45 protein-coding genes are annotated in these 50,369 nt (G+C 68.9%); 28 read left to right on the forward strand and 17 right to left on the reverse strand.

Annotated elements, in window-relative coordinates; genetic code table 11:
* Positions 1-3: 3 nt before the first annotated feature.
* Complete coding sequence (locus A5780_RS37450) at positions 4-636, reverse strand: hypothetical protein (RefSeq protein ID WP_156769773.1); 633 nt, start codon at positions 634-636, stop codon at positions 4-6.
* Positions 633-1,532, reverse strand: coding sequence for a diiron oxygenase (locus tag A5780_RS37455; RefSeq protein WP_064911389.1), 900 nt, complete (start codon positions 1,530-1,532; stop codon positions 633-635). The genes A5780_RS37450 and A5780_RS37455 overlap by 4 nt, the downstream gene beginning before the upstream one ends.
* A 99-nt stretch (positions 1,533-1,631) precedes the next feature.
* Here A5780_RS37455 and A5780_RS37460 point away from each other — a divergent pair, with 99 nt between their 5' ends.
* The 13 genes from A5780_RS37460 to A5780_RS37520 all read left to right on the forward strand — a co-directional run bounded on the left by A5780_RS37460 (position 1,632) and on the right by A5780_RS37520 (position 15,880).
* On the forward strand, positions 1,632-2,387 hold the full coding sequence (locus A5780_RS37460) for a TetR/AcrR family transcriptional regulator (protein ID WP_051757114.1): 756 nt from the start codon (positions 1,632-1,634) through the stop codon (positions 2,385-2,387).
* Positions 2,388-2,469: 82 nt separating this feature from the next.
* On the forward strand, positions 2,470-3,969 hold the full coding sequence (gene dop, locus A5780_RS37465; RefSeq protein ID WP_030518124.1) for a depupylase/deamidase Dop: 1,500 nt from the start codon (positions 2,470-2,472) through the stop codon (positions 3,967-3,969).
* 182 nt (positions 3,970-4,151) lie between these two features.
* Complete coding sequence (locus tag A5780_RS37470; RefSeq protein WP_030518123.1) at positions 4,152-4,346, forward strand: ubiquitin-like protein Pup; 195 nt, start codon at positions 4,152-4,154, stop codon at positions 4,344-4,346.
* A gap of 26 nt (positions 4,347-4,372) precedes the next feature.
* Complete coding sequence (prcB, locus tag A5780_RS37475) at positions 4,373-5,191, forward strand: proteasome subunit beta (protein WP_063015449.1); 819 nt, start codon at positions 4,373-4,375, stop codon at positions 5,189-5,191.
* Positions 5,188-5,970: a proteasome subunit alpha gene (prcA, locus tag A5780_RS37480; protein WP_063015450.1), complete on the forward strand. Its 783-nt coding sequence runs from the start codon at positions 5,188-5,190 to the stop codon at positions 5,968-5,970. Before prcB ends, prcA begins: the two co-directional genes overlap by 4 nt.
* 324 nt (positions 5,971-6,294) lie before the next feature.
* Positions 6,295-7,653, forward strand: coding sequence for a Pup--protein ligase (pafA, locus tag A5780_RS37485; protein WP_030518120.1), 1,359 nt, complete (start codon positions 6,295-6,297; stop codon positions 7,651-7,653).
* A gap of 119 nt (positions 7,654-7,772) precedes the next feature.
* Positions 7,773-8,768 (forward strand): YafY family protein, encoded by a 996-nt coding sequence (locus A5780_RS37490; RefSeq protein WP_030518119.1) that lies wholly within the window; start codon positions 7,773-7,775, stop codon positions 8,766-8,768.
* Between the two features lie 40 nt (positions 8,769-8,808).
* Positions 8,809-9,813: a YafY family protein gene (locus A5780_RS37495; protein WP_030518118.1), complete on the forward strand. Its 1,005-nt coding sequence runs from the start codon at positions 8,809-8,811 to the stop codon at positions 9,811-9,813.
* Positions 9,810-10,853, forward strand: coding sequence for a 2-dehydropantoate 2-reductase (locus A5780_RS37500; protein ID WP_063015451.1), 1,044 nt, complete (start codon positions 9,810-9,812; stop codon positions 10,851-10,853). Before A5780_RS37495 ends, A5780_RS37500 begins: the two co-directional genes overlap by 4 nt.
* A 100-nt stretch (positions 10,854-10,953) precedes the next feature.
* Entirely contained in the window at positions 10,954-11,244 is a 291-nt protein-coding gene (tatA, locus tag A5780_RS37505; RefSeq protein ID WP_062997181.1) for a Sec-independent protein translocase subunit TatA, read from the forward strand.
* Positions 11,245-11,355: 111 nt separating this feature from the next.
* Positions 11,356-12,345 (forward strand): twin-arginine translocase subunit TatC, encoded by a 990-nt coding sequence (gene tatC, locus A5780_RS37510; protein WP_064901907.1) that lies wholly within the window; start codon positions 11,356-11,358, stop codon positions 12,343-12,345.
* Positions 12,342-15,038: an RNA helicase gene (locus A5780_RS37515; protein ID WP_064911410.1), complete on the forward strand. Its 2,697-nt coding sequence runs from the start codon at positions 12,342-12,344 to the stop codon at positions 15,036-15,038. Before tatC ends, A5780_RS37515 begins: the two co-directional genes overlap by 4 nt.
* Positions 15,039-15,142: 104 nt before the next feature.
* Positions 15,143-15,880 (forward strand): DUF4333 domain-containing protein, encoded by a 738-nt coding sequence (locus A5780_RS37520; RefSeq protein ID WP_064911390.1) that lies wholly within the window; start codon positions 15,143-15,145, stop codon positions 15,878-15,880.
* 63 nt (positions 15,881-15,943) lie between these two features.
* Here A5780_RS37520 and A5780_RS37525 read toward each other — a convergent pair whose 3' ends face one another.
* Positions 15,944-16,909 carry a 5'-3' exonuclease gene (locus A5780_RS37525; RefSeq protein WP_064911411.1) on the reverse strand — a complete coding sequence of 322 codons (966 nt, stop codon included), beginning with the start codon at positions 16,907-16,909 and terminating at the stop codon, positions 15,944-15,946.
* Between the two features lie 103 nt (positions 16,910-17,012).
* On the opposite strand from A5780_RS37525, the gene A5780_RS37530 reads away from it, so the two are divergent.
* A complete protein-coding gene (locus A5780_RS37530; protein WP_064911391.1) occupies positions 17,013-18,140 on the forward strand; it encodes a Xaa-Pro peptidase family protein in 1,128 nt (375 codons plus the stop codon).
* A gap of 55 nt (positions 18,141-18,195) precedes the next feature.
* Here A5780_RS37530 and A5780_RS37535 read toward each other — a convergent pair whose 3' ends face one another.
* The gene (locus tag A5780_RS37535) at positions 18,196-18,606 is read right to left on the reverse strand and encodes a TIGR03618 family F420-dependent PPOX class oxidoreductase (RefSeq protein ID WP_063015455.1); all 411 of its coding nucleotides are present in this window, start codon (positions 18,604-18,606) and stop codon (positions 18,196-18,198) included.
* Between the two features lie 43 nt (positions 18,607-18,649).
* Between A5780_RS37535 and A5780_RS37540 the strand changes: the two genes are divergently transcribed.
* Complete coding sequence (locus A5780_RS37540; RefSeq protein ID WP_174554995.1) at positions 18,650-19,405, forward strand: SDR family NAD(P)-dependent oxidoreductase; 756 nt, start codon at positions 18,650-18,652, stop codon at positions 19,403-19,405.
* A 121-nt stretch (positions 19,406-19,526) separates the two neighbouring features.
* Positions 19,527-20,822 (forward strand): precorrin-6y C5,15-methyltransferase (decarboxylating) subunit CbiE, encoded by a 1,296-nt coding sequence (cbiE, locus tag A5780_RS37545; protein ID WP_082976945.1) that lies wholly within the window; start codon positions 19,527-19,529, stop codon positions 20,820-20,822.
* Between the two features lie 16 nt (positions 20,823-20,838).
* On the opposite strand, the gene A5780_RS37550 is transcribed toward cbiE, so the two are convergent.
* Positions 20,839-21,426, reverse strand: a complete 588-nt coding sequence (locus A5780_RS37550) for a TetR/AcrR family transcriptional regulator (RefSeq protein WP_064911392.1) — start codon at positions 21,424-21,426, stop codon at positions 20,839-20,841.
* Positions 21,427-21,549: 123 nt separating this feature from the next.
* Here A5780_RS37550 and A5780_RS37555 point away from each other — a divergent pair, with 123 nt between their 5' ends.
* The gene (locus tag A5780_RS37555; protein WP_064911413.1) at positions 21,550-22,509 is read left to right on the forward strand and encodes an SDR family oxidoreductase; all 960 of its coding nucleotides are present in this window, start codon (positions 21,550-21,552) and stop codon (positions 22,507-22,509) included.
* A gap of 37 nt (positions 22,510-22,546) precedes the next feature.
* Here the strand turns inward: A5780_RS37555 and A5780_RS37560 are convergent, their stop codons facing one another.
* The gene (locus A5780_RS37560) at positions 22,547-23,020 is read right to left on the reverse strand and encodes an NUDIX hydrolase (protein ID WP_064911393.1); all 474 of its coding nucleotides are present in this window, start codon (positions 23,018-23,020) and stop codon (positions 22,547-22,549) included.
* A gap of 325 nt (positions 23,021-23,345) precedes the next feature.
* On the opposite strand from A5780_RS37560, the gene A5780_RS37565 reads away from it, so the two are divergent.
* Positions 23,346-24,827, forward strand: a complete 1,482-nt coding sequence (locus A5780_RS37565; RefSeq protein ID WP_064901910.1) for an amidase — start codon at positions 23,346-23,348, stop codon at positions 24,825-24,827.
* A 23-nt stretch (positions 24,828-24,850) separates the two neighbouring features.
* On the opposite strand, the gene A5780_RS37570 is transcribed toward A5780_RS37565, so the two are convergent.
* A complete protein-coding gene (locus A5780_RS37570) occupies positions 24,851-26,458 on the reverse strand; it encodes a carboxylesterase/lipase family protein (protein ID WP_082976947.1) in 1,608 nt (535 codons plus the stop codon).
* 529 nt (positions 26,459-26,987) lie between these two features.
* Between A5780_RS37570 and A5780_RS42375 the strand changes: the two genes are divergently transcribed.
* On the forward strand, positions 26,988-27,167 hold the full coding sequence (locus A5780_RS42375) for a hypothetical protein (protein WP_231983219.1): 180 nt from the start codon (positions 26,988-26,990) through the stop codon (positions 27,165-27,167).
* 172 nt (positions 27,168-27,339) lie between these two features.
* Complete coding sequence (locus tag A5780_RS37580; RefSeq protein ID WP_064911395.1) at positions 27,340-28,404, forward strand: NAD(P)-dependent oxidoreductase; 1,065 nt, start codon at positions 27,340-27,342, stop codon at positions 28,402-28,404.
* Positions 28,405-28,413: 9 nt separating this feature from the next.
* On the opposite strand, the gene A5780_RS37585 is transcribed toward A5780_RS37580, so the two are convergent.
* The 3 genes from A5780_RS37585 to A5780_RS40550 are packed head-to-tail and all read right to left on the reverse strand — an operon-like array spanning position 28,414 to position 31,581.
* Entirely contained in the window at positions 28,414-29,490 is a 1,077-nt protein-coding gene (locus A5780_RS37585; RefSeq protein WP_082857128.1) for a sensor histidine kinase KdpD, read from the reverse strand.
* A complete protein-coding gene (locus tag A5780_RS40545) occupies positions 29,480-30,169 on the reverse strand; it encodes a response regulator transcription factor (protein WP_064911414.1) in 690 nt (229 codons plus the stop codon). The genes A5780_RS37585 and A5780_RS40545 overlap by 11 nt, the downstream gene beginning before the upstream one ends.
* 5 nt (positions 30,170-30,174) lie before the next feature.
* Complete coding sequence (locus A5780_RS40550) at positions 30,175-31,581, reverse strand: hypothetical protein (RefSeq protein WP_369829575.1); 1,407 nt, start codon at positions 31,579-31,581, stop codon at positions 30,175-30,177.
* 113 nt (positions 31,582-31,694) lie between these two features.
* Between A5780_RS40550 and A5780_RS37600 the strand changes: the two genes are divergently transcribed.
* Positions 31,695-32,357: a glycosyltransferase family 2 protein gene (locus tag A5780_RS37600; RefSeq protein WP_227462922.1), complete on the forward strand. Its 663-nt coding sequence runs from the start codon at positions 31,695-31,697 to the stop codon at positions 32,355-32,357.
* Positions 32,354-33,025: a DUF2064 domain-containing protein gene (locus tag A5780_RS37605; RefSeq protein ID WP_064911397.1), complete on the forward strand. Its 672-nt coding sequence runs from the start codon at positions 32,354-32,356 to the stop codon at positions 33,023-33,025. The genes A5780_RS37600 and A5780_RS37605 overlap by 4 nt, the downstream gene beginning before the upstream one ends.
* Before the next feature lie 19 nt (positions 33,026-33,044).
* On the opposite strand, the gene A5780_RS37610 is transcribed toward A5780_RS37605, so the two are convergent.
* Positions 33,045-34,160: an aminotransferase class I/II-fold pyridoxal phosphate-dependent enzyme gene (locus A5780_RS37610; RefSeq protein ID WP_064911398.1), complete on the reverse strand. Its 1,116-nt coding sequence runs from the start codon at positions 34,158-34,160 to the stop codon at positions 33,045-33,047.
* A gap of 253 nt (positions 34,161-34,413) precedes the next feature.
* Between A5780_RS37610 and A5780_RS37615 the strand changes: the two genes are divergently transcribed.
* Positions 34,414-35,436 (forward strand): NADP-dependent oxidoreductase, encoded by a 1,023-nt coding sequence (locus tag A5780_RS37615; RefSeq protein WP_064911399.1) that lies wholly within the window; start codon positions 34,414-34,416, stop codon positions 35,434-35,436.
* Positions 35,437-35,568: 132 nt separating this feature from the next.
* On the opposite strand, the gene A5780_RS37620 is transcribed toward A5780_RS37615, so the two are convergent.
* Both A5780_RS37620 and A5780_RS37625 read right to left on the reverse strand, forming a co-directional pair.
* Positions 35,569-35,970, reverse strand: a complete 402-nt coding sequence (locus A5780_RS37620) for a hypothetical protein (RefSeq protein ID WP_064911400.1) — start codon at positions 35,968-35,970, stop codon at positions 35,569-35,571.
* Positions 35,971-36,179: 209 nt separating this feature from the next.
* Positions 36,180-37,145: an NADP-dependent oxidoreductase gene (locus tag A5780_RS37625; protein ID WP_231983220.1), complete on the reverse strand. Its 966-nt coding sequence runs from the start codon at positions 37,143-37,145 to the stop codon at positions 36,180-36,182.
* Between the two features lie 99 nt (positions 37,146-37,244).
* On the opposite strand from A5780_RS37625, the gene A5780_RS37630 reads away from it, so the two are divergent.
* A complete protein-coding gene (locus A5780_RS37630; RefSeq protein ID WP_064911402.1) occupies positions 37,245-37,826 on the forward strand; it encodes a TetR/AcrR family transcriptional regulator in 582 nt (193 codons plus the stop codon).
* Between the two features lie 297 nt (positions 37,827-38,123).
* Here A5780_RS37630 and A5780_RS37635 read toward each other — a convergent pair whose 3' ends face one another.
* Together A5780_RS37635 and A5780_RS39650 are read right to left on the reverse strand one after the other, a co-directional pair.
* A complete protein-coding gene (locus A5780_RS37635) occupies positions 38,124-39,110 on the reverse strand; it encodes a zinc-binding alcohol dehydrogenase family protein (protein ID WP_064911403.1) in 987 nt (328 codons plus the stop codon).
* A gap of 431 nt (positions 39,111-39,541) precedes the next feature.
* Positions 39,542-40,135 carry a Zn-ribbon domain-containing OB-fold protein gene (locus tag A5780_RS39650; RefSeq protein ID WP_181065214.1) on the reverse strand — a complete coding sequence of 198 codons (594 nt, stop codon included), beginning with the start codon at positions 40,133-40,135 and terminating at the stop codon, positions 39,542-39,544.
* Between the two features lie 394 nt (positions 40,136-40,529).
* On the opposite strand from A5780_RS39650, the gene A5780_RS37645 reads away from it, so the two are divergent.
* Positions 40,530-43,808, forward strand: a complete 3,279-nt coding sequence (locus A5780_RS37645) for a protein kinase (RefSeq protein ID WP_064911404.1) — start codon at positions 40,530-40,532, stop codon at positions 43,806-43,808.
* 315 nt (positions 43,809-44,123) lie between these two features.
* Here the strand turns inward: A5780_RS37645 and A5780_RS37650 are convergent, their stop codons facing one another.
* On the reverse strand, positions 44,124-45,299 hold the full coding sequence (locus A5780_RS37650; protein WP_231983221.1) for a phosphatidylserine decarboxylase: 1,176 nt from the start codon (positions 45,297-45,299) through the stop codon (positions 44,124-44,126).
* A 195-nt stretch (positions 45,300-45,494) separates the two neighbouring features.
* Here A5780_RS37650 and A5780_RS37655 point away from each other — a divergent pair, with 195 nt between their 5' ends.
* Positions 45,495-47,003 carry an NAD(P)/FAD-dependent oxidoreductase gene (locus A5780_RS37655; RefSeq protein ID WP_064911406.1) on the forward strand — a complete coding sequence of 503 codons (1,509 nt, stop codon included), beginning with the start codon at positions 45,495-45,497 and terminating at the stop codon, positions 47,001-47,003.
* 213 nt (positions 47,004-47,216) lie between these two features.
* Here the strand turns inward: A5780_RS37655 and A5780_RS37660 are convergent, their stop codons facing one another.
* A complete protein-coding gene (locus A5780_RS37660; protein WP_064911407.1) occupies positions 47,217-47,927 on the reverse strand; it encodes a hypothetical protein in 711 nt (236 codons plus the stop codon).
* 494 nt (positions 47,928-48,421) lie between these two features.
* On the opposite strand from A5780_RS37660, the gene A5780_RS37670 reads away from it, so the two are divergent.
* Positions 48,422-49,822: an MFS transporter gene (locus tag A5780_RS37670; protein ID WP_064911409.1), complete on the forward strand. Its 1,401-nt coding sequence runs from the start codon at positions 48,422-48,424 to the stop codon at positions 49,820-49,822.
* Positions 49,819-50,313: a MarR family winged helix-turn-helix transcriptional regulator gene (locus A5780_RS37675; protein ID WP_064905926.1), complete on the forward strand. Its 495-nt coding sequence runs from the start codon at positions 49,819-49,821 to the stop codon at positions 50,311-50,313. Before A5780_RS37670 ends, A5780_RS37675 begins: the two co-directional genes overlap by 4 nt.
* The last annotated feature ends 56 nt before the right edge of the window (positions 50,314-50,369 follow it).

Below are 50,369 nucleotides of genomic sequence, written 5' to 3' on the forward strand. Positions count from 1 at the left end.
CGCCTACGAGTACGCCGGTCCGGCGGTACTCGACGCGCCGGGCGCCCGCTCGGCGGCGACGGTCGTATCGAAGTGATCGGAATCCGGTCGCGGCAGCCGCCGGCCGGGGCGGGGATCTGCCGCCCAGCGGCGAGCCGACTCGTGCTGCACAGCACGTCGCAGCTGGATCCGGCTACAACCGGCCCGCCGCATCGCCGCGATGCAGCGCGCGGCGTATTCGGCGCGGGCCTGCACCGGATAGTGCGGCCAGTTCGCGCCGGCAGGGGGGTGCGTCCAGAACAGATTGGGCATCTCGTGCATCGTCGTGGCGAGATGGGCCACCCGGCCATCGGCCAGCAGCGTATGCAGGTCGGTGCCGACTCCGGCGATGCGGCGCGGGTCGAGGTCGGCATCGGCGAGGATCACTACCGCCGCCGTGGTCGTGCCGTCGTCGGAACGCAGCCGCCAGAGGTCGTGTGCGCCGTCGAATTCCATGGTGTGCACCGCGGGCGGCGGCCGATCGGCCGTGCGCGAGGTCGAGCCGAGGACGGTGAGATCGCGGATTCCGTTGCGCCGCAGCGTCGCCGCGACGATCGGAGCCGCCGGACGGGCAGCGACGACGGCCACGCCACCCGGGCTGTGCCGGACCGGCCTCATCCGAGCAACCCCCGCCTCCGCCAGAGCCGCTTGCCGATCGGGCCGAGCAGACCGTTCTCGTCCAGAAAGGCGCCGAGGTCGGCGGCTCCGGCCGCGAGCATGCGATGCGCGTGCGGATTGGCCAGCGCGGCCCGCGTGGCCGCCCGCCCGTCCAGGCCGGCCCGAATGTACATGTGCCGGTTGGTGATCAGCCGGACGAACAGCGGTGCGGCCACGGCGACACACAGGCGCACATAGGCGCGTTCCGCCCGCGACATCGCCGGCACGCGACGGGCGAGTGCGTCGCGGGCGAAGCCGATGTGACGCGCCTCCTCGGTGACGTGGACGCGGAACGTGCGCGCCACCACCGGCTGCAACTGCGGATCGTCGATGGTGCGGCGTTGCAGCGCGTCGAAGATCTCCTCACCGACCAGCGCTCCCACCCACACCATCGGACCGTGCAGCACCAGCTGCAGCGACGAGATCGCCAGCCGGGCAGGAGCTTTGGGCCAATAGGGCCGGGCATCGATGCGGTCGATCAACTTGCCGAACATGGTCATGTGCCGGCATTCGTCGCCCATCTCGGTCAGTGTGTAGTGCGAGCGGTGCGAGGTGGGGTCGCCGTTCATCAACTCCCGCAACAGCAGCCGGTTCAGGATGTTCTCGAACCAGATTCCCACCGAGAGGATGTTCGCGAGCTCCTGCCGCGACAGTTCGCGCCGCTGCTCGACGGACATCGCGTCCCACAGTGCGGTGCCGTAGAGCGAGACCACCTCCGGCGGCAGGAAGAACTTGTCCGGATCCAGTGGCGCGTCCCAGTCCAGATCGACCACCGGGTCGTAGGACTTGCGGACCGAACCGAGCAGCAGGCGCTGCGCGAAGGTATCCCGCGGGAGCAGGGTGGCGTCGTTGCCCATGACTGCGCTCCAAACGAATCGAATTACCGAGACAGGCTGTAACACCAAGGTTAGTGAGACGGCATGTATCGGTCAATACCGCATGAGTATCGTTGACATGTGAGTGAAACCGGTGGACAGCGGCCCCCGCGGCGTGCGGAACGGTCCGCCGCGACCGGTGTGGACGGTCGCAGTACCCGCTGGAACGGGCACAAACAGCGACGGCGTGCCGAGGTGATCGAGGCCGCGGTCGCGGTGATCGAGGAGAACGGCGCCGAGGTGTCGGTCCAGCAGATCGCCGACCGGCTGGGCCTGCCGCGTCCGGTCGTGTACCGCCACTTCGACGGGCGGACCGATCTGGACGAGCAGATTCGCGGCCGGATCCTGGAATCGCTACTCGAACAACTGCTTCCGACGCTGCGGGCGGACGGCACGGTCAAGGACGCGGTGCGCGGGGCGGTCGGCACCTACGTCGGATGGGTGGCATCGCATCCGCAACTGCACCGCTTCCTCGCGGCGAGTGCCCCGCAAGGAGATTCGTCGCTCGCGCTGGCGGGGGCCCGCGACCGCATCGGCGCCCGGCTCGCGGATCTGTTCGCCACCGCCGCCGCGCGCGTCGGGATCGATCCCGTGCGGGCCCGGCCGATGGCCTTCGGCATCGTCGGCTTCGTCGACGGCGTGGTCAACAGCTGGCGCGCAGACACCGCTTCGGCGCTGGGATCGGAGCAGATCGAGGCGATCGTGACCGAATCGGTGCTCGGTCTGCTGGAGAGCAATGCACGCAGTCTGGGGGTTCCGCTGGATCGCGACGCCACCGTCGCCGACCTGGTCGCCCGGACCGATGCCGCGGCCTCGGACCCGCTGGCGGTCAACTGATTTCGGGGCGCGCAGCGCTGCGGTGACGGGCCACCGCACCCGGGCGGCCCCGGGGATCCCGCGCGTCGCCTAGGCTCGACCCATGCAGCGCATCATCGGAATCGAGGTCGAGTACGGCATCTCGACACCGACGGAACCCTCGGCGAACCCGATTCTCACGTCCACCCAGGCGGTGCTGGCCTACGCGGCGGCCGAGGGCGTACCCCGGGCCAAGCGCACGCGCTGGGACTACGAGGTGGAATCGCCGCTGCGCGATGCCCGCGGCTTCGATCTGGGCCGGCTCAACGGGCCGGCGCCGGTGATCGACGCCGACGAGGTCGGCGCGGCGAACATGATCCTCACCAACGGCGCCCGCCTCTACGTCGACCACGCCCACCCCGAATATTCGGCCCCGGAGGTCGTGGACCCGCTGGACGCGGTGATCTGGGACAAGGCCGGTGAGCGGGTCATGGAGGCCGCCGCCCGCTATGCCTCCAGCGTGCCGGGTGCGCCGCGCATGCAGCTGTACAAGAACAACGTCGACGGTAAGGGCGCCTCCTACGGCACCCACGAGAACTATCTGATGAACCGCGATACGCCGTTCAATCAGATCATCGTCGGCCTGACGCCCTTCTTCGTCTCCCGGCAGGTCGTCACCGGCTCGGGGCGGGTCGGCATCGGGCAGTCCGGCGACCATGCCGGATTCCAGCTGTCGCAGCGTTCGGACTACATCGAGGTCGAGGTGGGCCTGGAGACCACCCTCAAGCGCGGCATCATCAACACCCGCGACGAACCGCACGCCGATGCCGACAAGTACCGCCGCCTGCACGTGATCATCGGCGACGCCAACCTGGCCGAATGGTCGACCTACCTCAAGGTCGGCACCACCGCGCTGGTGCTGGATCTGATCGAGGCCGGCGAGGATCTGTCGGATCTGCAACTGGCCCGTCCGGTCACCGCCGTGCACACCATCAGCCACGACCCGAGCCTGCGCGCCACGGTCGCGCTGGTGGACGGCCGCGAACTGACCGGCCTTGCGCTGCAACGGATCTACCTCGACCGGGTGGAGAAGTTCCACGACCGCGAGGGCACCGACGACGCGCGCGTCACCGATGTTTTGGAGAAGTGGGCGCACGTGCTCGACCTGCTCGAACGCGACCCCATGGACTGCGCGCACCTGCTCGACTGGCCGGCCAAGCTGCGCCTGCTCGAGGGTATGCGCAGCCGCGAGGGCCTGGGCTGGGCGGCGCCGAAGCTGCATCTGATGGATCTGCAGTACTCCGATGTGCGCCTGGACAAGGGCCTCTACAACCGCCTGGTGGCGCGCGGTTCGATGGAGCGGCTGGTCTCCGAACAGCAGGTCACCGACGCGATGACCAACCCGCCGACCGACACCCGCGCCTACTTCCGGGGCGAATGCCTGCGCCGCTTCGGCGCCGATATCGCCGCGGCGAGCTGGGATTCGGTGATCTTCGACCTGGGCGGCGACTCGCTGGTCCGCATTCCCACCCTGGAGCCGCGCCGCGGGACGAAATCCCACGTCGGCAAGTTGCTCGAGGGCGCCGGTACGGCCGCCGAACTGGTCAAGCAGCTCACTTCCTGACCGGGCGGCCGGGCCGCCGGCGGTGCGTTCGTGCCGGGGTGGCACGGCGTGCTGTGACGTTGCGGCGGGGGCACATTGCGATGTAATCCGGCATGTTGTCACCGTCGCTGGGTAGTGTTGAGGGACGAGCATCGGAGGTTTCCGATGCTCGCCGATGATCAGTACAGAGGAGGTCGGCTGCTATGGCACAAGAGCAGACCAAGCGCGCCGGTGGTGGCGACGAGGACGACGACGCGGCCGGTGTCGAGGCCGCGGGACAGGAGCGCCGCGAAAAGCTGGCCGAGGAGACCGACGACCTGCTCGACGAGATCGACGACGTGCTCGAGGAGAACGCGGAGGACTTCGTGCGTGCCTACGTCCAGAAAGGCGGCCAGTGACATCAGGTGACCCCTTGCGGCTCCACATGGGGTACGCCCTCTCGTCATTCTCCGAATATCTGCGGGAAAACGCGCCGGAACTGTTGCCGGGCAACGGTTTCGGGCGCGCTTCCGGGGGCAACGGCTCGGCCGGGGACCTGGCGCCGCACGGCACCACCATCGTCGCGGTGACCTACCGCGGCGGTGTGCTGATCGCCGGCGACCGCCGGGCCACTCAGGGCAACCTGCTGGCCAGCCGCGATATGGAGAAGGTGTACATCACCGACACCTTCTCCGCGGCCGGTATCGCCGGTACCGCGGGCGTGGCGGTCGAGATGATCCGCCTGTTCGCGGTGGAGCTGGAGTACTACGAGAAGATCGAGGGCGTGCCGCTGACCTTCGACGGTAAGGCCAACAAGCTGTCGAAGATGGTCCGCGACAATCTGCCCGCGGCACTGCAGGGCCTGGCGGTGGTGCCGATTCTGGTCGGTTACGACCTCGAGGCCACCGATCCGGCGCGGGCCGGCCGTATCGTGTCCTACGACGTGGTCGGCGGCCGCAGCGAAGAGCGCTTCGGCTACACCGCCACCGGCTCGGGCTCGATGTTCGCCAAGTCGTCGTTGAAGAAGACCTACAGCCGCGATATGGACGAGGACCGCGCCCTGCGCATCGCCGTCGAATCGCTGCTGGACGCCTCCGACGACGACACCGCCACCGGCGGCCCGGATCTGCAGCGTGGCATCTTCCCGACGGCGATCGTCATCAATGCCGAAGGGGCGCTGGAGGTTTCGGACGAGCGGCTCGAACAGATCGCGCGCTCGATCGTCGACGAGCGGGTGGCCGAAGAAGGGAGTGCGCGTCCATGACACTGCCGTACTACGCGTCGGCCGAACAGATCATGCGCGACAAGACCGAACTTGCGCGCAAAGGCATCGCCCGGGGACGCAGTGTCGTGGTGCTGGTGTACGACAAGGGTGTGCTGTTCGTCGCCGAGAACCCCTCGGCGACGCTGCACAAGGTGAGTGAACTGTACGACCGCATCGGATTCGCCGCGGTCGGCAAGTACAACGAGTTCGAAAGTCTGCGTCGTGGTGGGATCCTGCAGGCCGACCTGCGTGGATACCAGTACGACCGGCGAGATGTGACCGGGCGGGCGCTGGCGAACATGTACGCGTCCACCCTCGGCACGATCTTCACCGACCAGCTCAAGCCCTACGAGGTCGAGATCTGCATCGGTGAGGTCGGCTATCCGGAGCAGGAGTCGAATTCGGTCCTGTACCGGATCAACTTCGACGGCTCCATCGTCGACGAGCGCGACTTCGTGGTGATGGGCGGCAATACCGACCCGATCAGCACCGCGCTCAAGGACACCTTTCAGCCGGGCCTGGAATTGCGGGCCGCGATCCGCACCGCCGTGGACGCCCTGCAGAAGGGTTCGCCGGACAACAGCGACAAGGACAAGCGCGGTATCGCGGTGTCCTCGCTGGAGGTGGCGACCCTGGAGCAGGCCCGCCCGCGCCGGGCCTTCCGCCGCATTCCGCACGCCATGCTGGAGACGCTGCTGTCCGTCGACGGTGCGGCGAGTGCGGACGAGGAGAACGCCGAACCGGAGACACCCTCCGCCGGCGACCCCTCCAACCCGTAAGCGCTGGTAGCGGCTTCGAACGCGACGCCCGGCCCGGTCCTCCACGCGGAGGACCGGGCCGGGCGTCGTCGTGCTCCGGTAGTGGGACACCGTCGCGAACATATGCTCCGACCTGCGGATTTGTGGCGGCCGCGAGGTCGGTCGCCCACTGTGGACGCACAGCAGGGGCGCGGCCCGGGTCCTGGACGACGAGGTCCAGAGGCCACCAACGCCGTGCGGCCGGCGCCGGCGCCGTCGGACCCCGCCCATATTGTTGTGAACCCGTATGCAACCGCTTGCTCGCACAGCCACTTTCGCCGTTCGCTTTGCCGTAATGTCGATGGTGTGCAGCGACGAATTATGGGGATCGAGACCGAGTTCGGGGTGACGTGCACGTTCCACGGTCACCGTCGGTTGAGTCCTGACGAGGTGGCCCGGTATCTGTTCCGCCGGGTGGTGTCCTGGGGCCGTAGTTCGAACGTATTTCTCCGCAACGGAGCGCGGCTCTATCTCGATGTCGGTTCCCATCCGGAGTATGCGACGGCCGAATGTGACTCGCTGGTTCAGCTGGTCACCCACGATCGCGCGGGTGAGCGGGTGCTCGAGGAGTTGCTGATCGATGCCGAGCAGCGCTTGGCGGAGGAGGGGATCGGCGGTGACATCTATCTGTTCAAGAACAACACCGATTCGGCGGGCAACTCCTACGGCTGCCACGAGAACTTCCTCGTGGTGCGGGCCGGCGAGTTCTCCCGGATCTCGGATGTGCTGTTGCCGTTCCTGGTGACCAGGCAGCTGATCTGCGGTGCCGGAAAGATCCTGCAGACGCCGAAGGCGGCCACGTTCTGCCTGTCGCAGCGGGCCGAGCACATCTGGGAGGGGGTGTCGTCGGCGACCACGCGGTCGCGGCCGATCATCAACACTCGTGACGAGCCGCATGCCGACGCGGAGAAGTACCGCCGTCTGCATGTGATCGTCGGCGACTCGAATATGGCCGAACCCACCACCATGCTGAAGGTGGGCACCGCGGCGCTGGTGCTGGAGATGATCGAGGCCGGGGTGTCGTTCCGCGATTTCGCGCTCGACAATCCGATCCGCGCGATCCGCGAGGTCAGCCACGATCTGACCGGCCGGCGGCCGGTGCGACTGGCGGGTGGCCGCCAGGCCAGCGCGCTCGACATCCAGCGTGAGTACTACGCCCGCGCGGTCGAGCATCTGCGCAATCGCGAGCGCGATCCGCAGGTGGACGCGGTGGTGGACCTGTGGGGCCGCACGCTCGACGCGGTCGAGGCGCAGGATTTCGCGAAGGTCGACACCGAGATCGACTGGGTGATCAAGCGCAAGCTGTTCCAGCGCTACCAGGACCGGTACTCGATGGAGCTGTCGGATCCGAAGATCGCCCAGCTGGATCTGGCCTATCACGACATCAAGCGCGGTCGCGGGGTGTTCGATCTGCTGCAGCGCAAGGGTCTGGTCAAGCGGGTCACCGAGGACGAGGCGGTCGATGCGGCGGTGACGACTCCGCCGCAGACGACGCGGGCCAAACTGCGCGGTGATTTCATCACCGCCGCGCAGGAGGCGGGCCGCGATTTCACCGTCGACTGGGTGCATCTGAAGCTGAACGATCAGGCGCAGCGCACGGTCTTGTGCAAGGACCCGTTCCGGTCCGTGGACGAGCGTGTGGATCGGTTGATCGCCTCGATGTGAGGTTGTCGGCCCCGCGGTGGTCCGCGGGGCCGGTCGATCCGGATTCCGGCGGCGATATCCCGGCGCGGATCGGTGCGGTGGTGCACCGTCGTTCCGGGACGCCGATTACTCTGTGTCGGGTGGCGATTTCCAAGGTCGAGCGGCTGATGAATCTGGTGATCGCGCTGCTGTCGACCCGGCAGTTCCTGACCGCGGAACGCATTCGCGACAGCGTCGCCGGCTACGAGGAGTCGGCCAGCGACGAAGCGTTCAGCCGGATGTTCGAGCGCGACAAGAACGAACTGCGGGATCTGGGGATCCCGCTGGAGGTCGGCCCGGTGGGCCGATTCTCCGGGCAGGAGGGGTATCGCATCAATCGCGATGCCTACGAACTGCCCGATATCGACCTGACCAGCGCGGAAGCGGCGGCGGTCGCGGTGGCGGTGCAGTTGTGGGAGTCCCCGGAGCTGGCCAGTGCCGCGGAGAGCGCGGTGCTCAAGTTGCGGGCCGCCGGTGTGCACGTCGACGCGGACGCGGCCTCGGCGTCGGTGCCCGCGGTACCGGCGCGCACGCGCGGGTCGGAAGCCGCGCTGGGCAAACTGCTGGCGGCCATCGATGCGGGGCGGGCGGTGCGATTCGAGCATCGGGTCACCCACAACGCGCCCTACACCACGCGCGATGTGGAGCCCTGGGGTGTGGTGACCCGGCACGGGCGCTGGTATCTGGTCGGTCACGACCGCGACCGGGATGCGGTGCGGACCTTCCGGCTGTCGCGGATCGGAGCCGACGTGGAGGTGTACGGGCCCGAGAACGCCGTGCACAAACCGGCGGATGTGGATCTGCGCCGGATCGTGGCGCAGGTGACGGGTGCGGCGCCGGTGAGCGGATCGGCGACCGTGTGGGTTGCGCAGGGCCGCGGCCAGGAGATCCGCCGGCTGGGCGTGGTGATCGCCGAGGAGACGGTCGCCGGTCGCCCGGGTTCGGTGGTGGAGGTGCCGGTGCGGTCGCGGGACTGGCTGGCGCGGCTGATCACCGGTCTCGGCCCGGATGCGCTGGTACTGGCCCCGGAGGATCTGCGGGCCGATGTGATCGCGCGGCTGCGGTCGGTACTGGAACGGACGGAGGTGTCGGCATGAGACGCGCGAGCGTCGCGACGGCCCGGGCGGGGGTGCGGCGATGAGCAGCCGATTGTCGACGCGGCTGTCCCGGCTGCTGAATATGGTTCCGTACTTCCTCGCGAATCCGGGGATCAGTGCGCCCGAGGCGGCCGCGGAACTCGGTGTCAGCACCAAACAGCTGATGAGCGACCTCAATCAGCTCTGGATGTGCGGACTGCCCGGCTACGGTCCCGGTGATCTGATCGATCTGTCGTTCTCCGAGGAGAGCATCGAGGTCACCTTCTCCGCCGGTATCGAGCGGCCGCTGCGGCTGACCTCGATCGAGGCGACGGCGCTGCTGGTGGCTCTGCGGTCGATCGCGGATCTGCCGGGCATGGTCGATCCCACGGCCGCCCGGTCGGCCACCGCCAAGATCGAATCCGCCATTTCCGGCGAGGCGGGGCATCGCAGCGAACCCGACACCGCCGAACCGGCCGAGGCGCCGGCGGTGACCACCGTGCGGTCCGCGCTGGCCGACGGGCGTGCGCTGCGGCTGGTGTACTACTCGGCGAGCCGGGATGTGGTGTCCGAACGCGTCGTCGATCCGATCCGAATCGTGCTGGTGGACAACAACTCCTACCTGCAGGCGTGGTGCCGGCAGGCCGAGGGGGTGCGGCTGTTTCGGTTCGACCGGATCGAGGAGGCCACCGAACTCGAGGAGGCGGCGAACCCGCCCAGCCACGCCACCGAGGAGTCCGCGGGTCTCGACCTGTTCTCCGACGATCCGGCAGTCGCGTTGGCGCGCTTGCGGATTCGTGCCGACTACGGGTGGGTGCTGGACCAGTATCCGATGCATCCGGTGGTGGTGCACCCCGACGGCAGCGTCGAGGCCACCATGCGGTTCGCCACGCTGGGCTGGATCGCGCGACTGCTGCTCGGCTTCGGTTCGGGTGTCACCGTGCTGGGACCGCCCGAGCTGGTGAGCGCGGTGCGGGAACGTTCGGCCGCGGCGCTGGCCGCCTACGACCACGTCGGCGATCTCGGATACGACCGGAACATGGTCGAGGAGGTCGGGCCCGCGTGACGTTCCGGGTGACGGTGCTCGGCGCCGGAAGCATCGGTCTGTTCGTCGGTGGCAAGCTCGCCGCCGCCGGTGCCGAGGTGAGTTTCGTCGGCCGCCCGCGGCTGCTGGACGAGATCGGCGCCCACGGATTGCGGCTGACCGATCTGGACGGCGGCGACGACCGCGTCGCGGCGAGCGGTTTCCGCACCGAGACCGAACCGGACAGTGCGGCCACCGCCGATCTGGTGCTGGTCACCGTGAAATCGGCGCAGACCGCCCAGGCGGCGGCGCAGCTGCGCGATCGGGTGCGCGCGGACACCGTGGTGATCAGCCTGCAGAACGGCATCGGCAACGATGCGGCGATCCGGGAGGTGCTGCCCACGGCGGTGGTCTCGGCGGGCATGGTGATGTTCAATGTCGTCCACAGCGGCCCCGGCCATTTCCATCGCGGGACCGACGGCACCGTGGCGGTGTCCGACGATCCGGCGCTGTCGCGATTCGCGCCGCTGTTCGAGCGGGCCGGACTGCCCCTGGACCGCCATTCCGATCTGCGCCCGGTGCAATGGGCCAAACTGTTGCTCAACCTCAACAACGCGATCAACGCGCTGTCGGGCCGCCCGCTGCGCGAGGAACTGGCCACCCGCGACTACCGGCGCTGCCTGGCGCTGGCCCAGAACGAGGCACTCGCGGTGATGCGGCGGGCCCGGATCCGTCCCGCGCGGTTGACCGTCCTGCCGCCGCGCGTGATGGCCCGCATGCTGACCGTTCCCGATGCCGTCTTCGAGCGGGTGGCCGGACGGGTGCTCGCGGTGGACCCGTTGGCGCGCTCGTCGATGGCCGACGATCTGGCCCTGGGCCGGCGCACCGAAATAGATTGGCTCTGTGGGGAGATCGTCGAGCTGGGCCGGATGGTGGCCGTGCCTACCCCGGTGAACGCGCGGCTGGTCGCCTTGATCCGGGCCGCCGAGAGCGGCGACGAACGACGCTGGAGCGGCCCGGACCTGCTCGCGGAGCTGCGCGGGGCCGCGACCGCAGCGGCACCGGGACCGGTGTCGCGCTGAACCCGCGCCGGCATCCGGCCGTTCCACGGGTGACGACGCGCGTAGTCGTCGGATCGGGGTCCGGTAGCATCGGACATACCACAGTCTTGGGAGGTTTTCGATGGGTTCATTGAGCCCGACGCACTGGCTCATCATTGCGTTGGTGATCCTGCTGCTGTTCGGCGCCAAGCGGCTGCCCGACGCCGCCCGGGGTCTCGGACGTTCCTTGCGCATCTTCAAGAGCGAGATGAGCGAGATGCATTCCGAGGGCTCGGCGAACGCGGGTTCTGCGAACACGGGGTCGGCGAACGCGTCCGGCACCGCGCAGCAGTCGGCGCCCGCGGCCGAACTGCCGCCTGCCCAGCCGGTGAATCCGGCCCCGCAGGCCGACAAGGATCGTCACACGGCCTGATCCGGTCCGTCTCGAGGCCGTCACCCCGGCAACGCCCGCGGGGTGGCGGTGCGATGGCGGTTGGGCGTTTCATCCGGATCCGGCCAGGTGATCAGCGAGGCAGTCACATCCATGCGCATTCCGTTCGACCCCCGCCGTAGCCGGCGCAGGACGAATCCCGACGGCACCATGTCGTTGGTCGAACATCTGCAAGAGTTGCGTTCGCGACTGTTGAAGTCGTTGCTGGCGGTGGCGCTGACCACGATCCTCGGATTCCTCTGGTACTCGCACTCCTTCCTGGGCATCGAGAGCCTGGGTGATCTGCTGCGCGGCCCGTACTGTTCGCTGCCGCCGGAACATCGTGCGCAGCTGACCACCGACGGCACCTGCCGGCTGCTGGCCACCGCACCGTTCGAACAGTTCATGCTGCGGTTCAAGGTCGCCTTCACCGCGGGTGTGGTGATGGCCTGCCCGATCTGGCTGTACCAGCTGTGGGCGTTCGTCACGCCCGGCCTCTACGCCAAGGAGCGCAAGTACGCGATCAGCTTCGTCGCCTCCGGCGTGGTGCTGTTCGTCACCGGCGCGGTGCTCGCGTACTGGGTGGTGGCGCACGCGCTGAGCTTCCTGATGGGAATCGGCAGCAATGTGCAGATCACCGCGCTGAGCGGTAGTCAGTACTTCGGATTCATCATCAAGCTGCTGATCATCTTCGGCGTCAGCTTCGAGACGCCGCTGCTGATCATCGGGCTGAACATGGTGGGCGTGCTGACCTACGAGCGGCTCAAGAAGTGGCGCCGCGGCATGATCTTCGGGCTGTTCGTCTTCGCCGCGATCGTCACCCCGCAGGATCCCTTCTCGATGCTGGCGCTGGCCGCCGCGCTCACCGTGTTGTTCGAGGTGGCCGTGCAGATCGCCCGGCTCAACGACCGACGCCGCGCGCGCCGGGGCGACAACTGGGGCGCGCTGTCCGACGACGAGGCCTCCCCGCTGGCCGGACCCGACGATCTGGACGGTGTGAGCCCGGTGGAGCCCGCCCGCCCGGTGACGGCGACCGGACCGGTCTCGGCCGAGCCCGCGCCGAAAACTCCGCGCCCCGTGTCGGACTACTCCGATACCCTCTGAGCGTGGGACAACCGTCGCTGACTGGCGAACTCGCGGCATTCGCCGCCGACCTGAAATTCTCCCTGGACCCGTTCCAACAGCAGGCCTGCGCGGCGCTGGAGAACGGGCACAGTGTGCTGGTGTGCGCGCCGACCGGCGCCGGTAAGACCGTCGTCGGGGAATTCGCCGTGCACCTGGCCCGCGCGGCCGGTGGCAAGTGCTTCTACACCACCCCGATCAAGGCGCTGTCGAATCAGAAGTACGCCGATCTGGTGGATCGCTACGGCCGCGACGCGGTCGGACTGCTGACCGGTGATCAGTCGATCAATCCGGACGCCCGGGTCGTGGTCATGACCACCGAAGTGCTGCGCAACATGCTCTACGCGGGTTCGGACGCGCTGCATGCGCTGTCGTTCGTCGTCATGGACGAGGTGCACTATCTGGCCGACCGATTCCGCGGCGCGGTGTGGGAAGAGGTCATCCTGCATCTGCCGCCGGAGGTGCGGCTGGTGAGCCTGTCGGCGACGGTCAGCAACGCCGAGGAGTTCGGCGCGTGGATGGAGACCGTGCGGGGCGATACCGCGGTCATCGTCGACGAGACGCGGCCGGTGCCGCTGTGGCAGCACGTCATGGTCGGGCGGCGGCTGTTCGATCTGTTCGATACGAAGTCCAGCGATCAGAAAATCCTCGTCGACGAGGATCTGGTTCGCTACATCAAACATCGCGAGACCGCCGACCGGATGAACGGCTGGTCCGGTCCGCGCCACCGCGGTGGTCCGCGCCGCGACTTCCGGCCGCTGCCGCGCCCGGAGATGCTCGCCCGCCTCGACGAGGAAGGGCTGCTGCCGGCGATCACGTTCATCTTCAGCCGGGCCGGCTGCGACGGCGCCCTCGCCCAGTGCCTGCGCTCGCGCCTGGATCTGAGCCGTCCCGAGGAGGCGGCGGAGATCGAGGCGGTGATCGAACGCCATACCGGTGATCTGCCGCGCGCCGACCTCGATGTGCTCGGCTACTGGGAATGGCGGGAGGCGCTCTTCCGCGGCCTGGCCGCCCATCACGCCGGCATGCTGCCCGCCTTCCGGCACACCGTGGAGGAATTGTTCGTCCGCGGGTTGGTGCGGGCCGTATTCGCCACGGAGACACTGGCTCTCGGCATCAATATGCCGGCGCGCACGGTGGTGCTGGAACGGCTGGTGAAGTTCAACGGCGAAACCCATGCCGAGCTGACTCCCGGCGAGTACACGCAGCTGACCGGCCGAGCCGGGCGGCGCGGCATCGACATCGAAGGCCACGCGGTGGTGATGTGGCACCCCGATGTCGACACCAGCGCCGTCGCGGGCTTGGCCTCGACCCGCACCTATCCGCTGCGCAGCTCCTTCCGGCCCGGTTACAACATGTCGATCAACCTGATCGACCGGATGGGCGCCGCGCAGTCGCGAGAGCTGCTGGAGCGCTCGTTCGCGCAGTTCCAGGCCGATCGCTCGGTGGTGGGCCTGGTCCGCGGTATCGAGCGCAACGAGGCGCAGGTGCGCAAGCTGCGCTCGCAGATCGGTGACGACGGATTCCTCGAGTATCTGTCGCTGCGGGAGCGGATCAAACAGCGCGAACGCGAACTGGAACGGCAAGGCCGCGCCGACCGGCGCGGGGCGGCGGTCGAGTCGCTGACCTCGCTGCGCCGCGGTGACGTGGTGGCCATCCCGACCGGGCGCCGCCAGGGTCTCGCGGTGATCCTGGAACCGGACGCGAGTCCGGGCGATCCGCGGCCGCTGGTGCTGACTGCCGACACCTGGGCCGGTCGCGTCTCGGCCGCCGACTTCCCGACCCCCGCTCAGCCGCTGGGCCGGATGCGGCTGCCCCGCCACGTCGACCACCGCACCGCGCGGGCGCGCCGCGATCTGGCCTCGGCGTTGCGCAGCACCGGAATCGCCGTACCCGGGCGGGGCCGGCGCGGTGGTCGCGCCCGCGCGGCCGACGATCGAGAACTGGCGACGCTGCGGCGGGCGCTGCGCGCTCATCCCGCCCACTCCCGGCCCGACCGGGAGCAGCTGGCCCGGCTGGCCGAGCGCTACAACCGGCTCGAGCGCGAGACCGAGTCGATGCGCCAGAAGGTCGCTGCGACAACGAATTCGCTCGCGCGCACCTTCGATCGGATCGTCGCGCTGCTGAGTGAGCGCGGCTATGTCGACGGCGGGGAGGTCACCGCCGACGGTCGGCGGCTCGCCCGGATCTACACCGAGGCGGATCTCGTTGTGGCCGAATGCCTTCGGCAGGGGCTGTGGCGCGGGCTCGGCGCCGCCGAACTCGCGGGCGTGGTGTCGGTGCTGGTCTTCGAGTCGCGGCAGGAGGGCGGCTACCTCGGCCCGTCCGGGCCGACCGAGCCGGTGCGGCGCGCGGTCGGCGCCACCATCGGCGTGTGGAGCCAGTTGCGCACCGACGAGGCCAAGCACAAACTGCCGCCGACCCGGGAACCGGATCTGGGCTTCGTCACCGGCATCTACAAATGGGCCCGCGGCGACGGATTGGCCGAATCGTTGCTGGCCAGTGGCGATCAGGGCAGTGCGTTGTCGGCGGGCGACTTCGTGCGCTGGTGCCGGCAGGTGATCGATCTGCTCGACCAGATCCACCAGACCGCCGACGACACCGAAATCGCCGCCACCGCCGCCAAGTCGGTGCGTGCCATCCGGCGTGGCGTTGTGGCGGTGGACGCCGCGTAGCGTGCCGGGCTGTGATTGGATGACTACCGGTACCGACCGTGGTGAGGGCCTGATCACCTCACGCGGGGGGATGTGAGACGACGAGTGCGAGTGGAGGCAGGCACATGAGCGGCCCGTACGGACCGAACGAGACCCCTGGCCCAGGGGAGGGCCACAGCAGCGATCCGACCCAGCAGTGGTCGGGGCAGCCGCAGCCCGGCCAGTCCGGACCGCCGCCGCAATGGGGTGGCCAGCAGCCGCAGCAGCCCCAGTGGGGCCAGCCCGCACCGTCGCAGCAGCAGTGGGCGCCGCAACAGCAGCAGCCGCAGCAGCCGCAGTGGGGTGGCCAGAGCCAGCCGTCGTGGCCCCAGCAGCAACCGGCCCAGGCGCAGCCGTGGGAGCCGACCCAGCAGCAGTGGGGACAGCCGCCGCAGCCGTCGCAGCAGCAGTGGGCGCAGCAGCAGCCCACCCAGCAGGGGTGGGCGCCGCAGCCCGACCAGTCGCAGCAGCAGTGGGGGATGCAGGAACCGCAGCTGAGCACTACGCCCGCCAAGAAGTCGAAGAAGGGCCTGCTCTTCGGCGGTATCGGCGTACTGGTCGTGGTGGTCGTCGCGGTGGTCCTCGCCTTCGTCTTCCTGGGCAGCGACAAACTGGACAACAAGGCCGTGCAGGACGGCGTGCAGAAGGTCCTCAAGGATTCCTACGGCATCGACGACGTTCAGAACGTCAGCTGCCCCTCGGGGCAGAAGGTCGAGGTCGGCGGCACGTTCGACTGCACCCTGAAGGTCGGTGGCGAGCAGAAGAAGGTCACCGTCAAGATCACCAAGGACGACGGCACCTACGAGGTCGGCCGGCCCAACTGAGTGCCGTGCGCCCGGAGCCATCGCCGGGCGCCACGTTCCCGTGGCGGTGATGAATGCCGGGTATCAGGCGCTCGCCGCCAAGGCGGCGGTCAGTCGCTTGACGGCGCTCTCGGCGTTGTAGGCGGTGGCCAGCGCGTGCAGCCGGTCCGAATCGGCCGGCTCGGCGGGCAGCAGGTCGGGGCCGGACAGGTCGACCTCGGCGTCGCGGACGACCCGCACGACCGGTGCGGCCGCCTTCAAATACTCTTCGGCCGCAGCGATTTTCGCGCGTACGCCGCGAGCCAGATCCGATGCCGGGTCGGCGACGGCGGCCACCAGCGCCTCGAGCGAGCCGTAGCGCGAAATCAGCGTGGCGGCGGATTTGTCGCCGATACCGGCGACACCGGGCAGGCCGTCGGAAGCATCGCCGCGCAGTGTCGCCATATCGGCATAGGCCGGGCCCGCATTCTCCTGCGGCACACCGTATTTCGCGGCCACCTCGGCAGGGCCGTACAGTTCTGCCTTGGCCAGCCCGCGGCCCACGTAGAAGACGTGGACGGGTGGCGCGTCGGCGCGCACCACCTGCAGCAGATCGCGGTCACCGCTGACCACGATCACCTCGTTGTCGCGCTCGCGGGTCGCGAGGGTGCCGATCACGTCGTCGGCCTCCAGGCCGGCCGCGCCGGCGGTCGCGATCCCGGCCGCCGCGAGCACCTCGGCGATCATGTCGACCTGCGGAGTGAGGGTGTCGGGCACCTCCTCGGCGCCCGGTTGGGCGTCGGCGCCGGTGTCGAGCCGGTGGGCCTTGTAGGAGGGCACGAGCTCGACGCGGAAGGCCGGGCGCCAATCGAGATCGAGGCACACCACCAGGCGGCCCGGATTGTGCCGGGTGATCAGCGCGGCGACCATATCGGTGAAACCGCGCAGTGCGTTCACCGGCCGGCCGTCGGGCGCGGTGATCTTCTCCGGGATGGCATAGAACGCCCGGAACCACAGGCTGGCGCCGTCGAGCAGCAGCAGTGGCCGGTCACTCGCACTGGAGGTGAGCATGGCGCAGACGCTACCGGGCGGCACCGACAATCGGGCCACGACCCGGTCGCGAACGTCGTGATCGCCCGGACCGTGTCCGGCGCGGCAGGTAACGTCGTATCGCATGAGCGCGCATACGGAGTCACGATTCGGTGCCGAGATCTACGGCAAGCGGCTGGAGCGGGCGGCGGAGCTGACCCGCGCGGCACATCTGGACGCGCTGCTGATCACGCCCGGACCGGATCTGCGATATCTGCTGGGATCGGCCGCGCAATCCTTCGAGCGGCTCACCTGCCTGGTCGTCCCGGCCAGCGGCGAAACCCCGTCGGTGGTGGTGCCGAAGCTGGAGCTCTCCGCGCTGGACGGCTCGGCGGCCGGTGAACTCGGATTGCACATGGTGCCGTGGGTGGACGGCGTGGACCCGTACGGGGTCGTGAAATCGACGCTGAACGCGGGCGCGCGAGTCGCGGTCGACGATGCCATGCCCGCCCTGCATCTGCTTCCGATCGCGGACGCGCTGACGGCACTGCCGGTGTCGGCGACCCCGATCATCCGCGAGTTGCGGATGATCAAGGATGCCGCCGAGATCGATGCCTTGCGCCGCGCGGGTGCGGCCATCGACCGGGTCCATGCCCGGATGGGTGAGTGGTTGCAGCCGGGCCGCGCGGAGGCCGAGGTCGCCGCCGACATCACCGCCGCGATCGTCGAGGAGGGACACGACCGCGCCGATTTCGTCATCGTCGGCAGCGGACCCAACGGCGCCAACCCGCACCACAGCCATTCCGACCGGATCATCGAAGCCGGTGACGTGGTGGTCATCGATATCGGCGGCCCCGTCGAACCGGGGTATTTCTCCGATTCCACCCGCACCTACGTGCTGGGGGAGCCCGATCCGGAGATCGCCGAGCGCTGCGCCGCACTCGAACGCGCACAGGCCGCCGCGGTGGCTGCCGTGCGACCGGGCGTCACCGCCGAATCGGTCGACGCCGCGGCCCGGAACCTGTTGTCCGAGGCGGGTTTCGGCGAGGCGTTCATTCACCGCACCGGCCACGGCATCGGGCTGTCGGTGCACGAGGAGCCCTACATCGTGGCGGGCAACGAGACCGTGCTGCGGGAGGGGATGGCGTTCAGCATCGAGCCGGGCATCTACTTCGGCGGCGAATGGGGCGCCCGGATCGAGGACATCGTGGTGGTCACCGAAGACGGCGGCGAACCTGTGAACCGGCGTCCGCACGGTCTCACGGTGCTGTGAGGTCGAACGAGTACAGGCACCGCTGAGCCGGCGCGGACAACCCGGCGCGGAGAACTCAGCCGCGCAGGGTGCTGCTCGATAACACCCGCGCGACGCGCACCGCGATGACCACGCGCTGCGGGTTCTCCCGCGGGGTGCGGTAGCGCTCGGCGTAGCGAGCTTCGGCCTCGGCGACTTGATCGCGTTCGGTCCAGACCTCGGCCGGGCCCTCGAGGGTGAGCCAGCGCGGGCCGTCGACCTGGCTCAGCGCGGCGTATCCGCGCCGGTCCGCGTTGCGCGCCTTGATGCTGGGACCGCTGGTGATCACCCGCGCGATGCCGGCCTCGGGATCCCAGGTGAAGCCGACCGCGACCACGTGCGGTGTACCGTCCGCACGCAGCGTGGTGAGCGTGGCCAGATGCCGTTCGGTCACGAATTCCAGCGCGCTGGGAGACAGGTCGATGCGTGCGGCCGCGGTACTCGTCATGGCTGCGACGCTAGCAACCGGCGCCGGTGGCAGACTATGCGCCATGGGTGTGCGTGAGGTCGACGACGGGGTGATCGTACTGTTCGGCGGGCGCAGCGAGATGGGACTCGAGGTCGTCCGCCGGATCTGCGCGGACCGCGAGGTCGTGCTCGCGGCGCGCCGCAGCGATCGGCTGGGGGAGGAGGCCGCGATGCTGCGCGCGGCGGGCGCCCGTGCGGTCCATCCGGTGGAGTTCGACGCCGACGACCTGTCCGGCCATCAGCCGCTGCTGGAGAAACTGGCCGCCGACCACGGCCGTATCGGGGTGGCGATCCTGGCCTTCGGGGTACTGGGCGACCAGGCCCGCGCCGAACAGGATCCGGCCGCGGCGGTCGCGATACTGCACACCGACTTCGTCGCGCAGGTGAATCTGCTGACGGTGCTGGCGAATCTGCTGCGCGCCCAGGGCAGCGGGCAGCTGGTGGTGTTCAGTTCGGTCGCCGGGGTGCGGGTGCGGCGGGCCAACTACGTCTACGGATCGGGCAAGGCGGGGCTGGACGGATTCGCCTCGGGACTGTCGGACGCGTTGCACGGCAGTGGCGTTCACCTGTTGCTCGTCCGGCCGGGTTTCGTGATCGGGCGGATGACCGAGGGCATGAGCCCGGCGCCCCTGTCGAGTACACCGCAGCAGGTGGCCGACGCGGTGGTCACCGCCTTGCACGGGCGCGCGGGCGAAGTCTGGGTACCGCGCACATTGCGATTCGCCTTCGCTGTGGCCCGATGGGTACCGCGGGCCGTCTGGCGCCGGATGCCCCGCTGATGCGCGAGCTCACCCGCAGCGCGGCAGAACCGCTGCGCCACAAGCACAACAGGGCGGTTGCCCGCGTGCGCGGCAGAGGTCGGCGGGTCGGGCCAGTGCCGCGACGGCGTGCGGTGACGATATGACAGGCGAAAAACACACTCTCGCAACGGGAGACACGCAGAACGCACCGGAGAACGATCGCCTCATCGCGGTGGTGGGCATCGGCGCCGACGGCTGGCCGGGGTTGAGCCCGCGCGTGCGTGACGAGATCGCCGCGGCCCAGGTGCTTTTCGGATCGCGCCGCCAGCTGGATCTGATCCCCGCCGACGCGAGCATCGCGCAGCGCCGGGCCTGGCCGACACCGCTGCTGCCCGCGTTGCCGGAACTGCTGGCCGCGCATCGCGGTTCGCGTATCTGCGTACTCGCCAGCGGTGATCCGATGTTCTACGGCATCGGCGTCACGCTGGCGAACCTGCTCGGCCCGCAAGCGATCCGGGTCTACCCGCAGCCGTCCTCGGCCACGCTGGCCTGTGCGCGACTGGGCTGGGCGAGTGCGCACACACCGGTGGTGAGCATCGTCGGCCGCCCCCTGGAGACGGTTCTGCCGGCTCTCGCCGACGGCCGGCGCTTGCTGGTGCTCAGCGCCGACGAACATTCTCCGGCGCAAGTGGCGGAACTGTTGCGGTGCAACGGTTTCGGTGAATCGCGATTGACCGTGCTGGAGCAGCTCGGTGGTCCCGCCGAGCGGGTCGTCGCCGCCACGGCGGCGCAGTGGTCGCGGCCGCCCGGGGACCCGCTGAACATCGTCGCCGTCGAGGCGGTCCGTGATCCGGCCGCACCCCGGCTCACCCGGCTTCCGGGACTGCCCGATGCCTCCTACGGCGGCGACGGACAGCTGACGAAGGCGGAGGTCCGCACCCTGTCGATCGCCGCGCTCGCCCCCGCGCCCGGCGAATTGCTCTGGGATGTGGGCGGCGGGTCGGGCACCATCGCGATCGAATGGTGCCGAACCCATCCCGACTGCCGCGCAATCACATTCGAGCGCAGTGCCGCGCGGCGCGACCAGATCGCCGCCAACGCCGCGGCGCTCGGAGTGCCCGCGATCGTCGTGCGCGGCGAGGCGCCCCCCGATCTGCCCACGGCCGATGATCCGGCGCCGGACGCGATTTTCCTCGGCGGCGGCCTCACTCAGGACGGGCTGTTCGCGACATGCTGGGACCGGCTGCGGCCAGGGGGACGGCTGGTCGCCAACGCCGTGACCGCGGAATCCGAGGCGCTGCTGCTGCGCTGGGCCGCGGCACACGGCGGTGAACTGCGCAAATTCCAGATCTACCGGGGTGAGCCGCTCGGCGGATTCACGGCCTGGCGCCCGCACCTACCGGTCGCGCAGTGGATCGCAGTCAAGCCGCCCGATCGGTCCGTATCGCCTGAATAGCGAAGCGCGGCGCTGGTCAGTGTTCGGAGCCTGCCCGTATCGGTGCGTCGGCGCAGAGGCTGCGCAGATCGTGGAAGGCGCGGCAGAGATGCGCGTCCAGACCGTCGGCGGGGTCGTCGATCCAGGCGTGAACCGCGTATTGATAAGCGGCCCAGCCGGTTCGGGCGGCCAGGTCGGCCGGACCGGCGTCGATGCCACGGTGTCGCAGAGCCTCCGCCACGGCCTCGGTGAGCCACGCGTGTTTGGCCAGCTCGCGCTCGCGCAGCGCCGGGGTCGCCCCGATGACTTTCCATCGGGGATCGGAGAACGGGCGGTTGCGTTCCAGATTCCGGGCGGATTTCCGGAATGCGCACAGCAGTACCTCGAACGGGCTCAGGCCCTGAGGTGCTTCGGCGATCGCCTGCATCAGAGTGGTCCGCAGGTCGGCTTCGCCGTCGAAGAGCACCTCACGTTTGTCAGGGAAGTGCCGGAAGAAGGTGCGCTCGTTGACCCCGGCCCGCGCGGCGATCTCTGCCGCTGTGGTCTGGTCGAATCCTCGTTCCCGGTACAGCTCGAGGGCTGCCTGCTGCAGGCGGCGACGCACCTCTGCTCCGCTTCGTGGCATGTTCCGAGCCTACCGCGATGTGTCAGTGACTGGCGTCACGTTGCGTCAGTGACTGGCGCTACGCGTAGAGTCAGTCACTGGCGTTAAGTAGCGCCAGTGAATGGCATAAAAATGGAGGGTTCCATGCATGTCTTCGTCACCGGGGGCTCCGGTCAGACCGGGCCCGCAGTCGTCACCGAACTCATCGCGGCCGGCCACACCGTGACCGGCCTGGCGCGCTCGAAGGCCGCCGCGGACCGGCTCGAATCATTGGGTGCCACACCGCATCCGGGCTCCCTGGACGACCTCGACAGTCTGCGGAGCGGCGCGGCAGCCGCCGACGGCGTCTTGCACATGGCTTACGGGGGCGACTACGCAGATCCGGATGACCTCATTCGCCGCGACTGCGGCGCGATCGAAGCACTCGGGCAGGCGCTGGCCGGCTCCGGCAAGCCCCTTGTCAGCACCTCGGGCACTCTGGTGACCAGGGCCGGGCGGGTCAGCACCGAGCAGGAGGCGCCGGACCCCGATTCGGTCGCCGCATTCCGCATTGCGGGCGAGCAGACCTGTTTGAGCTTTGCCGAGTGCGGGCTGCGGGCCGTCGTGGTACGACTCGCGCCGACCGTGCACGGCCCCGGCGACTACGGGTTCATTCCGGCTCTCGTCGCGGCTGCGCGCAGGTCAGGAGTCTCGGCCTACATCGGCGAGGGCGCCAATCGGTGGCCGGCGGTCCACCGCGCCGACGCCGCGGTCTTGTTCCGGTTGGCCCTCGAGAAGGCTCCCGCCGGCAGCGTGCTCCACGGCGTCGGCGAAAGCGCTGTCACGATCAGAAGTGTGGCGGAGCAGATCGCGCACATGCTCGACATCCCCACCGCTTCCCTGACGCTCGACCAGGCCGCCGCGCATCTCGGAAACCCCTTCCTGGCCCGATTCTTCTCCCTCGACGTCCCGGTCTCCAGCGACCACACCCGAGCGCTGCTGGGGTGGAAGCCTCACCACGAGACATTGCTCGACGACCTGCGGACCGGGGACTATTTCACCCCGGAGGCGAGCATCCGAGCCGAGCGTGTGTGGCTGCCGCACGGTGCGCACGAGCACAGCTGACCCGTCTGTGTGAACCGGGGAGACGGCGAGGCCATCCTCATCCCAAGGTTTCCGACAAGGGGGTTCGAGCCTCGGCGAGTTTGCGGTAGTCCTCGAGGATGCGGCGAATGGAGGGAGTCACGCGCAGGTCGCTGCCCAGTGGCGCCCAGGTGTAGGCACTGTGCAGGGACAGGCGGATGGGGTACGTGGCGGCCACGTCGACGGCGAAGTGCAGGCGGCGGACCGGTTTTCCGCCGGGCGAGAGATAGTCGAAAGAACCTACGTGGCAACGGATTCGGGTGACGTTCAGCCCGGTCTCGGTGGCGACGCCGCGGGCCACGGCCGCGTCCAGCGGTTCGCCGGGTTCGACGGTGGTGCCGGGAAGTTTGAGGGTGGCCTTGATGGGGCCGCTGTCGTCACGTTCCAGCAGCAGAACCTCCCCGCCGCGATCGATGATCGTGCCGATTCGTAGTGCGACACCGTCCTTTTCCGCGCTTTCGTACAGTTCGTCGAGCATGGATGTAGAGATCATCCGACTCACCAACCCTCGATCGGTGCACCACACGGGCAGTACAAGACGACCCATTATTACGGTAGACCGGAAGCAATGCGCGAAGGGCGGATTCGGTCGCCTTGGTGCGTCACGGCCGAACCGTTCGCGTGGTCGGTGCCTTCGGCGCGCTCGGGTTCCCGTCCGAGGGCCACGGGGCGGTCTCGACCGGGGACAAGCCGTTCGGAAGGACGGATTCGATGAACCATCGGTATTGCTCCGGGCGTGGGTCCCTCGTCGTAGAGTTCGAGAGGACGCTGGAACTCGCGCGCGTGGTGTGACCGGTCGAGCGAAAACAGGAGCGCAGGTGAATTTCGAGGAGTACCGCCGACACGACGCCACCGGTCTCGCGGAACTGGTCGCGAAGAAGGAGGTCACGGCCGCCGAACTGCTGGCATCAGCCCGGGAACGCGCCGCCGAGGTGAACCCGCGGATCAACGCGATCATCGCCGACGTCCCGTGCTCGGCCGACGCGGAGCGCACGGGAGCCTTCGCCGGTGTCCCGTTCCTCATCAAGGATCTCGGAATGGATTACGCCGGGCTCCCGTCCTCGCAGGGATCGCGGTCGTTGCGCACGACTGCGGCGACCGAGCACGCGACGATCGTTCAGCGGTGGCTCGACGCCGGCCTGATGATCTTCGGCAAGACGAACATGCCCGAGTTCGGCGCCAAGGCGATCACCGAGCCCGAGCTCTGGGGACCGACCCGAAATCCGTGGGACCTGTCGCGAACGCCGGGTGGGTCGTCGGGCGGTTCCGCGGCGGCGGTCGCGGCGGGCATCGTTCCCGCCGCCGGTGCGAACGACGGCGGCGGTTCGATCCGGATTCCGGCCGGTTGCTGCGGGCTCGTGGGTCTGAAACCGGGACGCGGGGTGACCCCCATGGGGCCGGCGACCGGAGAACTCATGCACGGTGCCGCTGTTCAAGGGGTCGTCACACGCTCGGTCCGCGACACCGCCGGGATGCTCGATGTCATCGCCGGCGGAGAATCGTGGGGTCCGTTTCAGCCGGCGGTGGCCGGGCCCTACCGCGACGCGGTAGGCCAGGATCCCGGCCGGCTCCGGATCGGCGTGCGGATCCCGACAGCCATTACGCCCGAACCCGACCCCGAGGCCTACGCGGCGGTCGAGGCGGCAACGCGAGTACTGACCGAGCTGGGTCACCAGGTGGAAATCCTGGAAGAGGCACCGTTCGACGACGCTGCCCTGGCCGGTGAGTTCTTGCTCACCTGGTTCGTCTACATCGCCTACGAGGTCGCCGACGCGCGCCGGATCTCCGGCTGCGGCAACGAGGGGTTCGAACGCGACACCCTGGTCATGGCGGCGTTGGGCAATGCGACCCGAGGCCCGGAGTACGTCGCCGCCGTCGAGGCCCGGCACGGCCATGCGCGTCGACTGACCGAGTACTTCCGGGCCCACGATCTGCTGCTGACGCCCACGATGGCCACCCCGCCGCCCAAGATCGGGGAGTTCGAATTGCCGAAGTCGCTCCAACGCGTGACCGACGCGATTCTCAAGACCCGTACCGCCGGCCTGCTCAAGCACACCTCGATCGTCGACGACTTGATCAACAGTAATCTCGGCTGGGTGCCCTACACCCAGCTCGCCAATATCACCGGCAGACCAGCGATCTCCCTGCCGCTGCACTGGACCGCCGATGGACTTCCCCTGGGGGTCCAACTCGTGGCCCCATTGGGCGGAGAATCGACACTGATCAAGATCGCCGCCCAGGTCGAGCAGGCGGCGCCGTGGTTCGACAAGGTCGCCGAACGGAGCCGGCTCCAGAGCTGAAACCGGCGCGCAGCGGTCGCCTGCTATCCGATGTGATCGATACCGGCCCACAGGTCGCAGTGGTGCTGTGCGGCGAAGGTGCCGGCGGGTCCGATGCGGTCGCTGCCGAGCTCGAGGGTGGTGTCGGCGGCGGCATGGGGCCACGGGGTCAGGGCCGGTGTTTCGGGATTTCCGGTGTGGGCGAATTGCGCCCAGCTGTCCTGAATATCGCGCGAAAGCCGGTCGGCCGCGGGCGGCAACGGAATGGGCAGGCCCATGAGCGAGGAGAAGATGTAGGGAACCTCGGCGCCGTGGAACGCGCCCGGCAGTAGCGGATTGGGTGGCAGGGGTGCGTCGTTGAACTGGTACCGCCACACCTGCGCGCCGCCGCGGCGGGCGGTCTCGGCGGTGAATTGTGCCGGGCAGGCGAAGAATCCGTCGGTGAGCACGCGTTCCTTGGCGGCCGCGGGCGTGGGATACGCCGAGATCGGGTAGCGCTGGAGTACGCGATCGGCGTTGTCGCCGAACAGTTCTCGGGTCCACTGTGTGTAATCGGTTGCCGAGGGCGTGGTTCCGTGTCCGTAGTCGAGCAGTGCGATGAAGGTCGCGCCCTCGTCGGCATTGCTGCCCACAATCAGTGGGATGTCACGCGCCGCGCCGCCCGCCAGGGCGTTCTCGGGCGTGTCGGTCACCACGATCCCGTCGTGGATGGGTGTCCACGTGACGGCCATGGTGTTCAGTTGCGTGGTCGGAGAGTCGAGGAGCCGATCGACGGGCAATGTGCGCAGGCAGGCCAACCGGGTGGCGGGGTCGGCGCAGCCCAGGCTGGATGCGTAGTCGCCGGATCGCTGATAGGCAACCTGCGGGGTAGGTGGTGCGAGCGGACTTCGTGCGCACGAACCGCTTTCGACGATGGCTTTGGCGTAGAGGCCGCGCGCTGTCGGGGAGGCGAGTTGGGTGCAGACGCTCATGCCGCCGGCGGATTCACCGAACAGCGTGACGTTGCCGGGATCTCCGCCGAAGGCTGCCGCATTGTCGTGAATCCAGCGCAGCGCGGCCTGCTGATCGAGGGTGCCGTATGTCCCTGTCGCGCCGCCATTTTCGGCGGCCAGTTCGGGCAGGGCCAGAAAGCCGAAGGGCCCGACGCGATAGTTCGGGACCGCCACGATGACCTGTCCGTCGCGGACCAGGCGGGCGGGGGAGTCGTATTGGGCATTGGATCCGAGGACGAACGCGCCGCCGTAGAGCCACACCATCACCGGCAGCGCGGTGCCGGCGGGGTGTTCGGGCACGTAGAGGTCGATACTGAGGCAGTCTTCGCTCGACGGCTGCAACACCACTCCGGGCACGGGAGACGACTGCGGGCATTGCGGTCCGTGGGCGACCGCCGGGCGGACACCCGGCCAGGGCGGTGCGGGCTGCGGTGGCGCGAACCGGGCGGCTTGCGCGAACGGCACCCCGAGATATCGAACGACACCATCGGCGCGTACGCCGCGAATCTGCCCGCCGGTGACACCGACAACCGGCTCCGAACCGGCGTCCGGTGCGGCGTGGGCGGTCGGTGTCACCACCGCCATCGCTACCGCGGCGACGCTGATCAGTATCGAGGACAGGCACCGCGCTCGGGTGCGAGGGGCAGTGCGGATCGGCATGTGAAGCTCCCTGACTCCATTTAATTTTGCAGCAAAAGTACTGTAGGCGGGCGTCTTCGCCGCGCGCACCGTTTTCGTGAAAGCCAGGGTTGTCGCGCACGTATGCGTTTTCGGTTGCGCGGCAGTGATATTCGAAGATACTTTCAATGCAAAACCGAGTATGTCGCGGCGCCCACTTATCCTTTCCGCCGGGTCCGTACCGGCCGTGCGGGCAGAATATGGGGGTGGAAACCTCGGCCTCACCAACGGATCCGGTCTCGCGGGTGCCGGTGGACGCCCAACTCAGCGCGTTGCTCGGACCGCTGCGCCGGGCGGTCCTGCGTCGCACGCGAGCCGCCGAGGATCTGCCGGATCTCCCCGAAGCGCAGATCGAACTGCTCCGGCTCCTGGTGGCGACGGGCGGAGTCGCGCCGAGCCGGGCGGCCGCCGAATTGAACGTGGCACAGTCCACCATCAGCACTCTGCTGCGCACCATGACCGCGGACGACCTCGTCGAGCGGCTGCCGACACCGGGGACGGGCGTGGGGCGATGCTCGTCGCGTCGGCGCGGGCGCGCGAGCTGCTGGATCGGTACGACCGCGCGAGCGCGGCGATGCTGCGCGAAACGCTGGCCCGGCTCTCCGCCGCCGATCGCCGGGCGGTGGAATCGGCGGTCCCCGCATTGCGGCGGCTGCTCGCGGAGCTCAGCGGTCAGCCGGGGTCACGGTGACGGTGTCGCCGCCCGGAGATTTCGTCGGAAGGCGCGTTCGATGAGGCCGCCCCATCCGCACGGCTGCGGGCGCGGATTCGCGATGGCCGAGAGTCGCTTCGAATTGTGACGGTTTGCTTACCGGTGGCGCCGCGTCCCCGCATCGCGCCGCGACCGTGGCCAGAATCTCGGTATGCGGATTCTGCTGACCGGAGCGGCCGGGTTTATCGGATCTCATGTGTGGCGCGCGTTGACCGATGCGGGGCACGAGGTGGTGGCGGTCGATGCGATGCTCAGTGCGGCGCACGGCGTCGAGGCCCGGCCGCCGGACGGGCTGCATCGCGTCGACGTCCGCGACCAGGACGCGCTCGACCGTGTGCTGCCGGGAATCGATGTGGTGTGCCATCAGGCCGCGGTGGTGGGTGCGGGGGTGACCGTTCAGGATGCGCCCGCCTACGCCAGTCACAACGATCTGGGAACGGCGGTACTGCTGGCAGCGATGGATCGGGCCGGTTGCCGCAGGCTGGTGCTGGCATCGTCGATGGTGGTGTACGGCGAAGGGCGTTATCGCACAGCCGATTCCGTGGCGGTGACGCCGTTGCCACGTCGGCGCGCAGACCTCGAGCGCGGTGTATTCGACCATCGCCACCCCGACACCGGTGCGCCACTGCACTGGGCGCCGGTGCCGGAGGATGCGGCGCTGGACCCGCGCAGCCTGTATGCCGCCAGCAAACTCGCGCAGGAGAACTATGCCGCGGCGTGGGCCACGGCCACCGGCTCGACGGTGACCGCACTGCGCTATCACAACGTCTACGGACCCGAGATGCCCAGGGATACACCGTATTCCGGTGTGGCCGCGATCTTCCGCTCGGCGCTCGAGGCGGGGGCGGCGCCGCGCGTATTCGAGGACGGCGCCCAGATGCGCGACTTCGTGCACGTGACCGATATCGCCGACGCCAACCGGCGGGCCGTGGAACAGCCGTTGGACCGGTTCACGGCGCTGAATATCGCATCGGGACATCCGATCAGCATCGGCGCGGTGGCCGCGATCCTCGCCCGTGCCCAGGGCGGCCCCGAGCCGGTGGTGACCGGCGAGTTCCGGCCGGGCGATGTGCGGCATATCGTCGCGGGACCGGATCGGGCCCGCGAACTGCTGGGCTTCACCGCGGCGATCGATCCCACGCAGGGGCTCACCGACTTCGCCACCGCTCCGTTGCGGGCCGCCGCCGGTGCGGGGGCGCCGCAGTGGCGGCACTGACGGCGACGCTCAGGACGACGAGATCGACAACCCGCGCTCGTGAGCGGGCGGCGACACCGCGGCACGGCCGGCACCGCCGAGCAGTGGCAGCCGAATGTCGAAGCGGGCGCCTCGTTCCCGGTTCGACGCGCTGATTTCGCCGTGGTGGACCGACACCAGACCGGCGGCGATCGCCAGGCCCATACCGCTACCTCCGCCCTCGGCCGCGGGCGAGCGCGCGGCGGTGCCGCGATATCCGGCCTCGAAGATGCGGGGGAGATCCGCCTCGGCGATGCCGGGACCGGTGTCGTCGATGCGCACCCAGGCGCCGGCGTGTGCGACCCCGGCCGAGATGTCGATACATCCGCCCGGCGGGGTGTGCGCGATCGCATTGGCCACGAGGTTGGTCAGCACCCGGGTCAGCGCCTGGTCGCTGCCGGCCACGGTGATCGCCGAATCCGGTTGCCGGGCAGACAGTTTCACTCCCGCACGCCCGGCGGCCGGCTCGGTGGCGGCGACCACCTCGTCGATGAGTTCGCGCAGATCCAGTGGTTCCAGGTGCAGGCGCAGGGCTCCGGCGTTGATCTTCGACATCTCGAACAGGTCGTCGACCATGCCCGACAATCGCGTGGTCTCACGCACCACCTGCCTGCCGTAGCGCTCGACATCTCCGGTCTGCGCGACCACGCCGTCGGCGAGCGCCTCGCCCATCGCCCGGATTCCGGCCAGCGGCGTGCGCAGATCGTGGCTGACCCACGCCACCAGTTCGCGCCGCGACGCCTCGGCGGCGCGCTCCTGATCGAGCATCTGTTTCTCCCAGACCAGCTGCCGTGCCTGCGCCCGGCCCAAGACGACCGCCGCGGGCACGGTCACCGCCGTGACCACGACGAGGACCACCGACATCTTGGCCAGCGCGTCGCTGAACATCAGACCGCTGACGGCGATGAAACCGCTGAGGGTGGCCAGCGTCGGGATCAACACCAGAATCACCATCGACAGCCCGAGGGCCCGATTGCGAAAGGCGCGCAGCAGCACCGCTCCGAGCGCGACGACCGGCACCGACCCGGCCAGTGCCCATCCGACCAGTCCCGCAACATCATTCGGCACGATCGACTCCTGTCCCGGTACCCCAGGCGTAGCCCCGCCCCCACACCGTCTCGATCCGGTGGGTATCGCCGAGTTTGGCACGCAAGCGTTTGACGTGCACCGTCACCGTCGACTGGTCGCCGAAATCCCAGCCCCACACCGCCGCGAGCAGTTCCGTCCGGCTGAACACGCGCCGCTGATTGGCCAGCAGGAAAGACAACAGGTCGAATTCGCGTGCCGTCAGCGATACCGGCCGACCGGCGATATCCACCGTCCGGGCCGCCGGCCGCAGGCGGATCTCGCCGCTGCGCAGTACACCGGCCGTCGGCGCCGGTCCGTGGGTGCGGCGCAGCACCGAGGCCACCCGCAGCGCCAGCTCGCGCGGACTGAACGGCTTGGTCAGGTAGTCGTCGGCGCCCGCTGTCAGCCCGAGCACGCGATCCTCCTCCTCGCCGAGGGCGGTGAGCATGATGATCGGTGTCTCGGGATGCTCGCCCTCGCGCACCGACCGGCACAACTCGATGCCGTCGGGCGCGGGCATCATCACGTCGAGAACGGCCAGATCGATGTCACCGCCGTCGAGGGCGCGTTCCGCCTGTACGCCGTCGGCGGCTTCGGTGACCTCCATGCCGTCGCGTTCGAGGTAGCGGCGGACCACCTCACGCACGACGGGATCGTCATCGGCGATCAAAATGCGCACCGCGCTCACCAATTCGTGAGAACGAGGTGGGCGAGCACCAGCGTGCCGACGGCCTGGACGGTCAGCCAGGCGCGCGCGGTGTGCGCCGGCAGGAAGGCGGTTCCGCCGATCACCCAGATGTCGAACGGCAGCCAGATCCGCTCGGTCTCGGCCTTGCTCAGGCCGCTGAGATCGGCGAGCAGAAGACCGGTCAGCGCGGCCAGGGCCAGCAGCGCCGCCGGGTCCGCGCGGGCGCGCCAGCGCGCGAACGCCGCCGCGGGGGCGGCGCGGATCTGCGTGGGTGCGGGAAGGTGCAGCGCACCCGGAAGCCGATGCAGCGCAGCGGCAGACGCCAATCCGATCGCACACACCGTCGCCGCCAGATTTCCCCAGATCCAGTAGGACGCGGGACGCGTCGTCGCGATGCCCTGGTAGTAGCGCTGCACCACCAGGTGATAACCCTCCAGCCACCAGAAGCCCGACAGCGTGAAGGCGGCGACGACCGCCAGCACGCCCAGCACCGCGGGCCACACCGCTCGCACACCGCGCAGCAGTGCCACCGCCGCGGCCGGGACGGCCATCAGAACCAGTCCGTAGTTGAGATAGATGCCGAATCCGAACAGCACCCCGGAGACGACCAGGATCAGCGGACGTGGCCGCGCGCCGCCGAGTCCTACCGCGAGCGCGGCCACCGCCCAGGCGACCACTCCGGCGAAGAACGCGTCCGCCGAGACCGCCAGCCAGATCGCCGCGGGCGCGAGGGCGAGATACGGTGCGGCCGCCCGCGCCCTGCTTTCCGCGCCCAACGCCCGCATCGCCACGAGCACGGCCATCGACGCGCTGCAGCCGACCACCACGCACAGCGTGGAAGCCCATGCGCCGCCGCCCAACCCGATCCGGTCCATCCAGACGAACACCAGCAGTGCGCCCGGCGGGTGACCGGACACGTGCGTGGTCCACGAATCGGGTTGGAAGTCCAGGATGCGGGCGGAGAATCCGCGCAGCATGGCCGGAATGTCGTGCACTCCGCCGACCTCGTGCAGATACTCGTGCATCGTCGTGAGCCGGCCGGCGAATCCGCGCTGCCACCCGTCGACCATGGCCAGGGAGAACGCCCACGCCAGTGCGGTCACCCAGGTGGCCGGCAGCAGCCGTCGCCAGGTGAGCGTGGCGGCGAGCCGGGGGCCGTAGAGCACCACGGCGAAGGCGATCACGATCGCGGGGCCCGTACCCCAGCCGATATGTGGAAGCCAGGAGCCGAAGATCGGCGCCGCCGCGGCGTAGAGCGATTCGCGATAGTGCGGTGTGCTGATCCTCGGCACGAGGAAGGCGGCCGCCACCAGGATCGTCGCTGCTGCCGCGCAGGCGATATCGGCGCGCACGCCCGATACTCGCCGTGTCTGCGATGCGGTGCTGCTGCGGGTATCGCTCACCCGTTCACCGTAGGTCCCGTCGGTGCGACGCGGCGCGCACGCGATCGTGCCGTCATACTTTCGTCACCTGTGTCACCAGCTGTTTTTCGTCCGATCGGCCTTACGGTCGACACGTGACCCCAGTCGAAGCCAGTGGAGAGCTGACCGTGGTGATTCCCTGCCGGAACGAGGCCGACGCGCTACCGGGCGTCCTGGCGGCGGTCCCGACGGAGTATCGGGTGGTCGTCGTGGACAACGGTTCGACCGATGACACCGCCGCGGTGGCGCGTGCCGCGGGCGCGACGGTGGTCGTCGAATCCGTCCCGGGCTACGGCAGCGCCGTCCAAGCCGGGATCGCGGCCGCCACAACCGAACTGGTGGCGGTGCTCGACGGCGACGGTTCGATGGCGCCCGACGAATTGCCGCTGCTGGTGGCCGAATTGGGCCCCGATGTGACCATGGTGGCCGGGCGCCGCCGCCCGGTCCGGGGCGCCTGGCCGTGGCATGCGCGCCTGGGCAATTGGCTGCTGGCGCACTGGTTGCGGCGCCATTACGGGCTGCCCGTGCACGATCTGGCCGCGATGCGCGTGATCCGCCGCTCCGAGCTGGTGGCACTGGGCCCGCTGCATCCCCGGTCGGGATATCCGCTGGCCCTGCTGGCCGGCGCGGCGCGGGCCGGGTGGAAGGTGGTCGAACGTGATGTCACCTATCGGCCGCGCACCCACGGTGTGTCGAAAGTGTCCGGTTCGGTAATCGGGACGGTACGTGCCGCCCGCGACTTCTGGAGTGTGCGATGACTGTTCTGCCATTGACGCTGCTGGTGGTGGCGAAGGCGCCGGTCGCCGGATTCGCCAAGACCCGGCTGACCCCGCCGCTGGCTCCGGCCGAGGCGGCGGATCTGGCCGCCGCCGCGCTCCTGGACACCCTGGCCGCGGCGCGCGACTGCGGCGCGGCGCGAGGCGTGGTCGCGTGGACCGGCGATCTGGAGCGAGCCTGCCGCGCACGCGAAATAGGTTCGGCCCTGCGCGATTTCGATGTGGTCCCGCAGCGCGGCGACGGTTTCGGTGTGCGCCTGGCGAATGCGCACGCCGACGCGGCGCGATTCGGGCTGCCCGTTCTGCAGATCGGGATGGACACCCCGCAGGCAGGGCCGGCGCTGCTGGCCGAATGCGGGGCTCGGCTGCTGGCCGGCCCGGATGCGGTGCTGGGGCCGGCGGCCGACGGCGGCTGGTGGGCGCTGGGGCTGTGTGACGTGCGCCCGGCACGAGTCCTCGCGGAGGTGCCGATGTCCACCGATCGAACCGGTGCGCTCACTCGGGAGGCATTGCTGCGCAACGGCTGTCGCGTCGATATGCTGCGGGAACTCCACGATGTCGATCTGTACTCCGATATCGCCGAGGTCGCAGCGGGCTGCCAGGGCCTGTTCGCGGCGGCGGCCGGATCGGTGACGGGTCCGCACGCATGAGCGCCGAGCGCGGCCGAGGTCACCCGCCGTATACGGCATGGACCTCTTCGCACGCGGTGATGATTCGCCCGATCTGCTCGGCGGTGAGGGCGGCGTGCAGCGACAGCCGGATCAGCGACCTGCCCGCAGGGGTGGCGGGCGGACAGAACGGCGCGCCGAGGACACCGTGTGCTTCCAGGATCGCGCGCACCGCGCGACCGTCGGCTTCGGTTCCGGCGGGAACGGCGATGATGTGGCTGTCGACTCCCGACATCTCGAAACCTGTGCGGGCGAGCGCTTTTCGGACGGTATGGGCGATCTCGCGCAGCCGGGCGCGGCGTCCGTCCTCGGCTCGGATCACCTCCAGGGTCGCGGACAGCCCGGCGATGTCGTGGGATCGCAGGCCCGAGGAGAAGATCGCAGGGTAGGACACCGACTCGAAATAGGGTGCGAACTCGGGGTCGAGCGCGGTCACCAGCCCAGCCCGGCCGACGAACGCCTTGGCCAGGCTGGCGGTGCGAAACGGCACACGCCGGGTGAGCCCGAGCGCGACCACGGCACCCGCACCGTGCGGGCCGACGACGCCCAGCGAGTGCGATTCGTCGACCACGAGCAGAGAACCGGTCTCGTCGGCCACGTCGCACAGTGCCGCCAGGGGGCTGGGTGTGCCGGTGGTGTTGTCGATCGCGTCGACAGCGATGATGCCGGGGCCGTGGGCGCGGATCTGCGCCGCCAGCCGGGCGGGGTCGTTGTCCCCGAAGGTGTGCAGCGGCGCGGCCGCGGCCAGGGCCGCCTGTCGCCAGGACATGTGTGTGTTCTCCCCGACATGTATCGGAATGCCGGGCGCCGCAATGGCTTGCAACAACCCGATATTGGCCGCCCAGCCGGATTGGCACACCACCGCCGTAGCGCTGTATGTGTAGTCGGCCAGGCGACGCGCCAGAGGACCGGGTTCGGGCTCGATCGGGGTGAGCAGCGCCTCGCTCATGGCGGCTGTGATCCGCCTGTCGCCGGACAGCGCCAGATAGTCGCTCGTCGACAGTCCGATGTCGGTGGCGGCGGTGCCGGGGCCACGAAGAAACATCCGGGCTTCTCGCATCTGCGCCGCGTGGCCGCGGCCGATATGTTGCTGCACGCGTTCGGCGACTGTTGCCACCTCGGTCTCCTCGGTAGGTCGCGCTCGTCGGTGTGATTCGCCCTGCCTGGTCGGTGCCCGCCGCCACAGCCTGATGAGCGGGCGCCCCGAAGATCATCGCGCACTCGGAGGGTGAGGTGCCCCGCGATGCGATGACGAAACAATGACGTCATGATCTCGTCTCGTCGGGACGGGGTAGTAGTCGAACCCGTGCCTGCCGGTCGCGGCGGAAAATGGTTCGAAGGTTGTGATGTGTGTGATTTAGCATCGCCCGGTGGCGGATACGGTGAACCGGCAGTGGATTCTGCGGAGGCGGCCCGAAGGGGAGTTGCGGGAGGGTGATTTCGAGCTCGGAAGCGCTCCGATTCCGGTGCCGGGGCCTGGGGAGGCCTTGGTCAGGGTGCATCGACTGGGTATCGATCCCACTCAGCGTGGATGGCTCAACGATTCGGACAACTACATCGATGCGGTCCCGGTCGGCATGGTGATGCGGGGGAGCGGGGTAGGGCAGGTGGTGCGCTCGAACACCGCGAGCTATCCGGAGGGCAGCTGGGTCGCCGGTATGGTCGGCTGGCAGGATTACGTCGTCGCGTCCGACGGGGGTTTGTTCGGGCTGAACGTGGTGCCCGACGGTGTCGCCCCGACGCTGATGCTGAGCCTGTTCGGAGCGCCCGGCTTGACCGCGTACTTCGGTATGACGGATATCGGCCGGCCCGAGCCGGGCCGGACGGTGCTGGTGTCGGCTGCGGCCGGTGTGACCGGATCGATTGCGGGACAGATAGCGAAAGCCTTGGGCTGCACTGTCATCGGCATCGCAGGCGGTCCGGCCAAATGCACCTGGATCACCGACCGGGCGGGCCTGCACGCCGCCATCGATTACAAGAACGACGACGTCTCGGCCGGTTTGTCCCGCCTGGCCCCGGACGGTGTCGACGTCTTCTTCGACGGCGTCGGCGGCCGCGTTCTCGAGCATGGTCTGGCGCACCTGGCGCACGGCGCTCGTGTCGTTCTGGCCGGTGCGATCTCTTCCGGGTACAGCGGCGCGGACCCGCAGTACGGGCCGCGGAACTACATGCAGCTGGCCATGCGCCGGGCACGCATGGAAGGGTTCATCTTCCTCGACTATCTCGACCGCTTTCCCGAGGCGTTCGCGGCGCTGCGCGACTGGCACGACCGGGGCGAACTCACCATCGCCGAAACCGTGAGTATCGGCTTGGAATCCGCTCCCTGTGCACTGCGCGCTGTCTTCGAGGGCGGCAATCTCGGTAAGCAGTTGGTCGACATCGTGGAGTCCTGACCTATCGATCGCCGAGGATCGCGAGGCCGCTCCGGAAGGTGGGCCTACGTCAGGCCACGGATTGTTCGAAGACCGTCGGGCCGAGACACATCCGCGCGATGGAACTCGGCCCGACGACGGTGCGTGCAGTCTCTACGCGGTGTGCATGGCCGCGGTGATCTTGCGGATCATTTCGGAGGTCACGGGGCTGGGGCGGCCGTGAGCCGCAGCGGCCTCGAGCGCCATTTCGACGGTGGTGCGGAAGTCGTCGGCCTGCGCGGGATCCGGCTGGGCAAGCACCGTCACCGCGGTGGTCAGCGCGGGCAGTACCTGGTCGGCGAGCTCGGCGACGGACTTTCCGCGCAGCGTGATGTCCTTGGACTTCGCAGCCAGTAGATGTCCGACGGGACCGGTCGCCGACATCAGCGCCACCGAGCCCGCGGTGGCGGCCTTGTGGGGCTTGTCGGAAGTAGCGGCGAGCAGAGAGACCGCGCCGTAGGCGGCGGTGCGCACGGTGAGCTGGTCCTGCTTGGTCGCAACGAGGACGGTGGACATGGCGTACTCCTTCGAAAGATGTTGTGGCGGTTGCCCTACCGGTCTCGGTGGGGCTCGGCCTGTTCGATGGACTTACTTTGTCCGGTGCCGCTGACAGGGCCCTGATGCCGTTCTGACACCGGACAGGTGGGCTGTACGCGCCGCTGACCGAAGGGGCCTGAATCGCATCGTCCAGGGCACGGTGGTCCGAGCCGCGGCCGGCACTGGATCTAGAGGTCGATGACGACCTTGCCCCGCACATGCCCTCCGGCTTGCAGTTCGGCCGCGCGGCGGATCTGCTCGATGGGGAAGCTCGCCGCGATCGGCACCCGGAGTTGTCCGGCCGCGACCGAGCGGGCCAACTCGTCCACCGCACCGGGTGCGGCGGTGGCGCCGTTGGCCGACGTTACGCCGTCGACTTGTGTGGCGATGAGGCTGATTCGGCTGTCGGGGACGCCGAGATCCCTTGCGGCGTCCACTGTTTCGGTCCCGTGCAGGTCGAGGGCGGCGGTGACACCGCCGGGGGCGAGGGCGCGGACCCGGTCGGCCAGGCCGTCGCCGTAGATGACCGGCTCGGCTCCGAGATCACGCAGGAAATCGGCCGATGTCGCCGATCCCGTCCCGATCACACGCGCTCCCGCCAGCCGGGCCAGTTGGACAGCGAACACGCCGACTCCGCCTCCCGCACCGCCGATCAGCACCGTGTCTCCCGGGCCGGGATTGACCACGGCGAGAGCCGCCGATGCCGTGCGGCCGGCGATCACAAGGGTGGCGGCGGTGCGATCGTCGACCTCGTCCGGGGTGCGATAGGCCTCGTTCGCCGCGATTGCTCCGCCCGCGTCGACCACCACGAAGTCGGCGACCGCGCGGGAGAGGGCAGCCCCGAACACCCGGTCGCCGGGCGCGAAGCCGCTCACCCCCTCGCCGACCTGGTCGACCACTCCCGCGTAATCGGTCCCGAATCCCGCCGGAAGGCTCAAACCGAACCGGGCGGCAGTGTCCGCGTCGACGATCATCTTCCAATCCATCGGGTTCAGGCCGGCCGCGGTGACCCGCACGCGAACCTGCCCCGGACCGGCCGACGGAGCCGGAATCTCACGGACTTCCAGAACTTCGGGGCCGCCGAACGACTCGAGCCGGACCGCCCTGCCCGTCAGCCGTCGATCGCTGTGTTCGTGCATGTATGCCTCTCTCATCGGGCCGAGGGAAGGTCTCGTCCGGACCGAAGAACGCACTGAAACGGACTATGCTCCGCTTACATGAACGACCGTAGCATAAACGGAGCGCGATCCGCTTTGAGTGAATCGGAGACGCGCGCGCCCCGCGCGGACGCAACCCGTAACCGTGACCAGTTGCTCGCGGTGGCGACCCGCATGTTCGCCTCGGGTGAGTCCGACGCGTCGCTGCGTGCGATCGCGCGCGAGGCCGGCGTCGGCATCGGCACGCTCTACCGGCACTTCCCGACCCGCGAGTCGCTGGTCGACGCGGTCTACCGGGGTCAGGTCGTGCGGCTGACGACCGGAGCCCGCGAACTGCTCGGCCAACTGCCCCCGGCCGCGGCGATGCGGCAGTGGATGGACTTGTTCGGCGACTGGATCGCGACCAAGAACGGGATGCTCGACACGCTGGTGGCGATGATCGAGGCGGGCGAGATCGCCCACGCCCAAACCCGAACCGAGCTCTTGGCGGCCATCACCATGATCCTCGACGCCGGCCACGCGGCGGGCGACCTTCGCTCCGACGCCACCGCCGAAGACATCGCCGCCATGCTCGTCGGAATCTTCACCGTCGCCCCGCGGCCCACCCACGAAGCCATGGCGAGCCGGCTACTGAACCTCCTGATGGACGGCCTCCGACCCGCCGCCCAGCCGGCCTGACCCGGAACCGGGACGGTCGACCGGCCAACCAATCCCGCGTGACCGAGCGCAGGACCGACGGCACCGTCGCGCAAGCGGAAGGTCAACCCGCCCAGACTGTTTCGCGTCGCCCCGCCCGCGTGCGACGCGGCGTGACTTCGAGTTCCGTGCGAATATGAACCCGCGCCGTGCCGCCCGGCCCGCTCGATCCGCCAACTGACGAGCTGATCAGGCGACGACGTAGCGGATTGCGCTCTCGCACAATCGTTTTCCTGCGCGCCATATCCGAGCCGGCACGGCGTTGACTCCGCTGTGCGCCTAGTTCGACACCGAACCGATGCGGGCGACGTATTTGCCCACACCCTGGCCGGACGCCAGCAGGTCGTGTCCGGCAATCACCTCGTCCAGCGACGCCAGTTCGGTGACCGGGAGCGACAGTGTGCCCTCGGCGAGGTAGTCCAGCACCCGGCGGGTAGCGGCGGCGACCTTCGCCGGCGCACCGGCGACGAGGCCGCGGTGGCTGAAACCGGTCAGGGTGAGGTTGCCGCCCAGCAGGCGACCGAAGGGCGGGAGCGGGGCGGGTGCGCCGCCACCTGCGTTGCCGAACAAGACAATTCGGCCGGTGGGGCGGGTGACCTCGAGATCCAGATCGAGTGCCTCGGTGCCGAGCGGGTCGAGCACGAGGTCCACTCCGCGGCCATCGGTCGCCGCGCGGATCTCCTCGGCCAGGCCGTCGCCGCGGACGAGGACGGTGTCGTAGCCGGGCACCGACCGGCCGACGCGGCTCACTGTGCCCAGGAGGCGGCCGCCACCGAGCAGCGGCACCAACTGTGCCACCGCGCCGCCGATACCGCCGGCGGCGGAATGCAGCAGAACCGTATCCCCGGCGGTGAAGCGGCCGGCCTCGGTGAGCAGCAGCAGAGCGGTCGCCAGGCCGAGTGGGGTGGCGGCGGCCGAGCTCAACGGGACAGCGTCCGGTACCGGGACGGTGAGTTCCGCTCGCGCCGTGGCGATCTCGGCGAAACCTCCGCCGCCGAGCGCGACGGCCGCCACCCGATCACCGACGGCCGGTCCGGTGACTTCGGCACCCACTTCGCGCACAGTGCCCGCGATTTCCAATCCGGGGCGGTAGGGCCACGACGAGGCGTAGCCCGCATCGCCTCGGCGAGCCATCACGTCCATGAAGTTCACACCCGCGTAGGCAACGTCGATGGTCACCTCGCCCGCAGCGGGTCGCGGCGGGTCCACCTCGCGGATCTCCGACTTCTCCGCACCGCCGGGGGCGGTCATCACCAGGGCTCGCATCGTCACTCCCAACACTTCACTGCCGTCGATCGATGGAGATCAACTCCACAACGCGGAGGCACATTCCTGGCGACCGAGCCGCCGAGCGCGGCCACTACTCCGAGGAAGCTGTCAGAACGGTGCGGCCATCGCCGCGGAAGAGGCCGTGCGGGTTCTGACCGGGAAACCGGCGCGATACCCGGTCAACGACCTACCGCCCGGCGCCGGGCGGAACGAAGTTCGGAGGTGACAAGCCCGACGGACTGCCGAACCGAAAGGCTCTCACACAGAGGGTATTTCAGCATCAACTTGCCGGAGTCGCGGTCGACGGCCGTACGTTCACAGTCCCACTCGAACAGTCCGGGTCAGTCCGCGCTCGGCGTCGGAATCGGCGTACGGGCGTTGATGGCCTCGGCTATTTCGGCCGCTTCGGCGAGAGCAGTCGGTTGCCGCTAGTTCGTGTGTCCAACCTGCCATGCTCGGGTCAGGGTCTGATGCAGCAGTCTTTTGTGTTCGCGTACCGCGCGCGTGTCGGTCCGTCGTGGGTGCAGGGCTTCGGCCACCAGATGCAGGAACCTGCGCCGATCGGTGCCGAAGGCCACGAGCAACTCCTCCCCGCTGGAGCCGCCGAAGGGCGCCCATCGAACGGCGAAGGCGACCAGTGTCTTTTCGGCGGTGCTCAGCAGGCCCGCTCGTGCCATCAGATCGCAGCGGCGCAGCGACGACCGCACCCACGCGGCGTCGCATTCCGTGCCGCGGTCTGCCGCGTCACCGGGCGACTCGCGAAGCTGTTCCGTGGGCGCGGTGTCGATCGTGAAGACCGGGAAGCGGTCGTATTTGGGCCGCGCCTCGAAGCGCACCCGCACCGGGTGGTCGGAGGAGGTCGGGAGGTCGCCCTCGACGGTGGCGTAGATGCGTGGTCCCTCGTCGAGTTCGACGATGGCGATCGTCAGTGGGACGACCTCGGCATGCGGTGCGCCGATGCTGCGGTGCACCAGCCGGTAGGACACGAGCGAGCCGCGGCCGGACGATGGCGTCCACTCCATGTTCCGGGTACGGCACGCGGCGCATTCCGCAGCGGTCGGCGCGTGCATCCCGTCGCATTGCCTGCAGCGTCGAACCATCAGAGAGTCGCCGGTGCGGGCGTGGTTGCCGCTCGGTGTCTGTGTGTGCTGGACCATCGCAAACCTCGAAGGTGATATCGGGATCCCCCGCATTCACAGCTTCGTTTCCGGGCGTGTCTCGCGCGACGGTAGAACTACCCGGAACATACCTATTTTTCGACCGGGGAGCCCGCTCCTCGGTGCGGAGCGACCGTGTCGGAGGAGCCGGGTGCTGTGGCGCGAAGCGCCGGTCTCGCGGCGTTGCCGGCGATACGCTGGCGATGTCGGAAGGTGAGCGCATGGCGCCCGATACAGCTCAATGCTTCGCGAGTGACTGATGGTCGACGAGGATCCGCTGCGGACCAGCCGCGATGTGAACATGCCGGTGGCGGTGGAGTTGAGTGCGTCGGGTTTCGAGGATGCCGAGGAGATCGGGCACGGCGGTTTCGGTGTGGTGTACCGCTGTACGCAGCCGGCCCTGGATCGCACAGTGGCGGTGAAGGTATTGACCGCGGAGTTGGACGCCGACAATCAGGCGCGGTTCTTGCGCGAGCAGAAGGCGATGGGCCGGCTGACCGGACATCCGAATATCGTCACGGTGCTGCAGGTGGGCGTGACCGCGAGTGGGCGGCCGTATCTGGTGATGCCCTATCACTCGCTGGATTCGCTGGATGCGTGGATCCGCCGGGAAGGACCGTTGCCGGTCGAGACGGTGCTGTGGGTGGGGGTGAAGATCGCGGGCGCGCTGGAGACCGCGCATCGGCTGGGAATCATGCATCGGGATGTGAAGCCGGGCAATATCCTGCTGAGCGAGTACGGAGAACCGGCACTTACCGACTTCGGGATCGCCCGGATCGCCGGCGGCTTTCATACGGCCACGGGGGTGGTGACCGCCTCGCCGGCCTTCACCGCGCCCGAGGTGCTCGCGGGGGAAGCGGCGACACCGGCCGCGGATGTGTACGGGCTCGGTGCGACCCTGTTCGCGGCGCTGACGGGACATGCCGCGTTCGAGCGGCGCACCGGTGAGCAGGTCGTCGCGCAGTTCCTGCGGATCACCAGTGCGCCGCTGCCGGATCTGCGAGAAGGTGGCATCCCCGAAGACGTCGCCGCGCTCGTGGAGTCGGCGATGAATCGGGATCGGCAGGCGCGGCCCTCGGCGGCGGAGCTGGGCGAGGCGCTGCGAGAGGTCCAGCACCGCCACGGATACCGGGTCGGCGAGATGGCCCTGCGAGGACAGCCGGCCGCCGCGCGAAAGCCGCGCGAGGCGGCGTCGTCGAATACCGAATCCGTTCCACAGCAACCAGCTTCAGGCCGCGCCGGCACCGCCGAGCTCCCGCTCGAGCTGACCAGTTTCATCGACCGACGGGTGGAGACGGCCGAGATCAAGAACTTGCTTGCGGCGGGGCGGCTGGTGACATTGACCGGTGTCGGCGGGGTCGGTAAGACGCGGCTGGCGTTGCGGGCGGCGTCGATGGTGCGCACCGATTTCGCCGACGGGGTGTGGCTGATAGAACTCGCCGACGTGACCGATCCGGCACTGCTGATCGATGTGGTGGCGGGTGCGCTGGGGTTGCGCGACGATCCGGCGCGGCCGATGCGTGAGGCGTTGGTGGAATTCTTGCGTGCGCGGGAGGCGCTGCTGGTTCTGGACAACGGCGAACAGGTCGTGGACGCGTTGGCGGATCTGGTGGAAACGCTGTTGCTGGCGTGCGCGGACCTGCGGGTTCTGGTGACCACCCGGGAGCCGCTCGACATCGCCGGAGAAGCGGTGCTGCGGGTCTCGCCACTGACCGTTCCGACTCTCGACGCGGCGCCGACGCTGCGGGCACTGCCTCGATACGACGCGGTGGCGTTGTTCACCGAGCGCGCCGCGGCGGTGGTGCCCGGATTCGAGGTCACCGAGAAGAATATGTCCGCGGTGGCGGGAATCTGCGCCCGCTTGGAGGGCTTGCCGCTGGCGATCGAACTCGCCGCGGCGCGGATCCGCACGATGTCGCCCGAGCAGATCCTGGCTCGGTTGACCGACCGCTACGCACTGCTGACTCGGGGCAGCCGCACCGCGCCGCAGCGGCAACAGACGTTGCGGTGGTGTATCGATTGGAGCTACCGCCTGTGTGCACCGGCCGAGCAGCGGTTGTGGGCTCAATTGTCGGTATTCGCAGGCGGTTTCGAGATAGATGCGGTCGAGCGGGTGTGTACGGCCGAGGCGGGGCGGGGGAGTCTGCTCGACGAGTTGTCGTCGCTGGTGGACAAGTCGATCGTGATCCGGGAAGAGCTGGAGGGCGCTGTCCGGTTCCGGATGTTCGAGACCGTGCGCGACTACGGGCGTGAGCAGTTGCGGGAGGCCGGCGAGGAAACCGCTGTACGTCGGCGCCACCTCGATTGGTGCCGGCAGTTGACGGCGGATGCCGAAGCCGAATGGATCAGCGAGCGGCAGCCCGACTGGCTGGCGCGACTCGAACGCGAGCAACTGAACCTGCGCGAAGCGCTCGAATTCTGTCTGTCCGACGACACCGCGGAATCGGGTGAGGCGGGGCTGCGCATGGTCACCGCGCTGTCGTTGTTCTGGAGTTTCCGAGGGCATTACGGTGAGGGTCGGCGTTGGATCGACCGCGTCCTGGCACACCCGGCCGGTCGGGCTCTGCCCGCCCGGATCCAGGCCCTTCACGTCGGAATTTTGATGGCCGCTGAGCAGCAAGATTTTCTGACTGCGGAGCCGCTGCTGGCACAAATCCGCGACCTCGCCGAACAGGACCCCGCTCCGCTGCACCGGGCACTCGTCGCCTACGTCGACGGTAGTCTGGCGCTGTACCGAGGCGAGGCCGCACGCGCGATTCCCTGCCTCGAGACCGCGATCGATGTATTCGGCTCGAATCCTGCCGGGCATCTTTATATCGCGGCATCGATGACGCTCGGCTGGGCGCTGGCGGCGCAGGGCGACACCCGGAAGGCGATCGAGAATCACGAGCGAGTCCTCGCGATCACGGAGTCGCGGGGTGAATCGCTGTTCCGGTCGAGCACGTTGTGCGGCTTGGGGATCTACGCCTGGCGGCAGGGTGAAACACCGCGTGCGAAAGAACTTCTGACTCGATCGCTGCGGGTGAACGAACGCGTCCGCAGTCCCGTAGTCGCGGTGCTCGACTTCGAGGCGCTGTCCTGGATCATCGCGGAGGAGGACGGCGAGCGCGCGGCGGTGCTGATGGGCGCCGCGGAAAGCCTCTCCCGGTCCGGTTCCGGTGCCTCGATCACGTTCCCGGACTTGACGGAGTCGTACGAGGAATGCGACCGCATCGTGCGCCGCGCGCTCGGCGAGCGACGGTTCGGTGCGGCGTTGCGGCGCGGCCGGGCGATGACGATGAACGCCGCGGTGGCCTACGCGCTCGGCGAGCAGCCGGCCGAGTCGCCTCCTGCCTCCACCGGGCCGGCGCAGCTGACCAAGCGTGAACAGCAGGTCGCGGAGTTGGTCGCGCGAGGGCTCACCAACAAGCAGATCGCCACGAATCTGGTGATCTCGCAGCGCACCGCCCAGGGGCACGTCGAACACATCCTGACGAAACTCGGATTCACCTCCCGCGCCCAGATAGCGGCCTGGTTCGTGGACCGCGCTCGTCGGTAGAGTTCCTGAGTCGCAACCCGGTCGCCATGGGCCGGGAGCGACGAGTTCGGCTGCCCCGCAGCCGAACTCGTACGCACCGGCACCGCGAACCGGGCGGGTCGACCGGCCCCTGAGATCGACACCTTCATCGATCGCGGTGGGGGGCTTGCTAGGGGGGTGGTCGGCCGACCTCGCATGCGGCTTCGTCGTGTCAGCGAGCTCCGTCCGCCAGGAGTTCGTTCAACGGGTCGACGCCGGCGAGGAGCCGTCGTGAGCGATGGCCCGAACCGAGCGCCGCATCGATAGCCCGCGGCGAGCGAGCGCGACGGGGCCGGGTCACCTGCACCGCGCCACCGGCACGCCGACCAGACGGGTTTCCTCGGCGGTATCGATGTCGATGTCGACGCCCTTTTGGAACAGCAGGATGATGTCGGAACCTCCGAAAGTGAAGTAGCCGAATTCGTCTCCCTTGGCCATGTGCTTGCCGGGGGTGCAGGTGAGGGTTACCGATGCGACGTTCTGCATGCCGACGCACACGACCGCGACCGTTCCGATGTCGCCGCACGGTGAATCGGTGGTATCGATGATGACCACGCCCCGGGTCTGGAAGAACTCGAAGCCGGTCTCGGCGTTGTCCTGGCCCTTCAGGCCGTGGTCGAACAGCTCTACCTGCATGAACGCTTGCCCGTGAGTCACGAACGACTCTTTGACGAGACCGCCCACCGGTAGGTGGAAGCGGTGATAGGCGTGGGTCGGCAGCATGTAGTGGGTGAAGGTCCCGCCGGCGAATTTCTCGGCGTAGTCGCTGCCGGTGAGAAGGGTGGCGATATTGCCGTACTTATGGGTGCCTTTGATCGTGGTCGCCGGAATGTTCGAGGCGTCGTCGATGTCGTAGCGGTGTTGGAACGTGCAGTCGGCGGGTGAGGCTATCGATCGGTTGCTGCCGGGTTCGGCAATCGGTCGTAGGCCGCCGTTCAGTTCGCGGGCGAAGAACTGGTTGAAGGTCATCCAGCCGCTGGGTGCGTTCGGCTTGCCGTCGATCAGGGAGTCGCCGACGTGGTATTCGGGAGCGTTGTCGATGAACGATTCCAGCACGTCGGGTCCGAAGGATTCGGGTGTGTCGAGGAAACTGCCCCAGTCTCGGGCGAAGTCGGTGACCCATTCCCGGAATGTGTCCGAGCCGTATGCCACGGACGTGTCACGGCCGTCGGGTCTCTGGTCGATGATCCAGAAGAAGTGCGAGAGCCGGTCGCTGACCTCTTGGGCGTACCGCTGGTGCGGTGCTTGGGCGCGCCATGCGGGCGAGTCGGTCTCGCGTGGCACCCAGCGAGCGAAATCGTCGATGTAGTCGACGTACTCCGCGACGGACTGGGGCCACGGGAGCGCCTCGAGCAGCTCGTCCTTCAGCCCGTCTTCGGCCACCTGCCGCGCTTGCACCAACGACTGCTCCAAGCCGGCGGCCAAGTCCGGGTCTTCGTCGAGAAGGTCTCTCAACCGCTGCGCGATCGCCATATCACTCACGTCGAACCCCTTCCGCTCGCCACCAGCCCCACCTGTCGGCTACCCCCGCAGCCTCGTTTACACCTCACGCACAGTGACGGTTCAGGCGGAACCATCGCCTGCCGCCCAGCTGGGCGCTTGCATGTTTGAAGCTGCCGCCTCGTGGAATAGGCCTGTGCACGCGGTGTCGACGGAAAGGCGCGCGGGATGAACTCATCGAGCGACGTCGTCGTCGTGGGATCGGGCCCCAATGGTCTTGCGGCAGCGGTCGTTTGTGCGGCGGCGGGCCTGTCGGTCACGGTGCTCGAGGCCGAGCCGGAGGCGGGCGGCGGATGCCGCACACAACGCCTCGATCTGGCGGTTCCGCTGTGGCACGATCTGTGCTCGGCCGTGCATCCGATGGCGGTGGCCTCGCCGTTCTTCGCGCAGTTCGATCTCGCGGCGCGCGGTGTCCGGTTCGGGTATCCCGAGATTTCCTTCGCCCACCCGCTCGACGAGGCGCCAGCGGCTCTGGCCTACCGCGACCTTTCCCGGACGGTGGCCACCCTGGGCGAACACAGCGAACGTGACAGTCGGCTGTACCGGCGGATCATGACGCCGCTGGTCGAGGGCGTCGACGCGGTCCGCGGCCTCGGGCTGTCCGATGTGCGAAGCATTCCCGCCTCGGTCCTGCACCCGCGGGGGCTCGCTACCGCCGCCACGATGGGGATCCGGGCGATGCAACTCGGCACCCGGGTGTGGGACCGCACTACCGACGCGCACGTCTGCGGTGCTCTGCTCAGTGGCGTCGGTGCCCACGCCAACACCGGGATTCCGGCGACGGCAGGTGCGGCTACCGCGTTGCTGCTGGGCACGCTCGCGCATTCGCACGGCTGGCCCATTCCTATCGGCGGGAGCCGGGCCATCACCGACGCGCTGACCGCCGATCTGGCTGCGCGCGGTGCGGAGGTGATCTGCGATCAGCGTGTCGAGTCCGTCGCGGACCTTCCGCCGGCGCGGGTGTACCTGTTCGATACGAACCCTTGGACGCTGGCCGAGGTGTTCGGTGACCGGCTCAGCGCCCGCTACCGCCGGGCGGTGGGCCGCTTCTCGTCGAACAACGGTGTCGCCAAGGTGGATTTCGTGCTCAGCGAGCCGGTTCCCTGGGCCGATTCACGGGTCGCGGCGGCGGGCACCGTGCACCTCGGTGGCACGCGCGAACAGATGGCCCGCGCCGAATCGGACGCCGGTCGCGGCCGCCACAACCCGGCACCGATGATGCTGGTGAGTCAGCCGACCGTCGTCGACCCGACCCGCCTCGGTCCCGACGGGCACCGGCCGCTGTGGAGCTACGCGCACGTCCCCAACGGGTCGACGCGCGACATCACCGAGACCGCGATCGAACAGATCGAGCGGTTCGCTCCCGGTTTCCGCGATGTCGTCGTCGGCTCACGGTGCATCCCCGCCAGTGAAATGTCCTCGCACAACGCCAATTACGTGGGCGGAGACATCGCTGCCGGACATGTGTCGCTGTACCGGATCATGGCGCGGCCGGTTGCGCAGTGGGATCCGTACCGCACCTCGCTGCCCGACGTCTACCTCTGCTCGGCATCCACCCCGCCCGGCCCCGGTGTGCACGGCATGCCCGGCGTGCACGCCGCCCGGAGAGCTCTGCGCAGGCACTTCGGTATCACCGCCATGCCCGACGTCGGTCCGGTGGTCGGGCCGCCGCGATGAGCCGGCCGTCGAGGTGTGCACATTCGAGTGCCGAGATCGCGGGACGAGGCCGGCAGGTCATGACGAAATGCCGGATGAGGCAGACAACATGCGCACGTGACGATGCCCTCGCAGCAGCCGCTGCGAGGGCATCGTCATGCTTCGGTTCCTGCCGACTGTTCGAAATCGTGGGCTAATGCCCCGTTTCGGTACGTAAGCCCGAGTGCCGGCCCGTTACTTGGCCGGCGCCGGCGGGTTGAACGGCGCAGTGGTGGTGGCGAAGTACTGGATCGCGGCGCCGATGGCGACCGGGGCGGTGATGAAGATCTGCCCGGCGAGCACGCCCAGGAAGCCGACGGCGGCAGCACCGGCGACACAGCCGCCGAGCGGGCCGAGGCCGAACAAAGTGGCCAGCGCGCCGGTGGCGACGACGCCGACGGCGGCGCCGGCGATGCAGCCGATGACCGCGCCGCCGATTCCACCGGCCAGGGTGCCGATGGTGGCGCCGGTGGAGATGGTGTCCTTCAGGCGGTTGAACGCGGCGGTTTCACGGTCGTAGGGGGTCTTCCACGGGGCCGAGTCCTCGAAGGGCAGGGCGACGGGCTTGTAGACCGCGTGCGCCACGTCGTACTGCGGGGTGAGGGTGGCGGTGTTGCCGGAGATGTCGGCGGCGATCGGGAATTCGAAGTCGTCGACCCGGAAGTTCAGGGGGGTGCCGGCGAGGACGGTGCCGTTGGCGGCCTTGATCTTGAGCATGCCGTCTTCGTTGACGATGGAGCCGCCGTCGGTCTTGATGACGGCTTTGTCGTTGTCGACGACGCTGGCTTTGTAGTAGACGCTCTCGGGCGCCGCGGGGGCGGCGGGGTCGGCGTTCGCGGTACCGGCCGCGACGCCGACGGCGGCGACCAGCATGGCGGCGGTCGCGGCGAATTTCCTCATCATCATTTTTTGCGGAACCTCGAGACGGAGTGGTTCAGGGACGAACGAATCACAGACCAGGCCAGCTAACAGGCAGTGAACACCGAAATATTTTTCATTCAAACCTCGTTCATCTCGCGCCCCTTGTTGTCGGACAGGCGGCTGAAATCACCAGGATGTGGCCCCACTTCGGGGCGAGGCGGCGAACAAGAAAGGCGGAGATGCGCTTTTAGATGTGGGCGGAATCACATGCTTTGGCCCTCAACCTCTTTGGATATTTCACCGATTCGCCGGACGTCGTGTTGCCGGATTCGAATTCGGTGCGCGAGCCGCGTTGATTGACTTGCGCAGCCCCGAACCAGGCATGAACTTCAGCGAAACTGTTCTGTAACAGATCGTGATCATGCATCTCCAAGGGCAATCGTGACCACATAGATCCAGTGTGAAGCGGTTTTGACAATTCGACGTGCCCGGGTCAGTCTTTAGGTACTTCTGTAGCAGAACTACGGTCGAAGGAAGCGATGGTTGTCGAGTCGCCGCGTCCGCGGGTGATCAGGGAGCATCGGTGGGCCGGATGGTTGGCGGTGTCGGCGGTCTGTCTCGGTGCGTTCATGGGACAACTGGATGCCAGCATCGTCACTCTCACGTTCCCGGCGCTGCAGTCGGAGTTCGGGGCTCCGCTGGCGAGTGTGCAATGGGTGTCGCTCGCCTACCTGGTGACCCTCGTGGGTCTGGTCGTCGCGGCTGGAAGAGTGTCCGACGCTGCCGGACGCAAGTTCGTCTACCTTCAGGGTTTCGTGATCTTCACCCTCGCCTCCGGCTTGTGCGCGCTGGCGCCGAACCTGTGGTGGCTCACAGGTTTTCGGGTTCTGCAGGCAGTAGGGGCGGCGATGCTGCAAGCCAACAGTGTGGCGCTGGTGGCAACGAGTGTCGCGGCACGTCGGATCCGCACCGCGTTGGGAGTGCAGGCCGGTGCGCAGGCGCTGGGTCTGGCGCTCGGACCGCTGGTCGGGGGAGTGGTCGTGGCCTCGCTGGGCTGGCGATGGGTGTACGCGATCAATGTGCCGGTGGGGTGTCTGGCGGTTGTCGCGGGGCGATACCTGTTGCCGCGCACGCGTACTCGCGCGCGGTTGACCGGATTCGATGTGCCGGGTCTGCTGCTGCTCATCGGCGGCGCGGCCGGCGTGCTGACCGCCGCATCGGCGGTTTCCGGACTCGGGGTGCCGGCGTGGACGTCGGTGTTCCCGGCGGCATTCGCGATCGCCTGCGCCGTAGGCCTGTGGTGGTGGGAGAGAAGGACCGAGCATCCACTGATCGATCCGGCGCAGTTCGCACATCCGCCGCTGCGACGCGGCCTTCTCGGAGCATGGGCGGCGTATCTGGTGCTGTTCGGCCCGCTGGCATTGTTTCCGCAGATCGCATCGGCCGGCGCGGTCGGCACCGGGTTGCTCCTCACGGCGCTGCCGGCCGGATTCGCCGTGGCCGCGGTCGGGGGTGCGCGGGTGCTGCCGAACCGATGGCGCGCCGCGGGCAGGGAACGCGTCGGCGCGACGATCATGGTGATCGCCACCGCGGCGATCGTGATCGAGCCGACGACGCCGTGGTGGGCGGCGATCTGGCTGGCGGTGCTCGGCATCGGTCTGGGCATGTTCATTCCCGGAAACAACGCCGTCATCATGACCGCGGTCCCCGAGCATCGCTCCGGCACGGCGGGCGGATCGGTGAACATGGCTCGCGGTCTGGGAACGGCGGGCGGGGTGGCGGTGGTGACACTCTCTCTTCATCTGTGCGACGCCGCGCATCTGCCGGCCGACGGCGCGCGGGTGGCCGTGGCCGTACTGTCGATCGTGGCCGCCGCGGCTCTGGCCACCACATGTCAACGGCGCGCCGAACCAGTGCAGCGAAAGGCAGCAGCCCGATGAAGGGACCGTCCGCCGACACCGGCGAACTCGGCGAAGTGGCTCTGGCCGATGTCATCGCCAGGCTCCGACGCGCCATGCGGCGAGCAGCGCGCACCGCCGAACCTGCGGCGACCCTGTCGGTCGCGCAGTTGGAACTGCTGTCGTGCGTGGGCGACCACCCAGGGGTGCGGCCCGGTCAGGTGGCTCGCCTCCTGCAATTGGCCCCGAATACGGTGACGACCTTGGCGAACGCGCTGACTCAGCGCGGCATGATGGCCCGGGCGGGCGGCGACGACCGGCGCGCGGTGACCCTGACTCTGACGGCCGCGGGCCGGCAAGCGGTCCAGGAGTGGCAGGCGACCAACACGGCCATCCTGCGTGCGGCATTGTCGTCGTTGCACCCCGGGTGGCAGCATCTTCTCACCGCGGCCACGCCGGCGCTCGCCGAGCTGACCAGCGCCGTCGATGCGCTCACCGAGCCCCCGCGGGACGACCGTTCGGCCTCGTCCTAGTCGAAAGGCTTCGCGCCCCACCGCAAGACGAGTGTGCCCGTGGTCCCGGCCGGGAC

It is taken from the genome of Nocardia sp. 852002-20019_SCH5090214, from assembly GCF_001665865.1.
GTDB classification, from domain to species: domain Bacteria; phylum Actinomycetota; class Actinomycetes; order Mycobacteriales; family Mycobacteriaceae; genus Nocardia; species Nocardia nova.

What these genes read in the sequence shown, in the direction of transcription:
- A5780_RS37560 (WP_064911393.1), bottom strand. Translation starts at nt 23,020, where the DNA reads ATGATCTCTACATCCATGCTCGACGAACTGTACGAAAGCGCGGAAAAG.
- A5780_RS37535 (WP_063015455.1), bottom strand. Translation starts at nt 18,606, where the DNA reads ATGACGAGTACCGCGGCCGCACGCATCGACCTGTCTCCCAGCGCGCTG.
- A5780_RS37620 (WP_064911400.1), bottom strand. Translation starts at nt 35,970, where the DNA reads ATGTCCACCGTCCTCGTTGCGACCAAGCAGGACCAGCTCACCGTGCGC.
- A5780_RS37635 (WP_064911403.1), bottom strand. Translation starts at nt 39,110, where the DNA reads ATGCGAGCCCTGGTGATGACCGCCCCCGGCGGTGCGGAGAAGTCGGAG.
- A5780_RS37605 (WP_064911397.1), top strand. Translation starts at nt 32,354, where the DNA reads ATGACTGTTCTGCCATTGACGCTGCTGGTGGTGGCGAAGGCGCCGGTC.
- A5780_RS37455 (WP_064911389.1), bottom strand. Translation starts at nt 1,532, where the DNA reads ATGGGCAACGACGCCACCCTGCTCCCGCGGGATACCTTCGCGCAGCGC.
- prcA (WP_063015450.1), top strand. Translation starts at nt 5,188, where the DNA reads ATGACACTGCCGTACTACGCGTCGGCCGAACAGATCATGCGCGACAAG.
- A5780_RS37670 (WP_064911409.1), top strand. Translation starts at nt 48,422, where the DNA reads ATGGTTGTCGAGTCGCCGCGTCCGCGGGTGATCAGGGAGCATCGGTGG.
- A5780_RS37450 (WP_156769773.1), bottom strand. Translation starts at nt 636, where the DNA reads ATGAGGCCGGTCCGGCACAGCCCGGGTGGCGTGGCCGTCGTCGCTGCC.
- A5780_RS37625 (WP_231983220.1), bottom strand. Translation starts at nt 37,145, where the DNA reads ATGAGAGAGGCATACATGCACGAACACAGCGATCGACGGCTGACGGGC.
- tatA (WP_062997181.1), top strand. Translation starts at nt 10,954, where the DNA reads ATGGGTTCATTGAGCCCGACGCACTGGCTCATCATTGCGTTGGTGATC.
- A5780_RS42375 (WP_231983219.1), top strand. Translation starts at nt 26,988, where the DNA reads ATGCTCGTCGCGTCGGCGCGGGCGCGCGAGCTGCTGGATCGGTACGAC.
- prcB (WP_063015449.1), top strand. Translation starts at nt 4,373, where the DNA reads ATGGGGTACGCCCTCTCGTCATTCTCCGAATATCTGCGGGAAAACGCG.
- A5780_RS37525 (WP_064911411.1), bottom strand. Translation starts at nt 16,909, where the DNA reads ATGCTCACCTCCAGTGCGAGTGACCGGCCACTGCTGCTGCTCGACGGC.
- cbiE (WP_082976945.1), top strand. Translation starts at nt 19,527, where the DNA reads ATGACAGGCGAAAAACACACTCTCGCAACGGGAGACACGCAGAACGCA.
- A5780_RS37470 (WP_030518123.1), top strand. Translation starts at nt 4,152, where the DNA reads ATGGCACAAGAGCAGACCAAGCGCGCCGGTGGTGGCGACGAGGACGAC.
- A5780_RS37570 (WP_082976947.1), bottom strand. Translation starts at nt 26,458, where the DNA reads ATGCCGATCCGCACTGCCCCTCGCACCCGAGCGCGGTGCCTGTCCTCG.
- A5780_RS37650 (WP_231983221.1), bottom strand. Translation starts at nt 45,299, where the DNA reads ATGGCGATCGCGCAGCGGTTGAGAGACCTTCTCGACGAAGACCCGGAC.
- A5780_RS37495 (WP_030518118.1), top strand. Translation starts at nt 8,809, where the DNA reads ATGAGCAGCCGATTGTCGACGCGGCTGTCCCGGCTGCTGAATATGGTT.
- tatC (WP_064901907.1), top strand. Translation starts at nt 11,356, where the DNA reads ATGCGCATTCCGTTCGACCCCCGCCGTAGCCGGCGCAGGACGAATCCC.
- A5780_RS37530 (WP_064911391.1), top strand. Translation starts at nt 17,013, where the DNA reads ATGAGCGCGCATACGGAGTCACGATTCGGTGCCGAGATCTACGGCAAG.
- A5780_RS39650 (WP_181065214.1), bottom strand. Translation starts at nt 40,135, where the DNA reads ATGGAGTGGACGCCATCGTCCGGCCGCGGCTCGCTCGTGTCCTACCGG.
- A5780_RS37645 (WP_064911404.1), top strand. Translation starts at nt 40,530, where the DNA reads ATGGTCGACGAGGATCCGCTGCGGACCAGCCGCGATGTGAACATGCCG.
- A5780_RS37520 (WP_064911390.1), top strand. Translation starts at nt 15,143, where the DNA reads ATGAGCGGCCCGTACGGACCGAACGAGACCCCTGGCCCAGGGGAGGGC.
- dop (WP_030518124.1), top strand. Translation starts at nt 2,470, where the DNA reads ATGCAGCGCATCATCGGAATCGAGGTCGAGTACGGCATCTCGACACCG.
- A5780_RS37540 (WP_174554995.1), top strand. Translation starts at nt 18,650, where the DNA reads ATGGGTGTGCGTGAGGTCGACGACGGGGTGATCGTACTGTTCGGCGGG.
- A5780_RS37655 (WP_064911406.1), top strand. Translation starts at nt 45,495, where the DNA reads ATGAACTCATCGAGCGACGTCGTCGTCGTGGGATCGGGCCCCAATGGT.
- A5780_RS37675 (WP_064905926.1), top strand. Translation starts at nt 49,819, where the DNA reads ATGAAGGGACCGTCCGCCGACACCGGCGAACTCGGCGAAGTGGCTCTG.
- A5780_RS37580 (WP_064911395.1), top strand. Translation starts at nt 27,340, where the DNA reads ATGCGGATTCTGCTGACCGGAGCGGCCGGGTTTATCGGATCTCATGTG.
- A5780_RS37550 (WP_064911392.1), bottom strand. Translation starts at nt 21,426, where the DNA reads ATGCCACGAAGCGGAGCAGAGGTGCGTCGCCGCCTGCAGCAGGCAGCC.
- A5780_RS37660 (WP_064911407.1), bottom strand. Translation starts at nt 47,927, where the DNA reads ATGATGATGAGGAAATTCGCCGCGACCGCCGCCATGCTGGTCGCCGCC.
- A5780_RS37555 (WP_064911413.1), top strand. Translation starts at nt 21,550, where the DNA reads ATGCATGTCTTCGTCACCGGGGGCTCCGGTCAGACCGGGCCCGCAGTC.